Below are 55,642 nucleotides of genomic sequence, written 5' to 3'. Positions count from 1 at the left end.
AATGTATAGACAGCCTTCAGGTGCGGGATCAGCACGTCGTTCAGGGACGTCAGCAGGCCCCACATGAAGAACAGGATGGTGACGATGACCAGCGGACCGGTGTTGCCGCCGGCCTGCGATTGGCTGCCCGCAACCGGGGCAGCTTGCGAATAATGTTCCATGCTTTTACTTTCTCCTGATTTTTATTTAAAGTCGCCGCACGCCAGCGCATCCTTGTCCCTGGCGGCGCCGCCAACGATCTGGATGTTGGCGAACGTCGCCGCGAACGGCGCATCGGCGGCCACGCTGAACGGCGTGCTCAAAGCCGCCGGCACCAGTCCCTTGGCGGTGAAGCACGACAGCGGAATCTTGACCGTCTGCTTGCCCTTGCCGGCCAAACGCTGGAACACGGCACCGGCATCCAACTCGGTGGTTTCGATACCGATATTGACCTTGCCCGCCGGCGCAGCCGACACGATAGCATCAAATTGCAGTGCACCGTCAGTACTTGCGAAGGCAGGCACCTTCAAGGCCTTGGAAGATTGTGCCTCCAGCTTCGCCGGACCGGTCCAGGTCAGGCGCTTGGCGTCCTGCTGGGTGTTGATCTGCGCGGTTTCGACTTTGACGGTCGGCAGGTTGAACACGGCGTTCAGGTCCGCGCCCAGCGGCACGCGCTTGTCGCCGCTGGTGACGTACAACGCGTAGGTCGAACGGTCCGTCGGGCTGTACACCGACATGGACGTGGTCTTGCCGCAGCCGCCTGCGGGGAAGCTCGCGTCCAGCACCGGCACGGTCGCTTTGCTGGCGTAGTTCAAGCCGTAGCCGAATTTGAACAGCGGATCATACGAAGCATCGCCGACATTGAGCGGCGACTGGCAGGCCGACTTCGGCCACGAGAACGACAGCTTGCCGTGGAAGTCCGCGTTGACCTTGCCGTCCGCCTTGCGGAACAGGACGTCGGAAACACCCTTGCCCTCGGTGCCGGGCAGCCAGGCCGCGACGAAGCTGTCCGACAGGTTCAGCAGGTCATTGGTGTACAGCGGGCGGCCGGACAGCAGCACCGTCACCACCGGCTTGCCCTTGCCCGACACGGCCTGCAGCACCGCGAGGTCTTCGGGATGGCGGCCGGATTCGCGCAGCGTGCCGGCCGGGCCGATGTCGCCGTCGCCTTCCGCGTACGGCGTCTCGCCGATGACCGCGATCACGGCGTCGAACTTGGAGACGTCCACGCCGGCGGCGTTTTCGCTGAAGGTGACGTTGTCCTTGCCGGCGGCGTCCTGGATGCCGGCCAGGATGGTGTCGCTGAACGGGTAGTCGCTGTTCTTGTTGTCGGTACCCTGCCACGTCAGCGACCAGCCACCGGACTGGTTGGCCATGTTGTCCGCGCTCTTGCCGACCACCAGTATCTTCCTGCCGCGCGCCAGCGGCAGCACGCCGCCGTTATTCTTCAGCAGCACCAGCGATTCGCGCACCGCCTGGCGCGCCAGGTCGCGCGCCTGCAGCGTTTCCTGCTTGCCGGCGTAGGCGTTCTGCGAAGGCTTCTTGCCATCGAACAGGCCGGCGCGCAGCTTCACGCGCAGGATGCGGGTCACCGCGTCGTCGATGCGCGACATCGGGATCTCGCCCTTTTCCACTTGCGCAATCGTGTTGGCGATGAAGGTCTTCCATTTTTCCGGCACCATCACCAGGTCGACGCCGGCGTTGATCGAGGCGGCGCAGCTGTCTTCTCCGCAGCCGGGCACTTCGGCGATGGCGTTCCAGTCGCTGACGACCAGGCCATCGAAGCCCATTTTGGTTTTCAGCGCGTCGGTCAGCAGCTCTTTACTGCCGTGCATCTTGCCGTGGTCGACGCCGCCCTTGACGTCGTTCCAGCTGTTGAAGGACGCCATCACCGTCTGCACGCCGGCCTGCAGCGCCGGGTAGTAGCCCTGCGCGTGGATGTTGATCATCTCCGACATCGTCGAGTGGTTCTCACCGCGGTCCTTGCCCTCGGCGGTGCCGCCGTCGCCGATGAAGTGCTTGGCGGTGGCGACCACGGTGCCGTCGCCTTTCAGGTCACCCTGCAGACCCTTGACGTAGACGCCCGCGTAGTCCTTGACGATGGCCGGATCTTCGGAGAAGCTTTCGTAGGTGCGCCCCCAGCGGTCGTCGCGCACCACGGCCAGCGTCGGCGCGAACACCCAGTCGATGCCGGTGGCGCGCACCGCCTTGGCGACCGACTTGGCCATCTCGCCGATCAGCTTCGCGTCGCGCGCGGCGCCGAGGCCGATGTTATGCGGGAACAGCGTGGCGCCGTACATATTGCTGTTGCCGTGCATGGCATCGATGCCCCAGATGACGGGGATCTGCACTTTCATGTCGGTGCTCATCGAGGCGTCGTAGTAGGCGTCGGCCAGCTTGACCCAGTCCGCCGCGCTGGCGTGCTTGTTCCCGTCCGGCCAGCTGCCGCCGCCGTTCAGCACGGAGCCGATGTAGTACTTGCGGATGTCTTCCGGCGTGCTGAATTTGATTTCAGGCTGCGTCATCTGGCCGATCTTCTGCGCCAGCGTCATGCCGGCGACGATCTCCTTGATGCGCGCCTCCATGGCCTTGTCCTGCTTGACGGCGCTGGTGATGTGCGGCCAGTCTTTCAACGGCGCCGACGGCGCGGCGGCGATGCTGGAGGCGCCCAGCGCCAGCGTGGCGGCCAATACGGCGCGGCGCAGGATGTGGTTATGATTGTTCATTAGGTGCTTGTCTCCGTTATTTGAATTGTCAGCTCGTCGTTCCCGCGCAAGCGGGAACCCATGCTGAGTATGGTTTCCCGCTTGCGCGGGAATGACGGTTACTCGCCTTGCAGGAAGGCGCTGTACCACTGGCCGCTTTGCTTGAGAATGCGGCGTTGTGTCGGGTAGTCGATATAGGTCAGGCCGAAGCGGCGCAGGTAGCCCTCCGCCCATTCGAAGTTATCCAGCAGGCTCCAGGCGAAATAGCCTTTGATCCTGCCGCCGGCGCCGATGGCGTCGCGCATCGCCGCCAGGTGGCGGATCAGGTAGTCGCGGCGCGCGGTGTCGTCGACGCTGCCGTCGGCCGACAGGTGATCGTCGTAGGACGAACCGTTCTCGGTCACGTACAGGTCTCCGGTCGGGTAGTCGCGCGCGATGCGCTCCAGCAGATCGACCAGCCCCTCAGGCGACACCTCCCAACCGAAGTCGGTACGCTGGCGGTCCTGCGGATACACGATGGAGGTGCGTAGCGGATACTGGTCCGGCGCGTCGGTCACCACTTCCGGGAAGTAGTAGTTCACGCCGAGGAAATCCATCTTGACGGCGATGGCGTCCATGTCGCCCGGCAGCACCTGCGGCGCGTCCTTGCCGACCAATTGCAACGCCTGTTCAGGATAGCCGCGGCCGTACAACGAATCGAGGAACCAGCGGTTGCGCAGCGCGTCATGACGCTGCACGGCTTCCTGGTCGGCGGCGCTGCTGGAGGCGGCCCTCACCGGATGCAGGCTCAGTGCGATGCCGACCTGCGCGCCCGGCACGTTGGCGCGGATCCGCGGCACCGCCAGGCCATGCGACACCAGCACGTTGTGGCATACCTGCAGCGCGATCGGCAAACTCTTCTTGCCCGGCGCATGCATGCCGTCCCAGTTGCCGTGCATGGCAGTGCACCACGGCTCGTTGTGCGTGATCCAATGCTTGATGCGACCGCCCAGGTGTCTGGTCATGACGTCGACATATTGCAGGTAGGCGTCGATGGTGGCGCGGTTTTCCCATCCACCCTGGTCCTGCAGGTACTGCGGCAGGTCCCAGTGGTACAGCGTGCACCACGGCTGCAGGCCGCGCGCCAGCATGCCGTCCACCAGCTTCGAATAAAACTCCAGTCCCTTGGGGTTAGGCTCGGCGTCCACGCCATTGAAGATGCGCGTCCAAGCGATCGAGAAGCGGTAGGAGTTGCAGCCCATCGACTTTGCCAGGTCCAGGTCTTCTTCCCAGCGATGATAGTGATCGCAGGCGACCGCGCCGGTCGAGCCGTCGCGCACCTTGCCCGGGGTTTCGCTGAAGGTGTCCCAGATCGACGGCACGCGGCCGTCGGTGGCTGCCGCGCCTTCGATCTGGTAGGCCGAGGTCGACACGCCCCACAGGAAGTCGCTGGCAAAATCGGAACGCTGGATCGCCGTAGGCAGGTCGGTAAGAATCATGGTCATAGTTGGTTATTATTGTGCGAAGGGGGTAGGCGGGACTTTGGCGTTCATCCACTTGATGGCGGTTTGCTGCGGCTCGTACGGCACGCTGCCGAACAGGCGGAACAGGTTTTCGATCTCGGCCAGCGAGGCCTTGTTGAAATCGAGCTTGGGAATCTTTGCGCCCGGCGCGTTGGTCACCAGGCCCCAGGTGCCCTTGCCCTGGCCGCCCTTGTTGGACACCAGCTTGTAGGCCCAGGCGGTCGACGCCCAGCCGTTGGCGACGTAGGTGTCGTAGGTGACGCGCGTGACCTGGCCGCCCAGTTCAGGGCCCATGAAGGCCCACGGCTGGAACTCGCCGATGAAGTAGGCGGTGTTCAGGCCTTCCTGCTTGGCCTTCCATTCGCAGACGCCGGTCTTCCCTGTCGGGCCGCACCGCAGCCAGTCGCGGTGCACGGCCAGGCCGGGTTTGCCCCAGCCGAAATGGCCGGGATACGGATGCATCTCGAACGCCACGTTGACCTGGCCATGCTCGGACGGTTTGCCGTAGGCGTCTATGCCTTTGCTGTGGCCCGGCAGGATGATGACGTGGTTCTGGTCGACCTTGCGGATTTCCTGGTACAGCGTGCCCATGACGACGGCCAGGTTTTCCGGCGTGGTGCCCCATGGTTCGTTGAGGATGCTGTAGCCGGCGACGGCGCCGCGGTCCTTGTAGCGCGCGGCGATCTGCTGCCACAGCCAGATGGTGCGCTCTTGATACTCCGGCGTGTCCCAGTATTTGTTCTTGCCGGCGCAGCCGCTGTGGTGCTCCCAGCCCTGGCTGCCGACGGCGCCGTGCAGGTCGAGGATCACGTACACGCCGCGCTTCTCGGCCTCGTCGATGGCGTTGTCCAGGTAGCGCCAGGCGTCTGCGCGCAGGTGGCGCGGGTTCTTTTCGTCTTCGATGACGCTGTAGATGAACGGCAGGCGCACCAGGTTCAGGTTCAGCTTGGGCAGCATGTCCCAGTCGCGCGTGGTGATCCAGTTGTCGCGATACAGCCGGTACAGGCGCTCGCGTTCCGCGTAGCCGAAGCGCTTGTCCAGCACCGCCTCCAGCTTGCACTGGTCGTCGACGCCGGCGCTGCCCTGCCCCATCATCCAGAACTCCTGGATCAGGTAATTGCCGAGATTGACGCCGCGCAGCGCCGGCTGGCTGCCATCCGCCGCCAGCCACTTGCTGCCTTCGGTGTGCAGCATCGGCAGACTTGGCTGCGCCTGCGCAGGCGTCCCGCCCGTCTGGCCATGGGCGAGCGCCGCCAGCAGCGTCGTCGCCAGCCATGCGGACCTCAGCAATCTTGTTGTATGCACCCAGCGCCCCCGGTTGTGGAATCGTTTCCAATATACTGCAAAAAAAGAGCATGCGGCCAGCGCATACCCTGATTTTTACTCTTCTTTACCTGTGCCCGGCGCCCTTGCCAGCGAGGCCCGTTCCGTTACGTGCAAGCGGTAATCGCGCTCGACCGGACGGTCCATTTCGTAGCACTGGTTCAGCAGATAGTTCAAGCCGTTCAAGGTCATTTCACTCCACGGGATATGCACGCTGGTCAAGCCCGGCGCGGTGAATTCCGCGCTGTGCGTGTCGTCGTATCCCAGTACCGACACCTGCTCCGGCACCGCCACCCTGGCCCGGTGCAGGCAGGACAAGGCGCCCACCGCCATCTCGTCGTTGGCGCAAAACAGCGCCGTAAATTCGTAGCCCGATGCCAGCAGGTGCTCTGCGCACTCCCTGCCGCCCTCCGGCGAAAACTGGCCGTCCTCCATCCACACCCCGGCCGTATCGATGCCCGCCGCCGCCAGCTCCTCCATGAACGCGGCGATACGCGTCTGGTTGTCCGGCGCGGCCGCGCGGCCCGCGATCACGGCGATCTTCCGGTGGCCCAGCTCCAGCAGCGTGCGCGCCGCCAGCCGCCCGCCCGCGTCGTGATCGACCGTGAAGCACTGCTCCGGGATGCTGGCGAAATCGTGATTGATCACCACCACCTTGGACTGGTACGGTCCCAGCGCCACAAAATCCTCGTCCTCCAGCGAATTGCTCATCACGATCAAGCCGTCGCTGCCGCGCTCGATCAGGAAGTTCACGCCGTCCACCGCCTGTTGCCGCGCGTTGCCGTCGCCGACGCCGAAGGCCACCACCATGTTCAGGCCGGCCTCGCGCAGCGCCGTGTAAATCGACTGCAGGATCGGCGTGTAAAACGTCCCGCTCAGATACGGGATGTACACCCCGATCATCTGCGAGCTGCCCGACAACAGCGAGCGCGCCGCGTGCGACGGCCGGAAATCCAGCTCCTCGATCGCCTTGCGCACTTTTTCCAGCGTGTCCTGCGACACCGAGCCTTTGCCGCTGATGACGCGCGACGCGGTGCCGAGGCCTACTCCCGCCAGGCGGGCTACGTCTTTGATAGTTGCCACGTTTACCTTATCCGTTCAGTCTATGCGGCGGCAAGGATACCGCATCACGACCTGCCACGGCTAGTCCAGCAGCGCCGAGGCTATGCTTTTCTGCGCTTTCTCAACCGGCATGCGGGTATTCCAGAACGCCGTCAGCACGTCCTGCAGCGCGCCGTTCTGGTCCGGTGTCAGGAACACTTCGATCATGCCCACCTGGCGCGACTTGTCCTTCATGATGGCCATGCCGGCCTGCGCGCAGGCGTCCATCGACGACACGTCGATATCGCTGCGCACCGGCAGCGAGCCTTTGAGCTTGCTGAACTCCAGCTGCGCGGCCGGCGCCAGCATGGTCGTGGCCAGCAGCTTTTGCGCCTTGACCGCATCGGCGTTGGCGGTTTTCGGGAACACGAAGGCGTCGCCCTGGATCAGGTAGGGCACGGCCGGGCCGAGGCCGGCGATGCAGCCGTAGTCCTTGCCCGCGCTCTGTTTGGCGGCGGCGAATTCGCCCTTGGCCCAGTCGCCCATGATCTGCACGCCGGCCTTGCCGCTGATCAGCATGGCGGTGGCGTCGTTCCAGTTGCGGTTGGGCGAGCCGGCGTCGACATAGGTTTGCAGCCGCTTGAAGGCCAGCAGCACCTTCTTGAACGCCTCGGAATTGAGCGCCTTCGGATCGCGGTCGCGCAAGATCCGCAGGTACAGCTCCTTGCCGCCGACATTGGCCAGCATGGCCTGGAACAGGATGTTCTCCTGCCACGGCTGGCCGCCATGCGCCAGGCCGATCACGCCGGCCGCCTTCAGCTTGTCCAGCGCGGCGAACAGCTCGTCCGGGGTGGCCGGTTCCCTGGCGATGCCGGCCTTCTTGAACGCGGCCTTCGAATACCAGATCCAGGTCGACATGTGGATGTCGACCGGCAGCGCATAGTAGTGCCCCTTGACGCGGATCACGTCCAGCATCGGCCCCGGCATCAGCTGGTCCCACTTGTCGCGCGCGGCGATATCGTCGACGTTGTTGAGCGAACCCTGGTCGATCAGGTCGCGGAATTGCTTGGTGGTGTTGAACTGCGCGGCTGTCGGCGGATTGCCGCCGACGATGCGGTTGATGGCCACGGCCTTGGCCTGGTCCGCGCCGGCCACGGCCGTGTCGACCCAGACGCCGCCCGCCGCGCGGTAGGCCTCGGCGAACTTGCGCACCGCGGCCGATTCGCTGCTGGACGTCCACCAATGCATCACCTCCGCCTTCGGCCCGGCCGCCGCGGCCTGGCTGGCGCCGGCCGCGGTCAGCGACAACATGGTCAACAGGGAAGCGGCGGCGCGCGCGCCGGCGGTGCATTGCTTGGTCATCCAGTCTCCTTGGTCGCCGGTGTGTCCCGGCGCTTTTTATCTTGTGCTCGATCATACCGAAAAAAACCGGCGCCGCCCAAGGCGCCGGCAACTTCGCTGAACGAAGAGACAACGGTCGGCGACAGCCAAATTGGAAACGTTACCAATTCATGCAGGCGAATATATCACCCAATGATTTTGAGTGTCAACGAGAATTCGCAAGGCGTAAAAAAGGCGGCTCGCGGCCGCCTTTCACATTACTCCGGCACAAACACGCGCAGCCGGTGTCCGTCGCGGTCCAGCGCCACGAAGGTATAGCCGAAGTCCATCGCCACCGGGCGCTGGGCGATGGCCACGCCTCGCTCGGACCAGTCGGCGTGCATGTCGTTGACCACGCTGCGGTCGGCCACGGCGATGCCCAGCTCGGAGCCGCCGGCCGAGGCGATCACCTTCGGTTCGGCCGTGTGACGCGACCACAGGCCCAGCTTCAAGCCGGACTCGAGCACGAACATCGCGAACGTCGGCGACGCTTCCACCGGCTGCTGGCCCAGCAGGTCGGCGTAGAAGGCGGCGCTGGTGGCCGGATTGTCGACGTACAGCAAAACAAAGCTAGGGCTGATCATGGTGTTCTCCTCTGGTTGGTAAGCATGGCCTTATGTTAATGGCAAGCTGTGACAGTTTCTGTCAGGAGCGTGCGCCGCCCTTCTTGTCCCCGATCAAATTCAAATGTTTCCGCCTGGATAAACTCAACGATATTGTTTTCCGGAGGGCAGCATGGAGCACACGGGCCGCTTGTTACGGCGCCAGCGCGGCGCCTTCGCGCTGATGTTCGGACTGGCGCTGATCGGCCTGCTGGGCATGATCGGCTTCGCGCTCGACCTGGCCCAGCTCTACAACCGCAAGGCCGAGCTGCAGTCGCTGGCGGACGCCACCGCGCTGGCCGCCGCGCGCCAGCTGACCGGCACGCCGGCCGGCGTGAGCAATGCGCTGGCCAGGGCCGCCGACGCGGCCGCCGACTTCAACTACCAGTACAACAAGCTGCGGGTCAGCTGGTCCGACGCGGCGCTCAGTTTCAGCGCCGCGCCGGACGGACCGTCGGCCGTCTGGGTGGACGCCGCCACCGCCCTCGCCGCGCCCGCCGGCCTGTTGTACGCCCGCATCGACACGGCCAGGCTGGGCTCGGCCTACAGCCAGCTGGACACCATCTTCATGCGCGTGCTGTCGAGCGACCTGGCCACCGTCAGCGCCGCCGCGCGCGCCACGGCCGGCCGCCTGACCATCGCCGCCACGCCGCTGGCGATCTGCGCGATGTCGACCACCCACGCCGGAGAGCGCATCAACCCTGGCGCGCCGGGCAACGAACTGGTGGAGTACGGCTTCCGGCGCGGTGTCGGCTACGACCTGATGCAACTCAATCCGAACGGGCTGACGCCGGAGAATTTCGTCATCGATCCGCTGTCGCCGCCCGGCACGGCGGGCTCGGCGGCCAACACCGCCGACGCCATCGTCGGCCCGTTCGTGTGCGCCGGCAGCCTGCAGATGTCGCGCCTGCAGGGCGGCGCCATCACGGTGCGGCGCGGCTTTCCGCTCGCCACGCTGTTCAACCAGTTGAACTCGCGCTTCGACCAGTACGGCGGCGGTGTCTGCAGCCCAAACGGCGCGCCGCCCGACGCCAACGTCAAGTCCTACGACTACAACGGCACGATACCGTGGATGAACAGCGCGCGTAACTTCCAGACCGCCAAGCAGCGCACCACCGAGGGCACCAAGCTGTGGACCGCCGCCGACCCGCTGAACGGCGCCACCAGCTACGCCGCCGGCGACTACGGCCTGTTGTGGTCGTACGCCAGGTCGGTCAAGTTCACCGCCTACACGGCGGGCGTGCCCGAACCGGCGGCCGGCTACGCCACCTTCGCGCCGGCCAACTGGGCTACGCTGTACGCGCCGGGCGTGCCAACCGCACTCTCCTATCCGGCGACGACGCCTTACCAGCCACTGTCCGGCGTCAATTTCCAGGCACCGTCCAGCGCCAACCTGCCCGGCCTGGCCAGACGCCGCGTGCTCAACGTGGCCCTGCTGTCCTGCCCTGTTCCCGCCGGCGGCACCGTCAGCGCCTCCGTGCTGGCGATCGGCAGGTTCTTCATGACGGTGAAAGCCACCGGCACCGCCCTCAGCGCCGAGTTTGCCGGCGCCGTCGACGACCAGGAACTGGGCGGCACGGTGGAGCTGCTGCCATGACGCGCGGCCATCGGAGCCGCCGCCAGCGCGGCATCGCCGCCGTCGAGCTGGCGCTGGTGCTGCCGGCATTTGTGCTGCTGCTGGCGGCGACCGTGTTTCTCGGCCGCACCTTGTACCACTACCAGGTGATGCAAAAGGCGGCGCACGACGCGACGCGCTACCTGGCGTCGGCGCCGGCGCTCGAGGTCAGCTCCTCCGCGCGCATGGCCGGCACTGTGGCGGTCGCCAGGGCCATCGCCGATGCCGAGATCGCCGATCTGCACACCGGCGGCGCCCCGCCCGTGGTCAGCGTCATGTGCAACGGCGGCGGCGCCTGCGCCGGCTTCAGCGTCCCGGTCACCGTGGCGGTCCGCATCGAAAGCCTGCTGGGCGACGACCTTGTGCCGGTCAACCCCTACGGCTTGAACGGCGTCGACCTGACCGCGCAGGCAACCATGCGCTACGTGGGGAACTGAGATGCGGACCAAGACCAACCGTCAGCGCGGGGTCGTGACAGCCGAGTTCGCGCTGGTCTCGCTGATCTTTTTCACCTTCATGTTTGCCGTGATGGAAATGGCGCGCGCGATCTACCTGCTCAACACCCTGCAGGAAGTCAGCCGCCGCGCGGCCATGATGGCCGCCGTCAGCGACTTCAGCGATCCCGCGGCGATGGCCGCGGTGCGGCAGCAGGCGGTGTTTCGCGACTCGCCTGGCACCTTGCTGCTGGGCGACCCGATCACCGACGCCTACGTCCACATCGATTACCTGTCGCTGGCGTACAACGGCGGCGGCATCCTGACGCTGACGCCGATTCCCACAGCCAGCCTGCCGGCCTGCGTGGCCCGCCAGCGCCTCAACTGCGTCGCCGATCCCAACGGCGCCAGCTGCATACGCTTCGTGCGGGTACGCCTGTGCGCTCCGGGCTCCGCCGACGGCGCCTGCGCCCCGGTCCAGTACCAGACTCTGATGCCGCTGATCAGCTTTCCCGCCACGCTGCCGACCTCGACCACCATCGTGCGGGCGGAATCGCTGGGCATGCAGCCCGGCAGCCCGATGTGCCCGTAAATTATGGTGCAGTCCGCTTATTTAAATGCTATCCTAAAAAAATTATTAAATGGCATCAGATATTTCATCAGGGGAAACATATGAACGGCTCGACTTTCATCAAATCGCTGCTGCTCGCGGCCATGGCATGCGCCGGCGCGGTTCAGGCGACCCCGGTGACTTGGACGCTGCAAGGGGTCACGTTCAGCGACGGCGCAACCGCCAACGGCTGGTTCACCTATGATGCCGACGCGCACGCGTCCACCGCCTTCAACCTGAGCACGTCGAACGGTCCCGACCTCGGCGCCTACACCTACGACGCCGCCACCAGCCACTTCTTCGACAATCCCTTCCTGCCGTCGAGCGTGTCGTGGTTCAGCAATACCGGCACGCCCTACCTGTCGCTGCTGGCGATGGCGCCGCTCACCAACGCCGGCGGCACGCTGGCCTTGTCGGGCAACAGCTACGAATGCGACAACTGCATGAACTTCCGCACGGTCAGCAGCGGCGTGATCAGCAGCGTGCCAGAGCCTACAAGCTACAGCCTGCTGCTGGCCGGTGCAGGCCTGATGGGCCTGCTCGCGCGCCGCCGCCGCGCCTGATTCAACGGCGCGCCGACCATATCCCAAGGCGCATACCATGGGTTCCTTATCAGGAGGAATCAATGTCTGTACGCCCTGCAGCAACCTACATTCCGCTCGCAACTGAGCGAACCAAAAACGTCATCAAGCATATCCAGCATGGTGCCTCTCAGAAGATTGATGCCATCAGCATCGGCGGCAAGTCGGAGCGCATCGAAACCGATATCTGGGTGGTCGAGCACCATGACGGCATCCACACCTACTACCAGGATGGACCGGCCGGCGGCGCAGTGGATCTGGGATTTATCGACCAGGTTCGCATTGCAATTGAAGAGGCCGCGACTGAAGAGTAAGCCGGTAGGCTTGCGGTTCGTCTACGCGGTCCGGCTGACGGTTCTGCGGCAGTAGTTCCCAGCCAAGTTGCCTGCGCACTTCGGCCGGCGTTGGTGGCGGCTCCGTGGAGCGCGTGCGCGAGTCGAGATAGTCGCGCACCAGTTGCTTACTCGGATGCGTGGTATCGGTCATGATGCGCCGCCGGAGTTTGGTCCGGCGCCTCCTGGAAAGTCACGTAGCCGTTTATGCTCGAATGGGCGCTGCGGGTTTCGTCACTCCGCCCCAAGAAAATCTATGGCCCCGCTCTCTTTTTCAAGCTGATTTTGTATGATGCAAGTAGGCTTGCTTGAGACTGCGATGCGAGGAGGCTATGTGGCCGTCTGGTTTACTACCGAAATTTTGAATGTGAAGGGAAGTAACTGGCATTAAAGTGCGCCAGACGGCAAATGACTTGAGCCTAAGTCTTAAGAGTGCCGAGAGTGCATGTAATCGCGTTAACGTACCTTGACCTCATTATCAACCTCAACTGCAGATACCTCGAGCATATCCGCATGGAAATTATGGTAGCATTGAGGGAACGTTAATCTGAATGGATGAGTTATGAAAAAAGGACATGCAATAGCGCTAAACCTCGAGGATGTTTTCGATGTTTTCGGTGGGAGAAAACCGTCAAACGAGGATGATCCGGATGTTTTAGATCAGGCCTTTTATTATATGGAGGATGGCACTTCATCGCTGCACATCTCAATCCTAAAAACATTATGTACCGAGCAAGGTGAATTCGTCGTCTATGAGGGCGGCGTGGCATTTCATGGCTCTCCCTTGCACGCAAAAAAACTGACTTACCAGGCCGCGCCTAGTACTGTAGAAAATAAGGAAATTCTGCAGAGATTACTTCCTCAATATGAGGAACGGATTGCCGCAAAGCGTGAGAATATTCGACGATTAGCAATTGAATACTATAAAGCGCACGGCAAATATAACGAAACCAAAAATAAACTCGAAAAATCTTACGAATTGTTTGACCCAAACGTCTAGTTTATTCCCGGCGCGAACGCGTTCGGGATTCCGCGCGTGAATTATGGGATCGTAGCAATCAATCCAGCTCACTGACCATGTCGAGCGCCTTCTCGCGCTCGAATCTAAAATCAATCTAATTGCAGCCACGAAGGAAAAAGCCCACAACCTTTCGGTGCGGGCTTTTCTTTGGGCGAAAAGAGTCCGCCTGTATATGCGTCATATCAGAACAAAACTGCGGTGCAAATATTTTTTCGCAACTTCACCGCTAGTTCCTCGCGCGCCTCGGCCGCCACGTCCATAAGCGACGCATCGGCACGCTGCAGCGTGGTTTGTTGGATCAGCACAAAGTGCGGATCGACCGCCGCTCTCACAGCCTCGGCGCTCGGCGCTCGGCGCCAGTTTGAACTCGGCCAGGCCGGCGCGGAAGGCGTGCGCGGCGATCTTCGCGGTCTCTACAGGATCGTGTGAATACTCCGGCGCTGACGCGATGGCCGTGGCCAAAATCTGGTGAAGCGCTTTATCGATTGCGGACATGTGAACCTCTTCTGTGATTAGCCCGATGGCCGGGCGGTTAAATGGGCGGGAACTTCCCTACGTGTTAAATTGGCAATCTCACTCGACAATTTGAAAGGAAGTTCCCGTGAAACTTGATCGCGAACTGCAGCGTCAACTACTTCAAAAATTTGCAGATATTTATCCCGCACGAGGTCCGGCGGGAAAATGGGAGCAAAGTTCCGAGATCGTCAACGCGAACTTGTCATACCTAATCGAGCACAACCTTATCCATGCAGCTGCAGTGAGCCATCCGCTATCAGGACCAGTAATGATCGCGAATATCGCCATTACTGCGGCGGGACTCGACTTCCTCGCGGATGACGGCGGCCTCACTGCGATATTGGGAACAGTCACAGTCAAGCTCCATGACGACACGATCCGAAATCTGATTGAGACCCGCATCCAAGATTCGGATCTGCCTCCCGAAGAAAAGACTGGATTGCTGCATCAGCTGAAAGAGCTGCGCGGCGAGTCGATAAAACACCTGACCATGAAACTACTGGATGCGGGGCTGGAGAACCTGCCGGCAGCACTTCCGCTAATCCAAAAAGCCCTTGGCGGCCTCCTGTGACGACCTTTTCTCCGCGTAGCTCGAAGCGGGTGTAGCCGATCGACTCGTCGTTGTCGTTGCGACCCAGCGCCAGCCAGAACTCCGTCAGCGACGTATCCATCGTCAGGAACATTTCGGTGGCGCCGGCGAACGCGCGGACGGCCAACAGCACCATGCTCGAAGGCTGGAGATCGCCGGCGGCGCCGGACGGTTTCACGACAGCACCGACAATATAGCCAGCGCGGCACCTGCGCTCTCGGCGCGCAGGCCGCGCAGCTCCGCCAGCACCAGCAACTGGGCGGTCAGTTCCGGCGGCTGCCGCAGCTGGCGCGCCAGGAAGGTCACCTCTTCCGCCAGCGCGACCAGCGGCGCCGGCGGCGATGCGATTTTTCTCGCATCGACACTGCGCTTCGGGGTCTGCGCTTCGGCGGCGCCTGCTGACCTCGTCCCGCTGCCCCCGTCCCGCGCGATTTCAACCCGAGAGGAGCAGCACAATGAGTACTTCCAGCACCAGCAGCAACGCGGGCAGACTGAGCGTGCATGCGCAGGAACTGGCCTTCTAGTTGGGCGTAGAGATCGTCAACTGCGACAAGGGCTTCAACGCTTTCGCGGACGGAGAAATCATCTCCGGAGACTGCTCGGCGGCCGAGATAGAGAAATGGCTCGATGGGTACGGGCGCGGGCGGGTCGATGGAACTGCATCGTGAACGTCCATCAACCGCACAAGCAGCGCTTGGCAGGCGCATGACAGAACACCAAGTCTAGGTTCGAGTTTGGCTAAGCAATTGAAATGTCGCAGGATTTTGTCCTTGATGTTCCAACGGCGGGCCAAGTTTAGAAGGTTATCTTGAAACGCTTTGATTTTGGGTCTGCATTCAACGACATCCGGTGAGGTCGCGATCGTAGCATAAGCACCAGCAGCACCGAGCAAGCGCCAACCACTAGGAGAAATGACGATGAGTGCACACGAATCACATCACCGGCTGACCGCCTCGCATCAACCAGAATCCGCTATCGCTAAACAGATCCCGATCGGCACATCGACCATTGACGGTGCGACAGTGCAGACGACCAACGCACGCGACCTGTACGCCTTTCTGAAAATCGGAAAGGATTTTTCTAACTGGATCAAAATGCAGATTGTACAAGCGCGCTTGGTCGAGGCACGGGATTTCGTAAGCTCCCCCTCAATGGCGACCTCTAGCCAGCCAACAATCGATTACCACTTGACACTGGACGCTGGAAAACACCTGGCAATGCTGTCGAAAGCCGAAAAGGGTTTCGAAGTTCGCGAGTACTTCCTTGAATGCGAGCGCCGCGCGCTGGGGCCGGCCCGCGCACCAACGCCTGCCGAAATGTTCCTGCAAAACGCTCAGATGATGGTCGATATCGAGCAGCGCCAACTCGCACAGGGGGAACAAATCGACCGCGTCGAGCAGCGCGTCTGTGACCTGGCCACCAGCATGTTGATGCTGGCGCGCCCGGCCGGCGCCGAGTCGATCGTGCACATCAGGGAGCGCATCAACAAGCTGTATGGTCTACCGTCCCGAATCATTGACGAAGTACTCCGCCAATCGCCGATCGCGCCCAAGCCAGCCGGCATGGTGAAGCACTCGCGCGAAGAGGCGCTGGGCGGTAGCTATGCCGTGTACTGGATCAAGGACGTCAGCGCCACGTTCGCGCGCTTCGTCGGTGAGTGCGAGCGTGTTACCGCCACCCAAGCTGAACACCCGTACGTTGAAGGCCGCTTCAAGCTCGCGCCAACGGCAGACCGTCCAGCAGGCTCTGCCGAACCATCTGGCCCACAAGCAGGTCTGGACTTCTAGTAACCCACCAGCAGAAGTGAAAAGCCCACTCGGTATTTGTGCACCGAGCGGCCCCGTATGCCCTAATTTTTTTTGGAGAAAATATCATGGCGAAATCTAATGACACTCTGGCGCTATCGCCGCATGGCAGGCGACCTGCATTGCTGCATCCGGCGAAGCGTCGAAATCAATTACGGGATAAATATCGCGGGGCGGTTAAGGCGCCACCAGGAGACCTTTCCCGGCTTGCTGCCCATCGCCTCGCAGGCGCGCTGATTAGCCCGCTCAAATAGTCCAGGATGGGCAGCCGGCTCACCGGCCTCGATCTCATTGCAACGCGACGTCCATTGGTCTACCTGTTCTTCGGTGAAGCGGCGCTCGCCATGTAATTCAATATCTCGCTCCAGAAGCGCCCATTCTGAGCTACGCTTTGCACTATCTCGGGCCTTAGTACCAAAGCCGAATACCAAGGAGGCGGCGCTGCTGGTAGTAATCGCAATCGCGCACCACCCAACAATGGCAGGATCGGCCATTTTGGCAAATGCATAGGAACCCGCCAAGATGGAAACGACTTTGATGAATCCCTCACGAAATTCGAATATCCGCTGGCGCTCTTGCTGGTAAATGCGATTCGCCAAAGCACGCTGACGTACATCGCAGCGGCGTCCGTGCAGATAATCGAATTCTGACATGGCTACTTCCTTTCCGGAGGCGGTGGAGGCGCTGGACGGTGTTCAGCAGGCCGAGGAACATGTGCCCGCTCCTCACGCGCGGGGCTCGGACTCGGGGTGGGTCTTGGGTTATTTGTCACCATATCGTACACCTTTTCAGTCAATCCATTGCCGGGGTTGGCAAAATCAGGGGCCTTGAAAGACTCAGTCCCCGTGGATGACATTATATGCAGAATAACAACTTAAATTATCGACAATAGTCCGAAATGATTCGAAAAATAACGATAAAGGCCGATCTTTTTTAGGGACCATTAACGCACCAAAGCCAAAAAATGAAAAAGGCCAACCCAAAGGCTGGCCTAATTCATTGATTCTATTGGTCGGGGCGAGAAGATTCGAACTTCCGACCCCTTGCACCCCATGCAAGTACGCTACCAGGCTGCGCTACGCCCCGACGAACTGAGATTATAACAGCCGGTTTAAGTATTTGTCATGTTTGCTTCGTGCCCTCGCCACAACATTCTCACCGCAGGGCTATAGTAAGATTTACCCATGCAGCAAGTCCCCATCTCCGCCCTCCTCGAACAAGCCGCCGACCTGGTCCGCCAGGCCGATGCGCTGATCGTTTGCGCCGGCGCCGGCATGGGCGTCGATTCCGGGCTGCCCGACTTTCGCGGCAACGACGGTTTCTGGAAGGTCTACCCCGCCCTCGGCCGCGCCGGCATGGAATTCTCCAGCGTCGCCACGCCCTACACTTTCCGCTCCGATCCCACGCTGGCCTGGGGCTTCTACGGCCATCGCCTGCTGCTGTACCGCGACACGGCCCCGCATGCCGGCTTTGCCCTGCTCAGGAAATGGGGCGAGCGCATGTCGGCCGGCAGCGGCGTCTTCACCAGCAACGTCGACGGCCACTTCCAGCGCGCCGGCTTCGATCCGCAGCGCATCTACGAATGCCACGGCTCCATCCACTATCTGCAATGCATGGAGCCCTGCGGTCCCGATATCTGGAGCGCCGACAGCTATGTGCCGCAAGTCGATACCGCCGCCTGCCGGCTGCTCAACGCGCCGCCTCTGTGCCCGCATTGCGGCGGCATGGCGCGGCCGAATATCCTGATGTTCGGTGACTGGGGATGGAACGAGCGGCGCTCGATGGTGCAGGAAGCGCATCTGCATGGCCTGCTGCAGCAGGCCGAACGCCCGCTGGTGGTCGAACTGGGCGCCGGTGTGGCGATACCGTCGGTGCGCAACTTCGGCCACCGCGTGATCCAGCAGCACAACGGCCGCATGATACGGATTAATCCGCGCGAACCGGACGTCGCCAGCCCGCGCGATGTCGGCCTGGCGATGGGCGCCCTCGCCGCGCTGGCGGCGATCGACGCTTTGCTATAAACGATTTACACCAATTTTACGGCGATGCCGGACAAGCCCTCGACCTTGCCCACCAGGGTCTGGCCGCGCACCACCGCGCCCACGCCTTCCGGCGTGCCGCTGAAAATCAGGTCGCCCGGCGCCAGCGCGAACAGTGTCGACAAGTTGGCGATGGTCTCGCTGACCGACCAGATCAGATGATCGATGGTGGCCGACTGTTTGGTCACGCCGTCCACATCCAGCTGGATCGCCGCGCGGTTGATGTCGCCCGCTTCCGCAGTGCGGTGGATCACCCCCACCGGCGCCGAGTAATCGAAGGCCTTGCCGATTTCCCACGGACGGCCGGCGTCGCGCATCTTGAACTGCAGGTCGCGGCGCGTCATGTCCAGCCCCACGGCGTAGCCGAAGATGTGCTGCGCCGCGTCCTCCACGGCGATATTGCTGCCCCCCTTGCCGATGGCGACCACCAGCTCACACTCGTAGTGCAGATTGCTGGTCACTTGCGGATACGGCAGATCGACCACCTGGCCCGGCGCGACGGCGATCACCGCTTGCGCGTCGTTCGGCTTGCAGAAGAAGAAAGGCGGCTCGCGGTCCGGGTCGAAACCCATCTCGCGCGCGTGGGCGGCGTAGTTGCGGCCGACGCAGTAGACGCGGCGCACAGGGAACAGATCAGAAGTGCCGGCAACCGGCAGGCCGACGATGTCGTGGGCGGGAATAACGTAGGAAGTCATGATGCTCCGATGGACGGGTATGGGAGATCAGACATGGTACAACAGCCGCCGCGGGCCTGCAGCGGGCGGAAACAATACGAGACAAATCAGGTCATCAACAGCGCCCGCATCGCGATGCGGAAGGCGTCCACCAGGCTGTCGCGGTTCATGCCGGTGCGGTGCAGCGCGCGGATCTGCAAACCCTGGAAGTACGAGATGATGGTGTCGATGCGCCCATCCAGCAGCAGGTCGTCCACCGGCAAGTTGCGGCGCTCGCGTCCGCGCTTGACCAGCTCGCGCAGCTTGGCCCGGGATATATCGTCGTTCTCGCGCAGCTTGGCGGCGATCACCGGATTGCGCGACGCTTCCGCATACATCTCCAGCGGCACATGCCAAGGCTGCGGATCGAGCGTCTCGCCCACATGAAAGGCGGCGTCGTCCAGCATGGCTTGCAATGGATCTTCACGCGTCGCCAGGTCGCCCAACAGGCCGGCCACATGCTCCGCTTCGCGCTCGACAAAGGCCAGGATGATGGCGTCCTTGCCGTCGAAGTAGTTGTAGATATGGCCGGCGCTCATGCCGGCCTGCTTGGAAATCTCCGACATGCTGGCGCCGTGAAAGCCGCTGCGCGCGAAGCAGACGGCGGCCGCGTCCAGCACTTGAGTGCGCCGGTTCTGTGCCCGTTCCGGGTCTGTACGTCGTTTGCCGCTGCTGGTCATGGGGATATCGTCCTTGGGTATCTGTCACTGCCTGAGGCGGTACTGTGGCGAAGCGCGCCCGCTTTGTCAATTTAACAGCTTCGGAAAGCGGCGGGCGCGCAACACCTTAGCCCTCCGGTTGCCAGCCGCCGCCCAGCACCTTGTACAAGGTGACCGCGTTGCTGGACTTGCCCAGCCGCGCCGTGATCAGCCCCTGCTGCGCCGAATACAGCGCCCGCTGCGACACCAGCGCGCTCAGGTACGAGTCCGCGCCCTTGCGGTAGCGCGCCTCGTGGATGCGGAAGCTTTTATCGGCCGCGTCGACCAGCGCCTGCTGCGAGGCGATGCGTTCGTCAAGCGTGCCGCGCTGGGCCAGCGCATCGGCCACTTCTCGGAACGCCACCTGGATCGCCTTTTCGTACTGCGCCACCGAGATGTCGCGTTCCGCCTTGGCGATATTCAGGTTGGCGCGGTTGACGCCGCCGTCGAAGATCGGCAGGCTCACTTGCGGAATGAAGCTCCACGTCGACGAACCTGCCTTGAACAAACCGGACAAGGTGGAGCTGGCGCTGCCGCCAGACGCCGTCAGCGAAATGCTGGGGAAGAAGGCGGCGCGCGCCACGCCGATGTTGGCGTTGGCTGCGCGCAGCGCGCGTTCCGCCTGCTGCACGTCCGGACGGTCCTGCAGCAGGTCCGACGGCAGTCCGGCCGGAATCGCGGCCAGTTGCGTGATCGCGCCCATGTCGCCGCCCGGCAGCAGGTCGTCCGGCACCGTGCCGCCGACCAGCAGGGTCAGCGCATTCTGGTCCAGCGCCACCTGCGCGGTGTAGACCGCCATGTCGCCGCGCGCCGCCTCCACGCTGGTCTGCGCTTCATACATATCGAGGCCGGAGGTGACGCCGGAATCGAAGCGCTTCCGGCTCAGGTCATAGGACGTCTGCTGGCTTTGCAGCGTTTCCGCCGCCAGCTTCAGGCGCTGCTGGTCGGCGATCAGGGTCAGATACGCGTTGGCCACTTCGGCCACCAGCGTGATCTGCTGCGCGCGGCGCGCTTCCTCGGTGCCGAGGTAGGTCTGCAGGCCGGCCTCCGACAGGTTGCGCACCTTGCCGAAGAAATCCAGCTCATACGACGCCATCGCCAGGCCGCCGCTGTACTGGCGGCTCACGGCGGCGTTGCCGGTGCCGGTCATCGTGGCCGGTGTGCGCGACGCGTTCTGGCTCACGTTGGCCGACAGCTTGGGCAGCAGCGCGGCGGTATCGATGTTGTACTGCGCCTTGGCCTTCTCGATATTCAGCACCGATACGCGCAAGTCGCGGTTGTTGGCCAGCGCCAGCGCGATCACCTGGCGCAGACGCTCGTCGGCGAAGTATTCGCGCCACTGGATTTCCGACACCGGTTTGGCGTCGGCCGCCGCCGCCGGCACGCCTTTGTAGGCATCGCCGGCCGGCCAGGCTTGCGCCACCGGCTGCGCCGGACGTTCGTACACCGGCGCCAGGCTGCACCCCGCCAATGCGGCCAACGCGGCCATCGCGATCAAGGATTTTTTCATGATTGAACTCCCACACTCGCCGGAGCCACGGCCTTCTTCGAGAAGAAGCCGCGCACCAGCACAAAGAACACCGGCACAAAGAAGATGCCCAGGAAGGTCGCCGACAGCATGCCGCCCAGCACGCCGACGCCGATCGCGTTCTGGCTGCCAGAACCGGCGCCGCTGCTGATGGCCAGCGGCAGCACGCCGAGACCGAAGGCGATTGACGTCATCAAGATCGGACGCAGGCGCAAACGCACGGCCTGCAAGGTCGCCTGTTTCAGCTCGACGCCCTGCTCCTGCAGCTCCTTGGCGAATTCCACGATCAGGATCGCGTTTTTCGCCGCCAGGCCGACCACGGTCAGCAGGCCGACCTGGAAGTAGACGTCGTTCGACAGATGGAACACGGACGTCGCCAGCACGGTGCCGATCACGCCCAGCGGCACCACCAGCAGCACCGAGAACGGAATCGACCAGCTTTCATACAGCGCGGCCAGGCACAGGAACACGATCAGGATCGAGATCGCATACAGCTCCGTGGTCTGCGAACCGGAATCGCGTTCCTCGGTCGACAGGCCGGTCCATTCGAAGCCGATACCCGGCGGCAGCTGGGCCGCCATCTTTTCGATTTCCGCCATCGCGGCGCCCGAGCTGCGGCCCGGCGCCGGCATGCCGAGGATCTCGGTCGACGGCAGTCCGTTGTAGCGCTCCAGGCGCGGCGACGCGTAGATCCAGCGTCCGGTCGAGAAGGCCGAGAAAGGCACCATCTCGCCGTCGGCGTTGCGCACAAACCATTTGCCCAGGTCTTCAGGCGACATGCGCGAATCGGGCTGGCCCTGCATGTACACTTTCTTGACGCGGCCGCGGTCGACGAAGTCGTTGACGTAGGCGCTGCCCCAGGCGGTGCTCAGCACCTTGTTCACATCGGCGATGGACAGGCCCAGCGCGGTGGCTTTCTGCTGGTCGACGGTGATCTTGTACTGCGGCGTGTCTTCCTGCCCGTTCGGACGTACGGCCATCAGCACGGGATTCTTGGCCGCCATGCCCAGCATCTGGTTGCGCGCGGCCATCAGCGCATCATGGCCGACGCCGGCCTGGTCCTGCAGCTGCAGATCGAAGCCGCTGGCATTACCCAGCTCCAGCACCGCCGGCGGCGCGAAGGCAAACACCATCGCATCCTTGATCTGCGAGAAGTTGCCCATGGCGCGGCCGACGATCGCGTTCACGCGCTGGCCGGCGCCCTTGCGCTCGGCCCAGTCCTTCATGCGGACGAAGGCGATGCCCGTGTTCTGGCCATTGCCGCTGAAGCTGAAGCCAGCCACCGCGAACACCGACGCCACAGAGTCCTTCTCGTCGTTCATGAAGTGCTGCTCGACTTTCTCGATCACCTTCAGCGTGCGCTGCTGGGTCGCGCCGGTCGGCAGCTGGATCTGCGAGAACAGAACGCCCTGGTCCTCTTCCGGCAGGAAGGAGGTCGGCAGGCGCATGAAGACGAAGGCCAGCACCGCCAGCAGGATGGCGTACATCGCCAGCGAACGTCCGCCGCGGTTCAACAGCACGCCGACCCAGCCCTGGTATCTCGCGCTGCCGCGCTCGAAGCTGCGGTTGAACCAGCCGAAGAAACCGGTGTCGATCGCGTGATGGCCCTTGGCCACAGGCTTCAGCAACGTGGCGCACAGCGCCGGCGTGAACACCATCGCCACCAGCACCGACAGCACCATCGCCGAAACGATGGTGATCGAGAACTGGCGGTAGATCACGCCGGTGGAGCCGCTGAAGAAGGCCATCGGCACGAACACCGCCGACAGCACCAGCGCGATGCCGACCAGCGCGCCGCTGATCTGGCTCATCGACTTGCGCGTCGCTTCCAGCGGCGACAAGCCCTCTTCCGTCATCACCCGCTCGACGTTTTCCACCACCACGATGGCATCGTCGACCAGCAGGCCGATCGCCAGCACCACCGCGAACATGGTCAGCGTGTTGATCGAATAGCCGAGCGCGGACAGGATCGCGAAAGTCCCCAGCAACACCACCGGCACGGCCATCGTCGGAATCAGCGTGGCGCGGAAGTTTTGCAGGAACAGATACATCACCAGGAACACCAGCACCACCGCTTCCACCAGCGTCTTGACCACTTCCTCGATCGACAGCTTGACGAACGGCGTGGTGTCGAAGGCGACGACCGCCTTCATCCCATGCGGGAACTGCTTGCCCATCAATTCGATCTTCGCCTTGACGGCGTTGGCGGTTTCCAGCGCGTTGGCGCCGGTGGCCAGCTTGATCGCCACGCCGGTCGCCGGCTTGCCGTTGTAGCGCGCCAGGACGTTGTAGTTCTCGCTGCCCAGCTCCATGCGGGCGACGTCGCGCAGATGCACGGTGGCGCCGCTGGCGGCGGTCTTCAGCAGGATGGCGCCGAACTGCTCGGCGGTCTGCAGGCGGCTCTGCGCCGACACGGTGGCGTTCAGCTGCTGGCCCGGCACGGCGGGCGCGCCGCCCAGTTCACCGGCTGAGACTTCGGTGTTCTGCGCGGTGATCGCGGCGGTCACGTCGGCCGGCGTCAGCTGGTAGCTTTGCAGCTTGGCCGGGTCGAGCCAGATGCGCATCGCATACTGCGCACCGAACAGCGTGACGTCGCCCACGCCCTGCACGCGGCTCAGCGGATCGATGACGTTGGCGGCCACGTAGTCGCCCAGGTCGGCCTGCTTCATGCTACCGTCTTCGGACACGAAGCCCAACACCATCAGGAAGTTCTTGGTGGCCTTGGCCACCACCAGCCCTTGCTGGGTAACGATGGCCGGCAGCAGCGGCGTGGCCAGCTGCAGCTTGTTCTGCACCTGCACCTGCGCGATGTCCGGATTGGTGCCGCTGTTGAAGGTCAGCGTGATGCTGATGCCGCCGGTGGCGTCGCTCGACGAGGACATGTAGCGCAGGCCGTCGATGCCCTTCATCTTTTGTTCGATGACCTGGGTGACGGCGTCTTCCACCGTCTTGGCGGAGGCGCCGGGATAGGAACCGCTGATCGAAATCGATGGCGGCGCGATGCTTGGATACTGCGATATCGGCAGGCCGAGGATCGCGATCACGCCCGCGAGCATGATGACGATGGCGACGACCCACGCGAAAATTGGGCGGTCAATAAAGAAACGTGACATGGCGGCTTCCTTTACTGAGCGCTCTTGGCGTTGGCCGGCACGGCGCCGCCGGCCGCGGTGGCGACGGCACCGGCGGCCGGCTTGGCGGCGTTGGCCGACGCACCCGGTTTCACCTTCTGCACGCCTTCGACGATCAGCAGGTCGCCCGCGTTCAGGCCGGACTTGACCAGCCACTTGTCGCCCAGCGTGCCGCCCGTGACCAGCGTGCGCTGCTCGACCTTGCCTTCCTTGTTCAGCACCAGCGCGGTCGCCTCGCCTTTCGGATTGCGCGTCACGCCCTGCTGCGGCACGGCGATGGCTTGCTCATTGACGCCCGACTCCACCACCGCGCGGACGAACATGCCCGGCAGCAGATCATGCTTGGGATTCGGGAACAGCGCGCGCAGCGTGACGTTGCCGGTGCCTGGATCGACCGTCACGTCGGAGAACTGCAGCTTGCCCGCCTCGGCGTACTTGCTGCCGTCCGACAGCAGCAGCGTGACCCTTGCCTGGCCGCCGGATTTTTTCAGGCCGCCGCTTTCCATTTCGCGCTTCAGGCGCAGCAGGTCCTCGCTCGACTGCGTGACGTCGACATAGATCGGGTCCAGCTGCTGCACGGTGGTCAGCGCGGCGGACTGGTTGGCGGTGACCAGCGCGCCCGGCGTGACGGCCGAGCGGCTGATGCGGCCGCCGATCGGCGCGTCGACGTGCGTGTATTTCAGGTTGATGGCCGCCTGCTCCAGCGCGGCGGCGGCCGATTCCACGTCCGCCTTGGCCTGCTCGTTGGCGGCGACGGCATCGTCGTAATCCTGGCGACTCACGCCTTCGATGGCGACCAGCTCCTTGTAGCGCGCCACTTTCGGGCCGCTGGTCATCAGGTTGGCCCTGGCCTTGGCCAGCGCCGCCTTGGCCGAGTTGACGGCGGCCTGGTAGCTGGCCGCGTCGATCTGGTACAGCGCGACGCCGGCCTTGACGTCGGCGCCTTCGACAAACAGGCGTTTTTGTATCAGTCCGCTGACCTGCGGGCGCACTTCGGCCACCTGGAAGGCGGCGGTGCGGCCCGGCAGTTCGGTGGTGATCTGCAACGCCTCAGGCGCCACTTTAAAAACGCCCACTTCCGCCACCTGCGCATGAGGTGCTTCGGTCGTGGATTGGGAGCAACCAGCGGCCAGCGCGGTTGCGATGATCAGAGCGGCGGACCCGGCCGGCCGCAGGGATGGTTTGCAGAAAATGGCTTCCATGATGGGACTTTCTGTATAAAAAATAGGCACAGGCAATAGAATGAACGATCATTCTAATTAAGTCAAGCTGGTTTTATTGTTCAGGACAAAGCGATACGTGGCTGGGGTCGATGATTTCTCATCATCCTTGGGGCGGGCGCCGCGCCCGGTGCTACAATGAATTTAATTTCTTTCGGACATCATTTCGCCCGTCGTTTATGATCACGCCGCCAACTAAAAGCACGGCCAGGCCGCGCCTCACCACGCTGGTGACAGTGGGCGTCGCCGCGACGGTGCTGCTGTCCGTGCTGTGCCTGCTGGTGCTGGTCAGTCACTTCGCGACCGACTATGCGGAGCGCGAGGCCGGCCAGCGCCTGCAGCAACTGTCCTGGCAGATGCGCGACGCGCTCGACCGCGTGGTGCAGAAAGCCACCGGCGACGTCCAGCTGCTGACCGAGCTGCCGCAGGTCCGCGACGCCAGCTCGCCCGCCGAAATCCGCCAGGTGCTCGAGAGCCTGCAAAAGACCTTCCCCGACTACGCCTGGATCGGCCTGGCCAATCCGGACGGCACCGTCTACGCCGCGACCCAGGGCCTGCTCGAAGGCCAGGACGTCAGCGAGCGCGCCTGGTTCAAGGGTGGCCGCGACAAGCTCTACGCCGGCGACTTCCACCCCGCCACCCTGCTCGGCAAAAAGCTGCCCTACAGCGCCGACCCGTGGCGCTTCGTCGACGCAGCCGGCCCGGTGCGCCGTTCGGACGGCAGCTACCGTGGCGTGCTGTGCGTGCACATGAGCTGGGGCTGGGCGCGGCGCCTGGTGGGCACCATCCTGGCGCCGGCCGACCGGCAGTACTCTGCCGATATCTTCGTGGTGCGCGGCGACGGCACCGTCATGCTGGGACCGAAGGGCATGGAGGAACAAAAGATCAGCAGCGACAGCCTGGCGCGGTCGCAATCGGGCACGCCGGGATCGGTGAAGGAAACCTGGGCCGACGGCCGCAGCTACCTGACCGGCTTTTCCCGCACCGGCAAGCACGACGACCCGGCCACGCTGGCCTGGTCGGTGCTGGTGCGCCAGCCGGAGGACGTCGCGCTGGCCGGCGCCCACGCGCTGGAACGCCAGATCCTGCTGCTGGGCGCCATCCTCGGGCTGGCCATGGCGCTGGCGGCATCGGCGGTGGCGCGGCGGCTGGCCGGCCCGCTCAACGCGCTGAGCAGGAATATCGAGCAGCGCTCGGCCGCGACGGCCCACGAGGCCGACCTGCCGGAGATCGTGCAGATCGACAGCTTCCACGAGGCGCAGGTGCTGTCGCGCGCGCTCGCCGAGCTGGTGGACAACGAACGGGGCCACCTCGCCACGCTGCGCGGCATGAACGAAAAGCTCGAATCGACGGTGGCCGAGCGCACCCGCGAGATCGCGCGCAAGGCGCTGCAGCTGGAGCGCGCGCTGGCGCAGGAGCAAAGCACCCAGCTGCTGCTGCAGGAGCGCGCGGCCGAGCTGCGGGCCATCCTGGACAACGCGCACGACGCCTTCATCGCCCTCGATCCGGGCGGCGTGGTGCTGGACTGGAACCGCCAGGCCGAGAAGCTGATGGGCTGGACCCGCGCCGAGGTGATCGGCCAGCCGCTGGCCGCGATGGTGCTGCCGCCGCTGCTGCGCCGCGCCTATGAGCGCGACATGCGCCAGCTGGCCGATGCCGGCGCTGGCTCGACGACGGTGCTGAACCGCCGCATCGAACTGACGCTGCACAACCGCGAGTGCCAGGAGCTGGACGTGGAAGTGTCGCTGGCCTACGTGCCGCGCAGCAGCGGCCATCTGTTCATCGCCTTCCTGCACGACATCAGCGAGCGCAAGTCGCTGTTCGCGTCGATGGAGGCGATGGCGCTGCGCGACACCCTCACCGGCCTGCCCAACCGCCGCGCGCTGATGCAGGCGCTGACCGAGGCGATCCAGCGCGCCAACCGGCTGCGCCAAAGCTGCGCCGTGTTCTTCCTCGACCTCGACCGCTTCAAGCAGATCAACGACCGCTACGGCCACGAGGAAGGCGACGAACTGCTGCGCCAGTTCGCCGAGCGCGTGCTGCACACGGTGCGCAAGACCGACACCGTCGGCCGCCTGGCCGGCGACGAATTCATCGTCATCCTGGAAAACCTGCACAGCGACAGCGCGGCCCAGGAAACCGCCGACAAGCTGGCGCCGGCGCTGCGGCAGCCGTTCATGCTGAAGACCGCCACGGTCAGCCTGAGCGCCAGCATCGGCATCGCCATCCACCACCCGGACGACCCGCAGGATATCGAGACGCTGCTGAGCCGCGCCGACCGCGCCATGTACCTCAACAAACAGCAAACCAGGCAGCTGCACGCGCAGCGCTGAGACGCTTCCTATCGAAAATCCCTGTTTCCGCGTTTCAGGTAGTATCAGCCAAAAAACCTGTGGATCATGGACATGGAAGCACAAAACAGCCTCTCCAATCTCTTTATTTCATCCGGCGTGCCCGGCCTCGACGAGGTCCTGGCCGGCGGCCTGACCACCGACCGGCTCTACCTGGTCGAGGGCGAGCCCGGCACCGGCAAGACCACGCTGGCGCTGCAGTTCCTCAACGAGGGCCAGCGCCGCGGCGAATCGGTGCTGTACATTACGCTGGCCGAAACGGCGGTCGAGCTGCGCAGCGTGGCCGCTTCGCACGGCTGGGACATGCAAGGCATCCAGATCGAGGAAATCCTGCCCAACGAGGACGTGCTCAGCCCGGACCAGCAGTACACCATCTTCCATCCGTCCGAGATCGAGCTGGGCACCACCACCCAACGCATCCTGACGGCGATCGACAGGTACAAGCCGCGCCGCGTGGTGCTTGATTCGCTGTCCGAGCTGCAGCTGCTGGCCGAGAGTCCGCTGCGCTACCGGCGCCAGGTGCTGGCCCTCAAGCAGTACCTCACCAGCCGCAGCTGCACCACCATCTTCCTCGACGACCGCACGGCCCTCAGCACCGACCTGCAAGTGCGCAGCGTGGCCCACGCGGTGCTGACGCTGGAGCTGGTCGACCAGGCCTACGGCGCCGAGCGGCGCCGCGTGCGCGTGGTCAAATACCGCGGCATCGCCTTCCACGGCGGCGCCCACGACTACAAGATCACCCGTGGCGGACTGCAGGTCTATCCGCGCCTGGTGGCGGCCGCCACGCGCGTGCGCAGCGATCGGCGCCAGCTCTCGAGCGGCATCCCGGTGCTGGACCAGCTGATCGGCGGCGGCCTCGAAGAAGGCATGAGCACCCTGATCTCCGGCCCGCCGGGCACCGGTAAGTCGACGCTGGCGGCGCAGTTCGTCCACGCCGCCGCCGCGCGCGGCGAGCCGTGCGCGATGTTCCTGTTCGAGGAGGCCCGCAACAACATGCTGAACCGCTCGGCCAATCTCGGCATGGACCTGGCCGGCGCCATCGACGGCGGCCTGCTGTCGATCCAGCAGATCGACCCGGCCGAACTGGCGCCGGGCCAGTTCTCGCATGCGGTGATGCAGGCGGTCGAGCGCGGCGTGCGGGTGGTCGTCATCGACAGCCTGAACGGCTACCTGAACGCGGTGCCGGACGAGCGCTTCCTGACCGTCTACCTGCACGAGCTGCTGACCTACCTGGGACAGCGCGGCGTGGTCAGCATCATCGTCGGCGTCCAGCAAGGCATGATAGGCACCGGCATGACCACCTCGGTCGACGCCAGCTACATCGCCGACAACGTCATCATGCTGCGCTACTTCGAGGCCGAGGGCGAGGTGCGGCAGGCGATCTCCGTGTTCAAGAAGCGCGGCAGCGCGCACGAGCGCACCATCCGCCGCTTCGCCATCGGCGGCAAGGGCATACAGGTCGGCCCGGTGCTCAAGGGCTTCCACGGCATCCTGACCGGCGTGCCCACCTACGACGAGGACCCGGACCGGGCCGCGGCCGGCTGACTCGCATGGAAAACCGCATCCTGATCTACGCCCCCACCGGCCAGGACGCGCCGCTGGCCGCCAAGGTGATGGCGATGGCGGCCATCGACAGCCACGTCTGCCGCACTCTGGCCGAGCTGGCGGAGCAACTGGAACTGGGCGCGGGCGCGGTGCTGACGGTCGAGGAGGCCCTGGGGCCGGGCGGCTACAAGCTATTGCAGGACTGCGTGGCGCGCCAGCCCGACTGGTCCGACCTGCCCATCATCCTGCTGACCCACAGCGGCGCCGATTCGTCGGCGGTGCGGCAGGCGGTGGCCGGCTTGGGCAACCTGAGCCTGATGGAGCGGCCGGTGCGCACGCTGGCGCTGATCACCGCCCTGCACTCGACGCTGCGCGCGCGCAACAAGCAGTACCAGGTGCGCGAGGCGGCGCGGCGCAAGGATGAATTCCTGGCCAGCCTGGGCCACGAACTGCGCAATCCGCTGGCGCCGATCCGCACCTCGGTCTCGCTGCTGACCCACCTGTATCCGGACGCGCCGCCGGTGGCGCGCATCCGCGACATGGTGGAGCGCCAGGTGCGGCTGCTGACGCGGCTGGTGGACGACCTGCTGGACGTGGCGCGCATCACCAGCGGCAAGATCAAGCTGCAGCGCCAGCTGGTGAGCCTGGGCGCGGTGATGAACCACGTGAACGAATTGTGCGCGCAGGCGGCCAGCGCCAAGCGCATCCACATCGCCTGGCAGCTGCCGGCCGAGGAAATCACGCTCGACGCCGACTACGCGCGCGTGGTGCAGATCTACGCCAACATCCTGTCGAACGCCGTCAAGTTCACGCCGCAGGGGGGCAACGTGGTGGTGCGCGCCGAGCGCCAGGACGGCGAGCTGCTGGTGACAATACGCGACAGCGGCATCGGCCTCGACGCGGAATCGATCGCGCGCATCTTCCGCATGTTCGAGCAAAGCAGCACCGTCAGCGGCCAGTTCTCCAGCGGCCTGGGTATCGGCCTGAGCCTGGCGCGCCAGTTCGCGGAAATGCATGGCGGTATCGTGGAGGCGTACAGCGCCGGTCCCGGCATGGGCAGCGAGTTCGCGATCCGGCTGCCGGTGGTCAGCAGCGCCGTGCGCGACGCGGCGCCGGCAACGGCGGCCAAGGGCGCCGACGGCCGCAAGATGCAGGTGCTGGTGGTGGACGACAACCAGGACGCCGCCGATTCGCTGGCCGCGCTGCTGGAAATCGACGGCTTCGACGCCCATGCGGTGTACGACGGCGCCAGCGCCATCCGGGCGGCGGCCGAGCAGGCGCCGGACATGATCATCATGGACCTGGGCATGCCCGGCATGGACGGCTACGAAACCGCGCGGGCGATCCGCCAGCGTGCCGGCGCAGAGCGCATCCTGATGGTGGCCCTGACCGGCTGGGGCCAGAACGACGCCCGCCGGCGCACCGGCGAGGCGGGCTTCGACTATCACCTGGTCAAGCCGGTGGAGCTGGAACAGCTGGTCCGCCTGGCCGGCGCGCGGCAGAACCGCGAACAGGTGCAGGCGGCGCGCTGAAGCGGGCCGCCGCTACTTCCAGTCGCCGCGCAGCGCCAGCACCTGCTCCTGCAAGCCTTCCGGCGTGACGTCGTGCGGCGCCACCGGCAGGCCGACCGCCAGCGCCAGCCGCGAACGCAGGCCGGTGCGGAAGGCGCGCTCGAACACATTGTCGTCGCTGCGGCTGAGCAAATGCCCCCACAGCCCGCGCAGCGCCATCGGGATCACCGGCACCTTGGTGCGCTCGACGATCTTGGCGATGCCGCCCTTGAACTCGCTGATCTCGCCGGTGGTGGTCAGCCGTCCCTCCGGAAAGATGCACACCAGGTCGCCCTCGTGCAGCGCCTGCGCGATGTCGACGTAGGCCTTCTCCATCAGCCACGGGTCTTCCTTGGCCGAAGCGATCGGGATCGCGCGCGCGGTGCGGAAGATCCAGCCCAGCAGCGGCAGCTTGAAGATGCGGTGGTCCATGACGAAGCGGATCGGCCGCGGGCTGGCCGCGCCGATGACGATGGCGTCCACGTAGCTGACGTGGTTACACACCAGCACCGCCGCGCCGTGCGCCGGAATGCGGTCGGCGTCGATGGTGCGCACACGGTGCACGGTGTGGATCAGCAGCCAGGCCAGGAAGCGCATCAGGAACTCCGGCACCAGCGAAAAGATGTAGATCGCCACCACCGCGTTCAACAGCGCCGTCACCAGGAACAGCTGCGGTATCGTGAAGCCCTGGCCCAGCAGCAGGATCGCCACGCCGGCCGCCGCCACCATGAACAGCGCGTTGAGGATGTTCATGCCGGCGATGGTGCGCGAGATATGGGCCGGGTCGCAGCGGATCTGGATCAGCGCGAACAGCGGCACGATGAAGAAGCCGCCGAACATGCCGATCATCAGCACGTCGAACAGGATGCGCCAGATCGCGTGGTGCGAAGCCATCATCGCGAACGCGTCCAGGTGCGGGCCCGAGGCCAGCGCGCCGGCAATAGCGGCGAAGTGCTGGCTGGAGAAATACAAGTCGGCGCCGAACAGCGACAGGCCGATGGAGCCGAACGGCACCAGGCCGATTTCCACCTTGCGTCCCGACAGGCGCTCGCACAGCAGCGAGCCGGCGCCCACGCCCAGCGAGAACACCGTCAGCAGCAGCACGAACACGCTGTGGTCGCCGTGCAGGAAATCCTTGGCGTAGACCGGGAACTGCGCCAGCACCAGCGCGCCGTAAAACCAGAACCAGGAATTGCCCAGCATCGACAGGAACACCACGCGGTTCTTGCGCGAGAAATTGATGTTGCGGATCGATTCGCCGACGAAGTTCCAGCTGACCTTCAGTTCCGGCACCGGCGCCGGCGCGTTCGGGATGCGGTAGCTGGCGATCAGACCGAGCAAGGCCACGGCGATGGTGGCGATGGCTTCGAGCGCGATGCCGTTCGGCCTTTGCACCACCAGCACCGCGCCCAGGATCTCGCCCAGCAGGATGCCGACGAAAGTGCCCATCTCGGTCACGCCGTTGCCGCCGATCAGTTCCTCGGGCTTGAGCTGCTGCGGCAGGTAGGCGTACTTCACCGGTCCGAACAGCGTCGAGTGGATGCCCATGCCGACCACGGCGGCCACCAGCAGCCACAGCGTGTGGGTGAACCACCCGAGTCCGGCGACGCACATGATGGCCACTTCCAGCCATTTGACGAAGCGCGTCAGGCCGGACTTCTCGAACTTGTCGGCCAACTGGCCGGCGGTGGCGGAGAACAGCACGTACGGCAGGATGAACAGGCCGGGGATCAGGTTCGTGATCAGCGATGGCGACAGCGTGGTCCAGCTGAGCGCGTCGAAGGTGAGGATGACGACCAGCGCGGTCTTGAACAGATTGTCATTGAAGGCGCCGAGAAACTGGGTCCAGAAAAACGGCGCGAAGCGGCGTTGCGACAGCAGGGAGAACTGATTGGGCTGGCTCATGTCGTACCGTTCAATGTGAGACTTGCGGAAAGATTGAGCGGATTATAACCGCATGCCGCAGCGGCGCGGCATGCCTACGAGCAATAAGCTGGCGTCAGATCAATTGTGATGGCGCAGTCCGGTCGGGACTCACGCCGGCGCGGCCTCGCCGCGCACCGCCGCCTCGATCCTGGCGACATCGATCTTGCCCATCGTCATCATCACCTTGAACGCGCGCTGGGCCACCTCGCCGCCCTGGGCCATGGCATCGGTCAGAACGCGTGGCGTGATCTGCCACGACAAACCCCATTTGTCCTTGCACCAGCCGCAGGCGCTCTCGCTGCCGCCGTTGCCCACGATCGCGTTCCACAAGCGGTCGGTCTCCGCCTGGTCGTCGGTGGCGATCTGGAAGGAGAACGCCTCGCTGTGCTTGAAGGCGGTGCCGCCATTGAGGCCGATGCATGGAATGCCGCACACGGTGAATTCGACGGTCAGGACGTTGCCCTCCTTCCCGCCTGGAAAATCGGACGGCGCACGGTGAACCGCCCCGACCGTGCTATCGGGAAAGGTACGGGCGTAAAAATGCGCGGCCTCTTCCGCGTCATGGTCATACCACAGGCAGATCGTATTCTTCTTCATCGTCGCTCTCCACTATTGTCGTTGACGGGATCAAAACGTTATCCGGCATCTGCACCGGGAAGTCGGCCTTCAGGATATCCGAATCTCCAAACAGCGGCAAACCAACAGCGATACCGCCCGTCAACTCATCAGCGATCAGCTTGCGACGTTGCAGGCCGTGCAGGAATGTCGATGTCGACAGGATCAATACATTGTCCGGTATGCGCACCAGGAAGTTGGCCTTTCGAACATCCGAGTCTTCGAATAACAATAAGCCGGCGTCGATGCCGCCCGCCAGTTCGTTCGCCAGCACCTCGGCCGCCGCCATTTCCCCACGATTGCGCGTGCGCAGGGTCGGGTTCAGCGCCAGCAACTCGATGAACTCCGTGTACTCTTCGGTCTCGCCGATTTCCACGACATCCGCGTTTCGCTCCAGCCAGGCGACGAATTCCTGCGCACCAGGTTTGTCCGCGTGTCGCGTCACCTCGAAGCGCACCATGTCGGGAATGACTACGCGCACGCCGAGCAGCAACAAGCTGTCCAGCGCATCGGCTAGCGCCAGCGTGATGAGCGGCCCGGCATCCGTAACGATCAGCGCGATATTCATCCGAACACCTGCTCATAAAGAAGCCGCTGAGCCTCATTGAAATGCACGCGCGTATCGACGCGCGGCAACGGCAGGCCGCGCCGCGCCAGCTCGGCCAGTATCTCGCCGAACCACAGTCCGCTAGCCTGCTCAAGCTCCCGCCGGCCGGTTTTCCCTTCGGAATATGCACGCAGCAACTGGTCCAATTCCTGCCCAACAACGATATCGGTTTCCATGCTGAACCTCTCAGAGGAAGTCACCGTTTCACTATACACCTGCGCCGATGGGTATGAATATGGCGATGCGGGTGCCGGCCCCGATAGCGGTGTCGACGTCGATGCGGCCGTCGAAGGCGGCCACGCGCTCGCGCATGCCGACGATGCCGATGCCGGCCGACGCCAGCGCCGGATCGAAGCCGGCGCCGTTGTCGGCGATGCGCATGCGCAGGCCCGCAGCGTCGAGCGACAGCGCCACCGTCACCTGCGTCGCGCGCGCGTGCTTGACGACGTTGGACAGCGCCTCCTGCACGATGCGGTAAGCCGATATGCCGATCTCGCCCGGCAGCCGCGCGTAGTCGCCTTCTGCATGGAACACGAAACGGCAGCCGGCATGGGCGCCGTCGTAGTGGCGCACCATCTCCTCTATCGCGCCATCGAGACCGAGCATGTCCAGCACTTCGGGACGCAGGCGTCGCACCAGCGTGCGGCCGCTGTTGTACAGACCCAGCGCCAGCTTGATGATGGACTGCGCACGCTCGCGCACCTCACCCGCCTCGCTGACATCGACGATGCGCTGCGCCTCCAGCCGCGCCGCGATCAGCGTGGCGTTGAGCTCATCGTGTATCTCCAGCGCGATGCTCTTGCGTTCATCCTCCACCGCCGTATTGACCTTGCGGATCAGGCGGCGCTTCTCGGCGTCCGCCTCGCGCAGCGCCCGCATCGACGACTGCAGCGAGGCGTTCAATCCCTTCGACAGCTGCCAGGCCAGCAGCGCGCAGGCCAGCAGGCCGAAGCTGGCCACCAGCAGCTCCACGTAAAAGCGCCTGGTCTGCTTGACCAGCAGCGCCGAAGGCGACATCGTCACCCGCACATAGCCCATCGTCTCGACAGCCACGCTGCTGGCACTTGCCGCCTTGTCCTTCAGGTACGGCTTGCCGTCGGCCGCCAGCATGGTCACGAACATCAGCCGCTTGAGCACCGGCGCCTCGTAGTAGCGGGCATCCGGCTCGCCGGGCGCGCGCGCCGCAGCATGCAGCAGTTCGCGGCGCTGCGCGTCGAGCACGTCGATGCGGTAGATGCTGGCGTCGGCGCGCAGCAGGCCGTTGATGGTCGGCTTCAGGTCATCGTAGCGATGCGTCAGCAGGCTGAATTCGCTGCTGTCGGCCAGCACCTTGGCCACCAGCGGTCCGCGCTCCGCCATCTCCTCGCGCACTTCCGACAAGCGCGATTGATAGGCATACCAGACGAAGGTGCAGAACATGTACGCCAGCGGTGTCACCGTAATTGCCAGCAGCCGCGCGCGCACGCTCCAGTGACGCCAGAAGTCGAGGCGCATCGGCTCAGGGCTCGATCAGGCCGTGCTTGACCGCCAGCCGCGTGATGTAGGCCGGCCGGTGCACGCCCAGCTTTTCCTTCACCGCCTGGCTGATATTGCTGATGGTCTTGGTGGAGACGTCGAGCTTCTCGGCGATCTCCGCGTTGGTCAGCCCCTCGGCCATCAGCGTGAAGATCTCCAATGCCCGCTCGTCCAGCTGCGACTGCGGCGACGCGTCGCCGCGCACCGACAGATTCGCCAGCCGCTCGGCGATGTGCGGCAGGAAGTACAGCTCGCCCTCATGCGCGCGCCGCACGGCAGCCGCCAGGTCGGCCGGATCGCAATCCTTGGTCATGAAGGCGCGGCCGCCGAGGCGGTAGGTTTCCTTGATCAGGCTGTCCTGGTCGAACTGGCTGAGGAAGACGATGGCGGCCGACGGCGCCTGCGCCAGGATCTGCTTGGCCACATCCAGTCCGGTCAACTGGTCGCCGAAGCGGATGTCGAGCACGATCACGTCCGGCGCCAGCCGCTTGTGCTGTTCCAGCGCCTCCTCCGGCGTGCGCGCCTGCGCCACCACGTCCAGCCCCTGCCCCGTCAGCGACATCGCAAAACCCGTCATCACGATCGGATGATCGTCCGCCAGCATGACCCGTATTTTTTTCATTGCTACCTCGAAGAATGGTTTTCTACCTGATGGTGGAAGCATACCACACCATGAAGCAGCAAAATATTCCTCAAATTTCCTTTTATTTTGCTATTACATAGAATAGTATACTTCCAACATGTAGCAATAACACCCACCACCAAGGAGCACTTATGCAACCGAAAAAGAACCTGACCGGCCTTACCGTCGTCGCTGCGCTCCACGTGGCGCTGCTGGCCGCCTTCCTGCACGGCTCCAAGCTGACGGTGTTCCATCCGAAGGAAGCGGTGATCGACCTGACGCCGACCGACATCAAGCCGCCGCCACCGCAGGTACTGCCGCCGGACGTGCCGCTGCCGCCGCCATCCACGCCGGACATCTTCGTGCCGCCGGTGGAAACGCCGGTGGTCGCGACCAATCCGCCGCCGGTCACGGCACGGCCAATGACGGAGCAAACGCCGGTGCAGCAAGCACCGACCGGCGTTGCCGACAACGGCGCCAAGACCCAGGTGAAAGCGGCGCCGGTGCAGGTGGCGGCGGTGGTGGATTCGAATGCCTGCGCGAAGCCGGACTATCCGAAGAACGCGCTGCGCAACGGCGACACGGGCACCGTCACACTGGCGCTGCTGATCGGCACCGACGGCCGGGTGGCCGATTCAAAAGTGGAGAAATCGAGCGGCTTCCGCGAACTGGATCGCGCCGCGCAGGTCGGACTGGGCCTGTGCAAATTCAGGCCGGGCACGGTGGATGGCGTGCCGCAGCAGTCCTGGACCAGGATGCAGTACGTTTGGAGCTTGAACGACTAGAGGGGAGGTGGAGGAATTCACGTACAATGCCTCCGTGCCAGTCCTTCGATCCCACCTGCTCGCTGTATCGCTGTCGCTGCTGCTGAACGCCGCAGCGGCGGCCGAACCTGCGCCCGTACGATTCCTGCTGACCTTCGACGACGGCCCCGCCGCTGCCGAAAGCGGCAATCCGACCGTACATATCCTCGAAACGCTGGCGCACAATCCGCTGCAGGACAATATCAAGGCCGTGTTCTTCACCCAGACCCGCGCCTGGCACGGCGGCGGAACCGATGTCGGACGCGCCCTGATCAAACGCGAATACGACGAAGGCCACGTCGTCGCGCTGCATTCGGCCACCACTTTTCATTCGAACCACCGCCTCATGAGCCGCCAGGCGCTGGACGAATCGATGCAAAACGGCGTCGATGACCTGGTCAGCGTCACCGGCGCCGCCCCCAAGCTGGTACGTCCGCCGTTCTGGGCCTACGACGCCGGCACGCTGGAGTCGTATCACCAGCACGGCATGCAGATGCTGCTGACCGACCTGAGCGCCAACGACGGCAAAATCTACGGCGTCAACTTCAGCTGGCACAAGCGCTCGAACATGCTGACCCACCTGGCGGAAACGCGCAAACGCTGGGCCGCCGGCGCCATGCCCGTATCGGACGGCGTCACACCGGTCGTCGTCACCTTCCACGACGTCAATACCTACACGTCGCGCCACATCCAGGAGTACATGGAGATCCTGCTCGACGTGGCGCATGAACTGGACGTGCCGCTGGCCGCCAAGCCTTTCTACGACGACCATGACGAACTCGAACGCGCCGCACTGGCCGCCTCCGTCAGCGACCCGAACACCAAGCCGCGTTTGCCCGGCCTGTGGAACTGGCTGTGGAATTGATTAAGGCAGCGTGACGATTTCCACCGTCGGCTGATCCAGCGGCAGCTCGCTGCACAACACCACCGACAGCTCCGCATGCGGCAGCGCGACGCAATGCCCGCCTGCCGCCAATCCCAATTTGAAGCGCGCTTCCTTCTCGCTCCACAGGCGGTAAAAGCCTTCGACGCGCTGCGCATCGGGCAGCGTCCGCAGTCGCTGCCACTGCGCCATCTCGGCACTGTCGAACGCCTGTTCCGCCAGCGCGGCCAGGTCGCGGCCGGCGTCCATCATCTCGATATCCAGCCCCAGCGCCGTCTGCGCGCTGGCCGCGCAAGCAACCCAGCGGCCGCTGTGCGCGATGCTGAAACCCGGCAGGCCGCCCTTGACCGCAGGCGCGATCAGGCGCGGCGCCTTGGCGATCTGCTCTTCAAGCCGGATATCCTGCGGCGCCGCACCGAGCAGGCGGCTCAACACCAGACGCAGCAGCACCCGTCCGACGACGAACTGCCGCTGCCGCTGGGCGCGCACGAAGCGCTGGTAGCGCGCCGTTTCGCCGGGCCCCAGCCAGCCGCGGAACCGCAGCAGATCGTCGTCCGCAACCGCGGCCGCATCCACCAGCCAAAGCAAAGCCGGGGCGGGCATTCAGCTACTCCACCGTTTGAAAATCAGCGAGGTATTGATGCCGCCGAATGCGAAGTTATTCGACATCACGTACTCGCACTGCAACGCCCGGCCCTCGCCGACGATGTAGTCCAGCGGAGCGCACTCCGCATCGATCTGTTCCAGGTTGATGGTCGGCGCAAACCAGCCCTCGCGCATCATTTCGATGCTGACCCAGGCTTCCAGCGCGCCGCAAGCGCCTAGCGTATGGCCGGTATAGCTTTTCAGTGAGCTGATCGGCGTGGCGCCGCCGAAGACGGCCATCGTCGCCTGCGACTCGGCGATGTCTCCCTGCTGCGTGCCGGTGCCGTGCGCGTTGATGTAGCCGATGTCCGAGGGCTGCAGGCCCGCGTCCAGCAGGGCCAGCTGCATCGCCTTCTGCATCGTCGCCGCATTCGGCTGCGTCACGTGGCAGCCGTCGCTGTTGGTGCCGAAGCCCACCAGCTCCGCATGGATCACGGCCCCGCGTGCCTGCGCATGCTCCAGGTCTTCCAGGATCAGGCAGCCGGCGCCCTCGCCGATCACCAGGCCGTCGCGGCCGGCGTCGAACGGACGCGGCGTCGTATGGCCGGCGTCGTTGCGGGTGCTGGTGGCGAACAGCGTGTCGAACACCGCCGCCTCGGTGGCGCACAATTCCTCTGCGCCGCCGGCCACCATCGCCAGTTGCTTGCCGCCGCGGATGGCTTCATAGGCATAGCCGATACCCTGGCTGCCCGAGGTGCAGGCGCTGGACGTGGTGATCACCCGGCCGGTCAGACCGAAGAACACGCCGATATTGACCGGCGCCGTATGTGCCATCATCTTGATATAGGTGGTCGCGTTGATGCCCTTGGTGGTGCGCTCCTCCATCATGCGGCCAAAGTCGCCGATGGCGCTCGGCGTGCCCGCCGACGAGCCGAACGACACGCCCATGTCGCCGCTCTTGAGCAGCGGATGCTCCAGCAGGCCGGCGTCGGCCAGCGCCAGTTCGCTGGCGCGGGTGGCCATCAGCGCCACGCGGCCCATGCTGCGGATCGCCTTGCGGTTGTAGCGTTCGGTCAGTTCGAACGGCGCCGCCGGTGCGCCCAGGCGGGTATTGAGTCCGTCGTAATCATCCCATTCCGACATCCGCACGATGGCGTTGCGGTACTGGCCCAGTCGTTCGCGGATCGTGGCCCAGTCGTTGCCGATCGGGCTGATGCCGGCCATGCCGGTGACGGCGACGCGCCGGCTCATGCCAGACCTCCGTTGACGGAGATGACCTGGCGCGTGATATAGCCAGCTTCCTCGCCGATCAGGAAGCTGACGGCGGCCGCCACCTCCTCCGGTTTACCGACTCGCCGCGCCGGTATCATCTTCAGCGCTTCCTCCATCGGCACGTCGCTGGTCATGTCGGTCTCGATCAGTCCCGGCGCCACGCAATTGACGGTGATGGCGCGCTTGGCCAGCTCCAGCGCCAACGCCTTGGTGGCGCCGATGATGCCGGCCTTGGCTGCGCTGTAGTTGACCTGGCCGCGGTTGCCGATCAATCCCGACACCGACGCCAGCGTGACGATGCGGCCCGGCTTGCGGCGCTGGACCAGCGGCATCACCAACGGATTGAGCACATTGTAGAAACCATCGAGGTTCGTTTGCAGCACGATGTCCCAGTCCTCACCGGACATCGCCGGGAAGGCGTTGTCGCGCGCGACGCCGGCATTGCACACCACGCCGTAGTAGCAGCCGTGCTGCCCGATGTCCGCCTCCAGCGCGGCGGCGGTGGCGGCGCGGTCGCTGATATCGAACTGCAGCACGCGCACCGCGCGGCCCATTTCCACGATCTCTTGCGCGACCGCGTCGGCCTCGCCGCGCTGGCTGCGGCAATGCAGCACCACGTCGTAACCGTCGCGCGCCAGGCGCAGCGCGATCGCCTTGCCGATGCCTCGGGAAGACCCCGTCACCAGCACGCTCATGGATTTATTCTGATTCATGCCACGTTTCCATCTTCGATAAATTGATTGACATTGTTGGGCTGGAAAACCGTCACGGTGGCTGTCGCCGCACTTGCCACGCCGCCCGCGCCATCATCGGCGTCGATGCGGCACTCGAACGCGCCCAGTCCGTTATCGGCCGACAGCACCCGGTGCACATGCACCGTCAGCAGGCTGCCGGGGGCAAAGTACGTCACCTTCGCTTCGTACTTGCGCGAGCCGAGCAGCAAGCCGACCTTGACTTCTTCACCGCGCCGCTGCGCCAGCCAGCCCGCGTGCGCGGCAATCGCCTGCGCCATGTATTCGATGCCCACCCACGCGCCCACGCCGTGTTCACTGGCCAGCATGCTGTCGGCGCGGATGCGCACTTCGGCGCACAGGTTGTCGATGTCGGCGCTCAGCACGCGGTCCAGCAGCACCATCTGGCCGGAATGCGGCACCAGCGCACGGATATCCGGCATGCTCATGAAGTCCTCCCCAGCAGCAGCGCGGCATTGGAGCCGCCGAAAGCAAAGGAACTGCTCAACGCAAGCCGCAGCGGACGTCCCAGCGCGGCGCCGCGCGGCACCAGGTTCAGCGCCGGCAGCGCCGGATCGGCAACGCCGTCCCACAAGTGCGGCGGCAGGCGGCCTTGCGGGTTATCGTCCTGCATGGCCAGCCAGCACAGCGCCGCCTCAATGGCGGCCGCCGCGCCCAGCGTATGGCCGGTGAACGGCTTGGTAGAGCTGACCGGCACGTCCAGGCCGAACAGCGACTCGATGACGCGCGACTCCATTGCGTCGTTCTGCTGCGTCGCGGTGCCGTGCATATTGATGTATTCGACCTGCGCCGCGCCGACACCGGCGCGCTCCAGCGCCTGCGCCATCGCCAGCCGCGCACCGGTGCCGGACGGATCCGGCGCGGACATGTGATGGCCATCCGACGATTCGCCCCAGCCCAGCAAGGCTACCGGCGCCGCGCCGTCGGCTTCGGCGCTCATCAGGAACAGGGCGGCGCCCTCGCCGATATTGATGCCGTTGCGGTTGGCGCTCATCGGATTGCATTGCGCCGCGCTGACCGACTCCAACGCCGCGAAGCCGGCCACCGTGAACGCGCAAAGCGAATCGACGCCGCCGGTCAGCACAGCGTCGCATAGCCCCATCTTGATCAGGCGCGCCGCGCTGGCCATGGCCTTGGCGCTCGACGAGCACGCGCTCGAATGCACGTAGGCCGGACCGGCGAGGCCCAGCTCCAGCGCCAGCATAGCGGCGGGCGAACCCATCTCCTGCGAGCCGTAATGAAAGTCCGGCGGCAAGGCGCCGGACAGAGCGTGATGGCGCAGCGCCTGTTCCGTCTCGCCGATGCCGGAGGTGCTGGTGCCGATCAGCACGCCGACGCGGTCCGCGCCGTAGCGGGCGATCGCCGCATCGACCGCGGGGCGTATCTGCGCCAGCGCCGCCAGCGCCAGCGCGTTATTGCGGCTGCGATGCTGGACCGGCAGATGCCGAACCGACGGCAGTTCATCCGGCGCACGGCCCAGCGGCAGCTCGCGTCCCGGCGACCACTGCTCCGTCATCGCCACGCCGGTCTCCCCGGCGTAAAGACGCGCCTTGACCTGCGCGGCGCCGTCGCCGAGCGCGCAGATGATGCCGCAAGCGTTCAGGTGAAAATTCTGCATAAACTCAGTCTCAATCGGTATTCGGCGCAGCCTGTATCGTCAGCTTATAGTGATATCGGATATTTTCCAACACCACGGTGCCGCTCCAGCGCGGCATGCCGCTGTAGCTTATCCGCATCACAGGCTCCTCGTCCAGGTACAACGTGCGCCCCAGGCCTTGTTCCGCGATGCGCCAGCCCTGCGGCAGCGCCGCGGCAACCGCCGCGGCCGGCCACAGCGTCAGCTGCATGTCTTCCAGCACGTCCTCGGCACGCACTTGCGAAGGCAGCATGACATGGCGCCACGATGTCACTTCCTTGCCGTCGTAATGCAGCGTCAGCACGCGCTGGCCGAACGCCAGGCCCACCACGTCGATCGCCTCCGGTTCCACCTGCAGCGCCACATCGAGATCGTCGGTGCGGCCGTTGCGCTCCACTGTCAGATGCTGCTGCACGCTGATCGAGGTGCCCAGCGCCGCCGGCGCCAGCTTCAGTCCCAGCCGCGCGGGCGCCGGCGCCCGCGGCGCGATGGCGCAGCCGCCCAGCAGCAGCCCGAGTGTGACCGGCAGCGTCGCCGATACCCTGCGCCACATCACTCCGGCGTACATACCGCCTCCAGCGCCGCCAGCCTGCGCGAGGTCTCCTTGACGAAGGGATTGCTCAGGTCCCACGCATAACCAGCCAGGATCGCCGAGATCATGCGCTTCACCTCCGGCTGCTGGTTCTCGTGGAAGATGATCTTCTGGAAGCCGCCGGCGTACCAGGATTCGACAAACGCGCGGAAGGTGTCGACACCCTTGCGCAGCGGCGCGCCGTAATCGGCTTGCCAATCGACAGTCTCGCCGGCGAACAGGCGTTGCAGCGCGGCCGCCGCCATGCTGGCCGATTTGAAGGCGATGGTCACGCCCGACGAAAACACCGGGTCGAGGAATTCGCCCGCGTTGCCCAGCAGCGCGTAGCCCTGCCCCCACAGTTTCTCGACGTTGGCCGAGTAGCCGACGATCTGGCGCGCCGGCGTATCCCACTTGGCGTCGGCCAGCAAGGCTTGCAGCGACGGTTCTTCCGCCACGATGGCTTGCAGGCGCTCGGTGGCGCTGCCCTGGTAGCGGTCCAGGAAACCGGTCTCCGCCACCACGCCCAGCGAGCAACGGCCGCCCGCGAACGGAATGGTCCAGAACCAGACGTCGCAGTGCTCGGGATGGACCGTCACACGTATCTTGTTGCGGTCAAAACCGCCGCCGCGTATGCCGTCCTCGATATGCGTGAAGATCGCGCCGCGCACCGGGAAGTTCGATGGCGTCTCCAGTTTCAGGAGGCGCGGCAGGATGCGGCCAAAGCCGCTGGCGTCCAAGATGAAGCCGGCGTCCACCTGGTACTGCTGTCCGTCCGCGTCCTTCACGGTGACGCGGGCACCGCCGTTGGCGCCCAGCCCCAGTTCGATGTTCACTACCTCGTGGCGATAGCGCACTTCGGCGCCGAAGCGTTCGGCCTCCTTGGCCAGCACGTGATCGAAATCGGCGCGCTGCACCTGGTAGGTCGTGCCCCATCCGGCGGTGTGCTTGTCACGGAAATCGAAATCGGTATAGCGGCCATTGCGCATGAAGGCGGCGCCGTTCTTGAACTGGAAGCCCGCTTCGACCACCGCCTGCAGCATGCCGGCCTGCTCCAGATAGGCCATACTTTGCGGCAGCAGGCTCTCGCCGATGGAAAAGCGCGGGAACTGTTCGCGCTCGATCACCAGCACCTGCCGTCCCTGTTGACGCAGCAAGGCGGCGGCGACCGAACCGGCAGGTCCGGCGCCGACGATCAGGATTTCGGCGGTTTCAATATGCGTTGCGTCAGTCATGCGAGCTTTCGTTGATGGAGCCAAAACAAGGAACAATGATCCACACTAGCGCGGTCCCCAGCAGCATCGTCAGGCCGAAGGCCTGCAACGCCGGGGTCTTGCTCAAGCCGAGCAAACCAAAGGACAAAATCGTATTCGCGGCCGACATGCCGACCGCCAGCCAGGGCGTGTGGTCGCGGCGGTCCGGATGCTCTTGCATGAAGATGCCGTAATCGACGCCTACACCCAGCAGCAGCATCAACGCCAGCACATGGAACAACTGCAGGTTCTGCGCGCCATATCCCAGCAGTGCCAGCGTGGCGATACTGGCCAGGGCGGTAGGCGCCAGCACGCGCCAGGTCTTGCGGCGGTAGCGCGGGAACAGCAGCGCGAACACCACCGCGTAGGCGCCCAGCGCCACCCAGCTCATATACTGGCGATAGCGGCCCAGCACCGACGAAATCTCGGCCACCTTGTCGACCCATTGCACGCCTTGCAGGCCGTTCGCGGCCAGCAGCACCTCCGCCACCGACTTGCTTTCCAGCCCGCGCAAGGCGACGATGCTGGCATAGCCGCCGTCGATCCCGCCCAGCCACAGGTGGCGCCACGGATCGCTGGCCGGCGTCTTCAGGAAGTCGTCCAGCGTCAGCGGCGCGGCGGCGGCCAGCAGGCCGTTGCGGGTGGCAGCGATCCATTGCGCATCCTCGTCGGTTTGCCTGGCCAATCCTTGCAGCGGACCGCCGTCGTTCAGCAACTTCTCTTCGATCAGGGCGCGCCGCGCCGCCTGGGTCCGCGCCGACGGCACCCAGTTCGACATGGCCTGGTAGCCGGAAATGCGATGCGCGGCAATCAGCTTGTCCAGCCGCGCCTTCAGCGCTTCCTCGCGCTGCAAGACCGTCTCCGATGAGGCGCCACGCACCAGGAAGTACTGCACCGGTGTCGGCGCGTCCAGCAGCTTGCTCAATTTGATCTGGTCCGCGATCAGGTGCTTGGGAGGGGTTTGTAACAGGCGGATATCGTCGTTGGCGCCGAGGCGGCTGACGCCATAGCCGGCTGCCAGCACAAACACGACCGCGGCCACCAGCGTGGCACGGTTCATGCGCAACTGCGGCCAGCGCTGCAGGGCGGTACCGTAGGCCCGCACCAGTGCGCCGCTCTTCAAAGTACGGCCGCCGATCAAGGCCGGGAACCAGAACACCACCGTCATCCACGCGAAGACCAGGCCCAGCGCCGAGAACACCGCCATCTGGCGCAGGCCGGGGAACGGCGTCAACGCCAGTCCCATGTAGCCGATCACCGCCGCCAGCAAGGTCAGGCTCAGGCCGGGCAGCAGGCGCTTGAGCAACGCCGGCGAATCGATTTTTTCATCTGCGGCCAGGCGGTTGCACAGGAAGTAGATGCCGTAATCCTGCGCGACGCCTATCAGGCTGGCGCCAAATACCAGCGTCAGCAAGTGCACGCGGCCGAACAGCAGCCAGCATACCGACAGCGCACCGAGGCAGCCTATGCCGATCGACAGCAGGATCAGCGAAATCGGCTTGAAGGAATGGAAGGCAAACCACATCAGCAGGATGATGCCGAGCAGTGAACCGATGCCGATGGTCGAGACCTCGCCGCTGGCCTGCGCACTGGCGGCGGCGGCATGCAGTATCACTCCCGCTTCGATCAGTTCCATTTGCGGCACGGCCTTGCGGGCGGCATCGCCGGCCTGCTTCAGCAACGGCAGCACGCTCTCCTGCGCCGTCATCGACAGCGCGGGTACTTTCAGCGTCAACGGCAGCAGCACATACTGAAGCTGGGCGTCGGCCACGAACAGGTGGCCGTCGCGCGGACGCACCGGCGTTTCCTGCGCGCGTTCCTGCACCCAGCCGGAGAACAGGCCGAACGGGTCCTCCTGCCACGAACCGAGTTTGGGTCCGCCAAACGGCGCGTACAGCTTGGCCAGCGCCGCGTCCAGCCAGAACTGCGACGGCTGCTCGCGCAGCTGCGCTTCCTGTTGTGCCGTCAGCAGCGTCAATCGATGCTGCTGGAACAGCGACAGCCAGTCGGCCTGCGTTTGATCGTTGATCGGCGTCGCTTTGAACAAGTCCTTGCGCGCGTCCAGCGTTGCGCTGTAGGCGTCGGCGGCGCATTTGGCGTCCTGCCAGTCCGCCGCGCCGACCAGCACCACCACCCGTTGTTGCGCCGCGTCGACCATGTGCAAGAACGATTGCTGCAGCACCGGGTCGCGCTCCTGCACCGGCAGCAGCGCCATGATGTCTGTGTCGGGCACAATGCGCTTGACCAGCCACAGATAGGCGTTATGCCCCAGCAGCAGGCAGACCACCAGCGCCCACAGCAGCGCGAATTGTCGGCTGCGCGTCAAAACAGCGCCGCCTCTTCCCTGGTCATCGCCGCTTCGCCGGATTGAATCGCCGAGAACACGATGCTGGTGCGGTCGCCGCTGGCTTCGCTCATGACGATGCTCCTGACGTAGGTGCCGCCCTCAAGCTTGATGGCGCCAATAGCCTTGGCCAGCCCCGGCGAGCGCGCCTTCAGCGAAACGCTCCAGCTGCCGGCATCGACCGTACCGTCGACTTCAAACAGCGATTCCAGTTGCGCCAGGTCGCCGGCCAGCAGCGAGAACAGCACGTTGTTGATCATGCGGACGGTGGGCTCGGTCTTGGCGTCAAGCCGCATGGCGACGCGGTCACCCTGATAATTGACGATTTCATCGCGCGTCAGCCGCAGCGTGCTCGGAAAAGGCTTCAAGGTGCGCCACAGCACCCCCTTGCCGGCGACGACGCAGAATCGCCCCTCCGCCGCCAGCGGCTTCTTCATGCCCGCCAGTTGCTTGTTCTGGTCGAAGCGGCCGCACATGACGGGCGGCTTGGCCAGCATGGCCTGGATCTTCGCGACCGGCACGGCAGCCTGCGCCGGGTTCAATGCGGCCAGCGAGATCGCCAGCACGACGGATTTGATCAGTTTCATACGGGCTCGATTCCTAGTTTTTCAAACAGCACAGGCGGCGACACGAAGCACATCTCCTTGGTGGCGATATCGACGGCGACCATCGTGGTGCTGGCGCGGTTCAGGCGCTTGCCGGTGTCGGCGTCGGTGATCAGATAGTCGATCTTCAGGCGGTTTTCCCATTCGACGATATCGGCGCGCACCTTGAGCTTCTGGCCGAAAGTGGCCGAGCCGACGTAGCGCAGCTGCATGTCGATCACCGGCCATGCGTAGCCCGATTCCTTCATCTGCGGGTAGTTGTAGCCTATCTTGTCGAGCAAGGCGCAACGCACCACTTCCAGGTACTTGACGTAGCGGCCGTGCCAGACGATCTCCATCGGGTCCAGGTCGAAGAACTGCACCTGCATCTCGATTTCCGCGAACCAGCGGCTTTCCTTGTTAGTTCGGCGCATACAGATCCCATGCCTTGGCGCGTATGCGCTCCAGCAGCAGGCGCAGGTCCGGCTCCAGGCGGCGGTCTTCCTCGACCGGCCGGATGTCGGCGCCGAGCGCTTCCTGCATCGCGGCCAGCGCGGCATGCGGCTGCAGTTCCGGGCTGGCCTGGCAACGCAGCCAGACGCCCTGGCGCACCGTGATCAGCAGCGCGGCGACAACCTGCTCGGTCAGTTCCAGCACGCGCAGGCAGTCGCGCGCGGCGATGGTGCCCATGCTGACCTTGTCCTGGTTGTGGCACTCGGTCGAACGCGAAAACACCGAGGCCGGCATGGTCAGCTTGAGCGCTTCCGCCGTCCATGCCGATGCGCTGATCTGCAGCGCCTTCAGGCCGTGGTTGATGGCCGCGCGCGGGCCGGTGGCGCCGGACAGGTTGGCCGGCAGGCCATGGTTGTAGCGGCTGTCGACCAGCAGCGCCATCTGGCGGTCCAGCAGGTCGGCCAGGTTGGCGACGGCGTTCTTCATGCCGTCCATGGCGAAGGCGATGTGGCCGCCGTAGAAATGACCGCCGTGCAGCACGCGCTCGTTGTCGCCGTCGATCAGCGGATTGTCGTTGGCGCTATTGAGTTCGTTTTCAATCGATGAGCGGAAGAACGGCATCGCGTCGGCCAGCACGCCGATGACGTGCGGCGCGCAGCGGATCGAGTAGCGGTCCTGCAGTCGCTTGCCGTTGCGCTCCCATTGATCGGTCGGCAGGTCGCTGCGCAGCCACGCCGCCACCTGCTGCATGCCGCCGTGCGGCTTGACCGAGAACAGCACTTCGTCGAAGTGGTGGGCGTTGCCGTCCATCGCGAACGAGGCCATGGCCGTGATGCGGGTGCTCAGCTTGAGCAGGTATTCGGCGCGGTCGTAGGCCATGCAGGCCAGCGCTGTCATCACGGCGGTGCCGTTCATGATGGCCAGGCCCTCCTTCGGGCGCAAGCGCAGCGGCGTGATGCCGGCTTCCCGCAAGGCCTGCGCGGCCGGCACCTGCACGCCGTCGCGCCATACCTCGCGCTCGCCGCACAGCACCGCCGCCAGATAGGACAGCGGAGTGAGGTCGCCGCTGGCGCCGACCGAGCCTTCGGACGGGATCAGCGGCAGCAGGCCGGCGTCCAGCAGGCGCGTGATCTGCAGCAGCAGTTCGACGCTGACGCCCGAATAACCCTTGCTCAGCGAGGCCAGGCGCGACGCCAGGATGGCGCGGGTTTGCGCCGGCGTGAAGTATTCGCCCAGGCCGACACCGTGATAGGTGTACAGGTGGTGCGGCAGCTCCGCAATCAGTTCCGGCGGTACCGTCACGGTGCAGGAATCGCCATAGCCGGTGGTCACGCCGTAGACGGTGCCGTCCTCGCGCAGCAGGCGATCCAGGAAATCGGCGCCGCGCGTGATGGCGGCGCGGAAGGCCGGATCGTCCGACAGCTCGGCGACGGCACGGCCCTGCGCGATATCGACGATGTCTTCGATCGTCAGGCGTTCGCGGTCGAAGCGCACGGTGCGCGGAGCGGTATTGAGTTGGGCAATGTCAGCGAGGTGCATCGGAGCGTTCCAGTTGGAGTAAGTGCCAGAAATCGTAAAAATTAAACCATTGCAGCGGCGCCCGCAGACAATAGTACTCCAGCCGTTTGGCGTAGTCGGCGGCCAGCGCCGCCAGCGCGGCGTCGCGCCCCTGGCGCGGCACGCGCACCGAGTCGCGGAAGGGTTCAAAATATATCGCCGAGCGCGCGCCCTGCCGGACGGAGAACAGCAGATACACAGGGCATTGCAGCACGCTGGCCAGTACATACGGACCGACCGGGAACGCCGCCGGCGCGCCAAGGAAGTCCGCCACCGCCACGCGCGGATTATGCGACACCGGAACCCGGTCGCCGGCGATGACGACGAACTCGCCCCGCGCGACCTTTTCCGACAGCTGCATCGCGGTGGCCGGGGTCATTTCCGTCACCTGCATCAGATTGAGCTGGCTGTCCGGGTTGAGGCGGCCCAGCATCTGGTTGAACGCCTGCGCGTGCTTGGTATGCACCAGCACCGTCATCTTGATCTCGCTGCGCCGGCGCGACAGCACGCGGCATAGTTCCATGTTGCCCAGGTGGGCGCAGATCAGCAGGCCGCCGCGCCCTTGCTTCGCCGCGTCGGTAATCAGATCGCCGCCGTGCAGGTCGACATCGTTGAGACTGAACAGGCCGCCCCACAACAGCATCTTGTCGAGGATGCTCTCGCCGAAGGCGGCGAAATGGCGCAACACGCCGGGCATGGCGCGGCCGCTGTAGTCCGCCATGCGGCGCAGGTATTCCTGCGAGGCGCGGCGCGGCTGCGGCTTGGTCAGCACATACCAGCCCAGCACCGGGTAAAGGAACAGGCGAAACGGCCAGCGGCCGAATACGCGGCAGATCCAGAACAGCAGCCGCATGCCGGCCACGAAACTGAATTCGTTGATCGAAGCCCAGTGCCGGCCGCGCTCCCCGCTCATCGCGCCTGCCATTTTCGCGCCAGCAGTCGCGGGATACGCGGCAGCATGCCGAAGAACAGCACCGTGTGCATCCGCGTGATCAGCACATTGTCGCGCCACATGCGGAAGTGCGACACGCCATCCGACGGATACGATACCCGCGTCGCCAGGTTGACCACTTGCAGGCCGTCCCAGAACAGGCGCACCAGGATGTCGGTGTCGAAGTTCATGCGCACGCCGATGGTTTGGCGCGCCGCCAGCGCATTGACCGGTGCCACAGGATAGACGCGGAAGCCGCACATCGAGTCCTTGATGTCGAACGACAGCGTATTGATCCAGACCCAGATGTGGGTGGCGTAGCGGCCATACAAACGCGCCTTCGGCACCGACTCGTCATAGATCGGGTGGCCGGCGATGACGGCTTGCGGATGCGTCCGCGCCGTCTCCAGGAACTTGGGTACGTCGGCGGTCCGGTGCTGGCCATCGGCGTCGATCTGCAGCACATGGCTGTAGCCCAGTTCCGCCGCGCGGCGGAAGCCGGCCAGCACCGCCGCACCCTTGCCCTGGTTGTACGGCAGGCGCACCAGACAGACGCGGTCCGAATGCTCGCGCGTCAACGTATCGAGAACCGCCGCGCACGCCGCGCTGCAGCCGTCGTCCACCAGCATGACGGGCACGCCGTGAACCAGCAGACCCGCCAGCACGGCGCCGATGGCGTGTTCATGGTTATAGACCGGAACCACGATGCAGGGTTTAAACTCAGACATGGACTTCTCCAGCGTGCAGGACGACGCGCCCGCTCGCATGATGTCCCGCTTCGGACGTGTAACGGAATTGCAGGCCGCCCTTGGCCGCGTCGTGCAGCAGCTCCAACAGCACCGCCTGATTCGGCTGGATCACTTGCTGGAACTTCAGCGCGTTGATGCCCTTGAATTGTGGCGGCAGCGAAAAGTATTGGCGCCCGTAGTGCATCGCCCACTCGACCAGCACCACGCCCGGCAGGATGGGCGCCGCGTCGAAATGGCCATCGAAATACAGAAGGTTCGACGGCGCGGTCAGCTCCAACAGCACTCGCCGGGGTTCGCGTTCCAGCTCGCGCATTTGCGCAAAGCGCGGACGGTGGCCGGCCATGCCGTCTTCACTGTCCAGCAGCGCCAGCAAGGCGGCCAGCGTGGTCTTGCCCTGCGCGTTGACCGGCATCTGGTCGAGATAGCGCCAGCGGCGCGGCAAGGCCACGGCTTCCACGGTGGCGGCCAGCGCGCTGCGCAGGCGGCCGTTCAATGCGGCCTTGCCGCCGGCGGCGAACACTGCGCTGCCTTCCGGCGTCGGGACGATGAAAGCAGCCAGCTTCTGACGCTCGCCGGCCACCGGTTCGCACAGCATGACACGCGCTTCGGCTGCCAGCCCGGAGGCGATCAGCGTCGCTTCCATGCCGCTGAGCGAGATGCGCTTTTCTTCGATCTTGACGATGCGGTCGTTACGGCCCAGCAGCAGGAAACGCTGCTCGCCGCTGCGCGCGGCGCGGTCGGCCAGCGCCAGCCAGTTGTCGTCGGCAAGGTGCGGCGAGCGCACCTCCAGCGCGCCGTCCTCGTCGCCGAGACGCCATGCCACCGTCGGAAAAGGCAGCCAGGAGTCATCGGCGCCGGCGCTGCGCTGGCGCCATGCCACGCCGCCCGTTTCCGAGCTGCCGTAGACTTCCACCGGTACTTTGCCCAGCAGCCGCCCGCTTGTGTATGCCGTTTCCGGCGACAGCGGACCGCCGGATGAAAACACAGCCTGCAGCGTTCGCGCGGCGCCGCTCCAGTCCAGGTGATCGGGCAGGCGGTTCAAGTGGGCCGGACTGGCGACCAGCATACAGGGACCGGCCGCCATCGCAGGCGCCAGCTCCTCCGGATAGCTGATGCTGGCCGCATGAATGGAGCGGCCGGAACTGAGCGGCCACAGGACCTTGAACAGCAGGCCGTAGATGTGCTGATGCGAAACCGTCGCCAAGACCGCAGCGTCGTCGCCAACGCCGGCGGCGGCGCCAAACAGCGCGTCCAGCGTCGCCACTTCGCTGGCCAGCTGCGAGAGTTTTTTAGGGATGGCTTGCGCCGCGCCCGTGCTGCCGGAGGTGAACACCACCAGCGCCGGCAGGTCCGCGGCAAGCGCGCCGCTCAGGTCCGCAGCCGGAGCTGCGCCGCCACTTGGCCGCAAAGGCTGCAGGGACTCCGGGAACTGGCCAAGGAAGCCGTCGACGGAAGCGCGCAGGGAGGCGCAGCTGGCCTCCAGCGTATCGGCGCTCAGCCAGATGGTTTTCCCGGCGTGCCAGGCGCCCAGCAGCGCCGCGCCGAGCTCGATGCTGTCGTCCAGGTACAAGGCGAAAGCGCTGCCGGGCTGCGCGCGCAGCAGCGCATGCCAGGCCTGCACGCGCGCCAGGAATTGCTCGTTGCGCACACCCTCGCCCGCGCGCCGGCCGATCAGTCCTGCCGCCGGGCGCGCCGCGATCGCGGCATACAGATTTTCAATCCGGTCAGACATGATGCAACCGCTTGAAACGCAGGCGCACCAGATACTCCGCGCCGAACAGGAGCCCCATCAGCGCGTACGAGATCACGCCGGTGTACAACGACCATGCCGCCTCCGACGCCCACAGCGCCGTGGCGAAAGCGATCGCGCCATTCATCACGAAGAAGCAGCACCAGACCTGCGTCACGGTACGCATATAGGCTTGCGCCGCCGGCGGGAAGTCCTCGCCGCGCAAACGCGCCATGCGCTCGACCGCCGACACCGGCGTGGTCAGGCTGTAGCCGAAGCCGGCCAGCAGCGCCGCGTTCACCAGCACCGGGTAGAGCTTCAGCGGCAGCAGCAGATTGCTCCAGACGGCGCAACCGACCAGCACCAGCGCGCCGGCCACCGACCAGCGGGCGGCAACGCTCAGCTTCAGCGCCGGCAGGCGCGTGGCCGCCGCCAGCAGCAACAGGCCGGCCAGCCAGCGCGGCTCCACCTGCCCGTGTCCGAACCAGATCGCCAACGGATACAGCAGCGTTATCGCCACCGTCAGTACAGTCATCGGCATCGTACCTACGCCGCCTGCTCCGTCATGCCGGCCAGCGCGTTGACGACGTCGCCGATGGTGCGGATGGTCTTGAACACTTCCGGCTGCAGGCGCTTGCCGGTCAGTTGTTTCAGCTTCACGGCCAGGTCCACGGCGTCGATGCTGTCGATGTCCAGATCGGCGTACAGATTCGATTCGGCGGTCAGTTCGCTCTTGTCGAGTTCAAACATCTCCGCCAGCAGATCGACCACGCACGCCTGCAGCTGGTCCTTGCTCATGTGATTCAACTCAATCATGTCCCGCTCCCTTATTTCTTTCTATGGCTGTCGATCATCGCCGCCAGCGCCTGTACCGACGCGAAGTGGCGGCGGGTATCTTCCGAATCGGCCGACAGCGAAATGCCGTACTTCTTCTGCAGCGCCACGCCCAGCTCCAGCGCGTCGATCGAGTCGAGGCCGAGTCCCTCCACGAACAGCGGCGCCGCGCTGTCGATGTCGGCCGGTGTGATGTCCTCGAGCTGCAGCACATCAATGATCAGTTCTTTGACTTCCAGTTCAAGCATGGCTTTGGCACTTCCCGGTAAAATAATTCTGCAAAAATTCAGTCAATCGGCGCGCCGCCATCACTTCGCTGGCGCCGCCCCCTGTAAATGCTTCGATCGCCAGGTCATCCTGGACGTCGATCCGTATCAGCACACGGCGCGACGGCACGCGCCACCACTTCTCGCCCTTGCCCAGAGTGGGGGGCTCGCAGCGGATCAGCACCGGCGTCATATTGCGATCGCCTCGCACCGCGATATTCGCCGCGCCGCGCTTCATGCTGATCACACCGTCACCCGGTGTCCGCGTCCCCTCCGGAAACACGATCAGGTTATTGCCGCGCCGGAGGGACGCGATGCAGTCCTGCACCAGCGCCGGACCGCCCTCGTTGCTGATGTAGCCCGCCGCCCGCAACGGCCCGCGCGTAAAGGGGTTGTGCCACAAGGCGCCCTTGACGATGCAATCGGCGTTTTTCACGAAGGCCATCAGGAACACCGTGTCGATCAGCGTCGGGTGGTTGGCCAGTATCAGCAGGCCGCCGCGTTTCAGCTTATCGAGGCCGCGTATCTCATAACGCAGCACTCCCAGCGCCCGCATCAAACCCACATAAATGCGAAAGGCCCGGTGTATCAGCCCGCGCACCGCCGCAACGCGGCGCTGCGGCTGGCGCACCACGAGGTTCAACAAGGGAAACACCAGCGCACCCAGAACCAGGCCGCCGGCTCCGAATACCGTAAAACTCAGGCCGGTGGCAAACACCCGCCAATACAGCGACAGCCTGGCCTTTTGCGTTTCAAGCATCGCGACTCCAGCGCCAACGCAAACGCCCATCGCACCGCTCAAGGCGGCGCGCGCCGCGCAGGTGGAAGGCGGCCACTTCCAACCCGCCCGGCATGCCGCCGGTCGGCGCGTCGCCGCCGGCGCTCCAGCTCAGCGCGACAGCGTCATCGGCGGCAGGCGTCATCAGCCACGCCCACGCATGCGGCTGTTCTTCGCAATCCTCGAAAGGCGTGAACAATTCCGGCAGCGGACAATCGCAGGCAAGCAGCAGCACCATCGGCGCGCCGTCGGCCAGCAGGCCGCAGGCTTCGATCACCGCATGCTCGATGGTCGCGGCGCCGCCGGCCAGCGCGATATGGTTGGCGCGGTCGTTGCGGGCAATGGTCAACAGGCCGGCGATGGCGTTATGCACCGACATGCCGAAAGCCGTGGGCGACAGCGCCTCGCCGCGCGCCAGGTCGGCCAGCAGCGCCAGCGCGCGGGCCGCGTCGCCGTGCCGCGAACAGAAAACCGTCGGGATATCGCTGCGGCCGTCGAGGCACTCGTATGCGACCTCCAGTGCCATCTTCCCCAGGAAACCTGCGCGACGGCGCAGCATCGCGGGCATGGCCTTGACGCCCGGCTCCTCGGCGGATTGGATGGGATACGGCGCCTGCGCCCACTGCGCCCACGCTTCGGACGTAGTCAGGCCGGGCGCCCATTCGGCGTGTCTAGCGATTGAAAAACGGACGCCATCTGTACGCATGTTGAATATCCAGAGTTTTGAGGTAAAAGAAGGCGCGAAATCGCACTCTCATGCCGCAAAAATGCCAGCCGGCGTACCGTGCAAATTATAAACGACTGGCAATGGTGCACACCAAACCAAATAGACTCTGGGCAACTATTTTACGCTTAAGGCTTTAAAACTGTGCGATTTCACGCACGAATCCTCTCCAAAACCCCCAACTTTTGGCAGAAAGCAATAAAAAAAAGCGGCCCCGCACGATTGCGGCGCCGCTCCCTGGACCACGCAGACCTGCTGCGGGGTCAGAACACCCAGAGCTTATCGGCCGGCATCTGCAGCCAGTAGCTGCCCGCTTCCAGCTTGTACTTGGAATACGCGCGCAGGCTCATCTCCGGACCGCTCTCGCTCTTGAACAGGCATTCGAAGCGGTCGCCCAGGTACATGCAGGTCAGCAGCGGCAGCTGGATCGCGTTGTCCACCGGCGTCGCGCTGACCTTCACTTCCTCCACGCGGATGATGGTCGACGGGTCGCCGGACGCGGCGCCGCGCCCCGTGCCCTGCAGACGGGTGCCGCCTACGTCGAGCAGCACATCGGCGCCGTCGCGCTGCACGACGGTGGCGGGCAGGCGGTTGTTACTGCCCATGAACTCGGCCGTGAACAGCGTATCCGGCGTTTCGTACATGCTTTGCGGCGTGCCCTGCTGTTCGATCTTGCCGTTATTGAGCAGCAGGATACGGTCGGAAATCGCCATCGCCTCGGCCTGGTCGTGAGTGACCATCAGCGCCGACAGGCCCATACGCACGATCAGCTCGCGCAGGAAGGCGCGCGCCTCCTCGCGCAGCTTGGCGTCCAGGTTGGACAGCGGTTCGTCCAGCAGGATC

At 64.8% G+C, this 55,642-nt stretch carries 55 protein-coding genes and 1 tRNA gene (1 of these 56 cut by a window edge); 14 read left to right on the top strand and 42 right to left on the bottom strand.

Annotation, left to right across the window (positions count from 1 at the left end):
* The 7 genes from ABWW33_RS15645 to ABWW33_RS15615 form a co-directional block, all read right to left on the bottom strand.
* Nucleotides 1-161, bottom strand: partial view of a sugar MFS transporter gene (locus ABWW33_RS15645; RefSeq protein ID WP_176652007.1) — the beginning only. The gene continues 1,129 nt to the left of window position 1, outside the view; 161 of the gene's 1,290 nt are visible here — the first part of the coding sequence; it begins with the start codon at nucleotides 159-161; its stop codon lies off the left edge, out of view.
* A 21-nt stretch (nucleotides 162-182) separates the two neighbouring features.
* Complete coding sequence (locus tag ABWW33_RS15640; protein ID WP_353402740.1) at nucleotides 183-2,705, bottom strand: glycoside hydrolase family 3 protein; 2,523 nt, start codon at nucleotides 2,703-2,705, stop codon at nucleotides 183-185.
* A 98-nt stretch (nucleotides 2,706-2,803) separates the two neighbouring features.
* On the bottom strand, nucleotides 2,804-4,168 hold the full coding sequence (locus ABWW33_RS15635; RefSeq protein ID WP_353402738.1) for a GH1 family beta-glucosidase: 1,365 nt from the start codon (nucleotides 4,166-4,168) through the stop codon (nucleotides 2,804-2,806).
* 9 nt (nucleotides 4,169-4,177) lie between these two features.
* Nucleotides 4,178-5,476, bottom strand: a complete 1,299-nt coding sequence (locus ABWW33_RS15630) for a glycoside hydrolase family 5 protein (RefSeq protein WP_353402736.1) — start codon at nucleotides 5,474-5,476, stop codon at nucleotides 4,178-4,180.
* A 90-nt stretch (nucleotides 5,477-5,566) separates the two neighbouring features.
* On the bottom strand, nucleotides 5,567-6,592 hold the full coding sequence (locus ABWW33_RS15625) for a LacI family DNA-binding transcriptional regulator (protein WP_176652011.1): 1,026 nt from the start codon (nucleotides 6,590-6,592) through the stop codon (nucleotides 5,567-5,569).
* A gap of 60 nt (nucleotides 6,593-6,652) precedes the next feature.
* Entirely contained in the window at nucleotides 6,653-7,861 is a 1,209-nt protein-coding gene (locus ABWW33_RS15620) for an ABC transporter substrate-binding protein (RefSeq protein ID WP_353402972.1), read from the bottom strand.
* Nucleotides 7,862-8,148: 287 nt separating this feature from the next.
* On the bottom strand, nucleotides 8,149-8,514 hold the full coding sequence (locus ABWW33_RS15615; RefSeq protein ID WP_176652013.1) for a VOC family protein: 366 nt from the start codon (nucleotides 8,512-8,514) through the stop codon (nucleotides 8,149-8,151).
* A gap of 151 nt (nucleotides 8,515-8,665) precedes the next feature.
* Between ABWW33_RS15615 and ABWW33_RS15610 the strand changes: the two genes are divergently transcribed.
* The 6 genes from ABWW33_RS15610 (at nucleotide 8,666) to ABWW33_RS15585 (ending at nucleotide 13,104) form a co-directional block, all read left to right on the top strand.
* A complete protein-coding gene (locus ABWW33_RS15610) occupies nucleotides 8,666-10,129 on the top strand; it encodes a pilus assembly protein TadG-related protein (RefSeq protein WP_353402734.1) in 1,464 nt (487 codons plus the stop codon).
* Entirely contained in the window at nucleotides 10,126-10,584 is a 459-nt protein-coding gene (locus ABWW33_RS15605) for a TadE/TadG family type IV pilus assembly protein (protein ID WP_353402731.1), read from the top strand. The genes ABWW33_RS15610 and ABWW33_RS15605 overlap by 4 nt, the downstream gene beginning before the upstream one ends.
* 1 nt (nucleotide 10,585) lies before the next feature.
* Nucleotides 10,586-11,173, top strand: a complete 588-nt coding sequence (locus ABWW33_RS15600) for a TadE/TadG family type IV pilus assembly protein (RefSeq protein WP_353402729.1) — start codon at nucleotides 10,586-10,588, stop codon at nucleotides 11,171-11,173.
* 80 nt (nucleotides 11,174-11,253) lie between these two features.
* Nucleotides 11,254-11,754 carry a PEP-CTERM sorting domain-containing protein gene (locus ABWW33_RS15595; RefSeq protein ID WP_353402727.1) on the top strand — a complete coding sequence of 167 codons (501 nt, stop codon included), beginning with the start codon at nucleotides 11,254-11,256 and terminating at the stop codon, nucleotides 11,752-11,754.
* Between the two features lie 62 nt (nucleotides 11,755-11,816).
* Nucleotides 11,817-12,086, top strand: coding sequence for a hypothetical protein (locus tag ABWW33_RS15590; protein WP_176652018.1), 270 nt, complete (start codon nucleotides 11,817-11,819; stop codon nucleotides 12,084-12,086).
* Between the two features lie 580 nt (nucleotides 12,087-12,666).
* Nucleotides 12,667-13,104, top strand: coding sequence for a hypothetical protein (locus ABWW33_RS15585; protein ID WP_353402725.1), 438 nt, complete (start codon nucleotides 12,667-12,669; stop codon nucleotides 13,102-13,104).
* A 198-nt stretch (nucleotides 13,105-13,302) separates the two neighbouring features.
* On the opposite strand, the gene ABWW33_RS15580 is transcribed toward ABWW33_RS15585, so the two are convergent.
* Entirely contained in the window at nucleotides 13,303-13,620 is a 318-nt protein-coding gene (locus ABWW33_RS15580; protein WP_353402723.1) for a hypothetical protein, read from the bottom strand.
* A 106-nt stretch (nucleotides 13,621-13,726) separates the two neighbouring features.
* Between ABWW33_RS15580 and ABWW33_RS15575 the strand changes: the two genes are divergently transcribed.
* Nucleotides 13,727-14,212 carry a hypothetical protein gene (locus ABWW33_RS15575; protein ID WP_353402721.1) on the top strand — a complete coding sequence of 162 codons (486 nt, stop codon included), beginning with the start codon at nucleotides 13,727-13,729 and terminating at the stop codon, nucleotides 14,210-14,212.
* A gap of 192 nt (nucleotides 14,213-14,404) precedes the next feature.
* On the opposite strand, the gene ABWW33_RS15570 is transcribed toward ABWW33_RS15575, so the two are convergent.
* A complete protein-coding gene (locus tag ABWW33_RS15570; protein WP_353402719.1) occupies nucleotides 14,405-14,686 on the bottom strand; it encodes a hypothetical protein in 282 nt (93 codons plus the stop codon).
* A gap of 461 nt (nucleotides 14,687-15,147) precedes the next feature.
* Between ABWW33_RS15570 and ABWW33_RS15565 the strand changes: the two genes are divergently transcribed.
* Complete coding sequence (locus ABWW33_RS15565) at nucleotides 15,148-16,017, top strand: antA/AntB antirepressor family protein (RefSeq protein WP_353402718.1); 870 nt, start codon at nucleotides 15,148-15,150, stop codon at nucleotides 16,015-16,017.
* A gap of 170 nt (nucleotides 16,018-16,187) precedes the next feature.
* Here the strand turns inward: ABWW33_RS15565 and ABWW33_RS15560 are convergent, their stop codons facing one another.
* Together ABWW33_RS15560 and ABWW33_RS15555 are read right to left on the bottom strand one after the other, a co-directional pair.
* Complete coding sequence (locus tag ABWW33_RS15560; protein ID WP_353402716.1) at nucleotides 16,188-16,688, bottom strand: hypothetical protein; 501 nt, start codon at nucleotides 16,686-16,688, stop codon at nucleotides 16,188-16,190.
* Nucleotides 16,689-17,044: 356 nt separating this feature from the next.
* Nucleotides 17,045-17,121: transfer RNA gene (locus ABWW33_RS15555), tRNA-Pro, on the bottom strand.
* 98 nt (nucleotides 17,122-17,219) lie between these two features.
* Between ABWW33_RS15555 and ABWW33_RS15550 the strand changes: the two genes are divergently transcribed.
* Complete coding sequence (locus tag ABWW33_RS15550) at nucleotides 17,220-18,056, top strand: SIR2 family NAD-dependent protein deacylase (protein ID WP_353402714.1); 837 nt, start codon at nucleotides 17,220-17,222, stop codon at nucleotides 18,054-18,056.
* 5 nt (nucleotides 18,057-18,061) lie between these two features.
* Here the strand turns inward: ABWW33_RS15550 and ABWW33_RS15545 are convergent, their stop codons facing one another.
* The 5 genes from ABWW33_RS15545 to ABWW33_RS15525 all read right to left on the bottom strand — a co-directional run bounded on the left by ABWW33_RS15545 (nucleotide 18,062) and on the right by ABWW33_RS15525 (nucleotide 25,346).
* On the bottom strand, nucleotides 18,062-18,769 hold the full coding sequence (locus ABWW33_RS15545) for a fumarylacetoacetate hydrolase family protein (RefSeq protein ID WP_353402712.1): 708 nt from the start codon (nucleotides 18,767-18,769) through the stop codon (nucleotides 18,062-18,064).
* 86 nt (nucleotides 18,770-18,855) lie between these two features.
* Nucleotides 18,856-19,467, bottom strand: a complete 612-nt coding sequence (locus ABWW33_RS15540) for a TetR/AcrR family transcriptional regulator (protein ID WP_353402710.1) — start codon at nucleotides 19,465-19,467, stop codon at nucleotides 18,856-18,858.
* 106 nt (nucleotides 19,468-19,573) lie between these two features.
* Nucleotides 19,574-20,995, bottom strand: a complete 1,422-nt coding sequence (locus ABWW33_RS15535; protein ID WP_353402708.1) for an efflux transporter outer membrane subunit — start codon at nucleotides 20,993-20,995, stop codon at nucleotides 19,574-19,576.
* Nucleotides 20,992-24,126, bottom strand: a complete 3,135-nt coding sequence (locus tag ABWW33_RS15530) for an efflux RND transporter permease subunit (RefSeq protein ID WP_353402706.1) — start codon at nucleotides 24,124-24,126, stop codon at nucleotides 20,992-20,994. The genes ABWW33_RS15535 and ABWW33_RS15530 overlap by 4 nt, the downstream gene beginning before the upstream one ends.
* An 11-nt stretch (nucleotides 24,127-24,137) precedes the next feature.
* Entirely contained in the window at nucleotides 24,138-25,346 is a 1,209-nt protein-coding gene (locus ABWW33_RS15525) for an efflux RND transporter periplasmic adaptor subunit (protein WP_353402704.1), read from the bottom strand.
* Nucleotides 25,347-25,543: 197 nt separating this feature from the next.
* Here ABWW33_RS15525 and ABWW33_RS15520 point away from each other — a divergent pair, with 197 nt between their 5' ends.
* The 3 genes from ABWW33_RS15520 (at nucleotide 25,544) to ABWW33_RS15510 (ending at nucleotide 30,792) form a co-directional block, all read left to right on the top strand.
* Nucleotides 25,544-27,697 carry a diguanylate cyclase domain-containing protein gene (locus tag ABWW33_RS15520; protein WP_353402702.1) on the top strand — a complete coding sequence of 718 codons (2,154 nt, stop codon included), beginning with the start codon at nucleotides 25,544-25,546 and terminating at the stop codon, nucleotides 27,695-27,697.
* A 72-nt stretch (nucleotides 27,698-27,769) separates the two neighbouring features.
* A complete protein-coding gene (locus tag ABWW33_RS15515) occupies nucleotides 27,770-29,260 on the top strand; it encodes an ATPase domain-containing protein (RefSeq protein ID WP_353402700.1) in 1,491 nt (496 codons plus the stop codon).
* 5 nt (nucleotides 29,261-29,265) lie between these two features.
* A complete protein-coding gene (locus ABWW33_RS15510) occupies nucleotides 29,266-30,792 on the top strand; it encodes a hybrid sensor histidine kinase/response regulator (RefSeq protein WP_353402698.1) in 1,527 nt (508 codons plus the stop codon).
* Nucleotides 30,793-30,804: 12 nt separating this feature from the next.
* Here the strand turns inward: ABWW33_RS15510 and ABWW33_RS15505 are convergent, their stop codons facing one another.
* From ABWW33_RS15505 to ABWW33_RS15480, 6 genes are all read right to left on the bottom strand, one after another.
* A complete protein-coding gene (locus ABWW33_RS15505) occupies nucleotides 30,805-32,715 on the bottom strand; it encodes an MFS transporter (RefSeq protein ID WP_353402696.1) in 1,911 nt (636 codons plus the stop codon).
* A gap of 129 nt (nucleotides 32,716-32,844) precedes the next feature.
* The gene (locus ABWW33_RS15500; protein WP_353402695.1) at nucleotides 32,845-33,333 is read right to left on the bottom strand and encodes a VOC family protein; all 489 of its coding nucleotides are present in this window, start codon (nucleotides 33,331-33,333) and stop codon (nucleotides 32,845-32,847) included.
* On the bottom strand, nucleotides 33,302-33,919 hold the full coding sequence (locus ABWW33_RS15495; RefSeq protein WP_353402693.1) for a PIN domain-containing protein: 618 nt from the start codon (nucleotides 33,917-33,919) through the stop codon (nucleotides 33,302-33,304). Before ABWW33_RS15495 ends, ABWW33_RS15500 begins: the two co-directional genes overlap by 32 nt.
* Nucleotides 33,916-34,134, bottom strand: coding sequence for a hypothetical protein (locus ABWW33_RS15490; protein ID WP_353402691.1), 219 nt, complete (start codon nucleotides 34,132-34,134; stop codon nucleotides 33,916-33,918). The genes ABWW33_RS15495 and ABWW33_RS15490 overlap by 4 nt, the downstream gene beginning before the upstream one ends.
* 31 nt (nucleotides 34,135-34,165) lie before the next feature.
* Nucleotides 34,166-35,452: an ATP-binding protein gene (locus ABWW33_RS15485; RefSeq protein WP_353402689.1), complete on the bottom strand. Its 1,287-nt coding sequence runs from the start codon at nucleotides 35,450-35,452 to the stop codon at nucleotides 34,166-34,168.
* Between the two features lie 4 nt (nucleotides 35,453-35,456).
* Nucleotides 35,457-36,095, bottom strand: coding sequence for a response regulator transcription factor (locus ABWW33_RS15480; protein ID WP_353402687.1), 639 nt, complete (start codon nucleotides 36,093-36,095; stop codon nucleotides 35,457-35,459).
* Nucleotides 36,096-36,247: 152 nt separating this feature from the next.
* Here ABWW33_RS15480 and ABWW33_RS15475 point away from each other — a divergent pair, with 152 nt between their 5' ends.
* A complete protein-coding gene (locus ABWW33_RS15475; protein ID WP_176652042.1) occupies nucleotides 36,248-36,880 on the top strand; it encodes an energy transducer TonB in 633 nt (210 codons plus the stop codon).
* Nucleotides 36,881-36,914: 34 nt separating this feature from the next.
* Nucleotides 36,915-37,763: a polysaccharide deacetylase family protein gene (locus tag ABWW33_RS15470; protein WP_353402686.1), complete on the top strand. Its 849-nt coding sequence runs from the start codon at nucleotides 36,915-36,917 to the stop codon at nucleotides 37,761-37,763.
* Here ABWW33_RS15470 and ABWW33_RS15465 read toward each other — a convergent pair whose 3' ends face one another.
* The 20 genes from ABWW33_RS15465 to ABWW33_RS15370 all read right to left on the bottom strand — a co-directional run.
* Nucleotides 37,764-38,384, bottom strand: coding sequence for a 4'-phosphopantetheinyl transferase family protein (locus ABWW33_RS15465; RefSeq protein ID WP_353402684.1), 621 nt, complete (start codon nucleotides 38,382-38,384; stop codon nucleotides 37,764-37,766).
* The gene (locus tag ABWW33_RS15460; RefSeq protein WP_353402682.1) at nucleotides 38,385-39,617 is read right to left on the bottom strand and encodes a beta-ketoacyl-ACP synthase; all 1,233 of its coding nucleotides are present in this window, start codon (nucleotides 39,615-39,617) and stop codon (nucleotides 38,385-38,387) included.
* Nucleotides 39,614-40,351: a 3-oxoacyl-ACP reductase FabG gene (gene fabG, locus ABWW33_RS15455; protein WP_353402680.1), complete on the bottom strand. Its 738-nt coding sequence runs from the start codon at nucleotides 40,349-40,351 to the stop codon at nucleotides 39,614-39,616. Before fabG ends, ABWW33_RS15460 begins: the two co-directional genes overlap by 4 nt.
* The gene (locus tag ABWW33_RS15450; protein WP_353402678.1) at nucleotides 40,348-40,818 is read right to left on the bottom strand and encodes a hotdog family protein; all 471 of its coding nucleotides are present in this window, start codon (nucleotides 40,816-40,818) and stop codon (nucleotides 40,348-40,350) included. Before ABWW33_RS15450 ends, fabG begins: the two co-directional genes overlap by 4 nt.
* Complete coding sequence (locus ABWW33_RS15445) at nucleotides 40,815-42,008, bottom strand: beta-ketoacyl-ACP synthase (RefSeq protein WP_353402676.1); 1,194 nt, start codon at nucleotides 42,006-42,008, stop codon at nucleotides 40,815-40,817. The genes ABWW33_RS15450 and ABWW33_RS15445 overlap by 4 nt, the downstream gene beginning before the upstream one ends.
* 10 nt (nucleotides 42,009-42,018) lie before the next feature.
* Nucleotides 42,019-42,594 (bottom strand): DUF3261 domain-containing protein, encoded by a 576-nt coding sequence (locus ABWW33_RS15440; RefSeq protein WP_353402674.1) that lies wholly within the window; start codon nucleotides 42,592-42,594, stop codon nucleotides 42,019-42,021.
* A complete protein-coding gene (locus tag ABWW33_RS15435) occupies nucleotides 42,579-43,832 on the bottom strand; it encodes an NAD(P)/FAD-dependent oxidoreductase (RefSeq protein ID WP_353402672.1) in 1,254 nt (417 codons plus the stop codon). The genes ABWW33_RS15440 and ABWW33_RS15435 overlap by 16 nt, the downstream gene beginning before the upstream one ends.
* A complete protein-coding gene (locus ABWW33_RS15430) occupies nucleotides 43,825-46,176 on the bottom strand; it encodes an MMPL family transporter (protein ID WP_353402670.1) in 2,352 nt (783 codons plus the stop codon). Before ABWW33_RS15430 ends, ABWW33_RS15435 begins: the two co-directional genes overlap by 8 nt.
* Nucleotides 46,173-46,781 carry an outer membrane lipoprotein carrier protein LolA gene (locus tag ABWW33_RS15425; RefSeq protein WP_353402668.1) on the bottom strand — a complete coding sequence of 203 codons (609 nt, stop codon included), beginning with the start codon at nucleotides 46,779-46,781 and terminating at the stop codon, nucleotides 46,173-46,175. Before ABWW33_RS15425 ends, ABWW33_RS15430 begins: the two co-directional genes overlap by 4 nt.
* The gene (locus ABWW33_RS15420) at nucleotides 46,778-47,212 is read right to left on the bottom strand and encodes an acyl-CoA thioesterase (protein WP_353402666.1); all 435 of its coding nucleotides are present in this window, start codon (nucleotides 47,210-47,212) and stop codon (nucleotides 46,778-46,780) included. Before ABWW33_RS15420 ends, ABWW33_RS15425 begins: the two co-directional genes overlap by 4 nt.
* Nucleotides 47,199-48,770, bottom strand: a complete 1,572-nt coding sequence (locus tag ABWW33_RS15415; RefSeq protein WP_353402664.1) for an HAL/PAL/TAL family ammonia-lyase — start codon at nucleotides 48,768-48,770, stop codon at nucleotides 47,199-47,201. The genes ABWW33_RS15420 and ABWW33_RS15415 overlap by 14 nt, the downstream gene beginning before the upstream one ends.
* Nucleotides 48,757-49,713 (bottom strand): lysophospholipid acyltransferase family protein, encoded by a 957-nt coding sequence (locus ABWW33_RS15410; RefSeq protein WP_353402662.1) that lies wholly within the window; start codon nucleotides 49,711-49,713, stop codon nucleotides 48,757-48,759. The genes ABWW33_RS15415 and ABWW33_RS15410 overlap by 14 nt, the downstream gene beginning before the upstream one ends.
* Complete coding sequence (locus tag ABWW33_RS15405; RefSeq protein WP_353402660.1) at nucleotides 49,698-50,447, bottom strand: glycosyltransferase family 2 protein; 750 nt, start codon at nucleotides 50,445-50,447, stop codon at nucleotides 49,698-49,700. The genes ABWW33_RS15410 and ABWW33_RS15405 overlap by 16 nt, the downstream gene beginning before the upstream one ends.
* Nucleotides 50,440-52,200 (bottom strand): ApeI family dehydratase, encoded by a 1,761-nt coding sequence (locus ABWW33_RS15400; protein WP_353402658.1) that lies wholly within the window; start codon nucleotides 52,198-52,200, stop codon nucleotides 50,440-50,442. Before ABWW33_RS15400 ends, ABWW33_RS15405 begins: the two co-directional genes overlap by 8 nt.
* Nucleotides 52,193-52,738: a COG4648 family protein gene (locus ABWW33_RS15395; RefSeq protein ID WP_353402656.1), complete on the bottom strand. Its 546-nt coding sequence runs from the start codon at nucleotides 52,736-52,738 to the stop codon at nucleotides 52,193-52,195. The genes ABWW33_RS15400 and ABWW33_RS15395 overlap by 8 nt, the downstream gene beginning before the upstream one ends.
* Nucleotides 52,739-52,743: 5 nt before the next feature.
* Complete coding sequence (locus ABWW33_RS15390) at nucleotides 52,744-53,013, bottom strand: acyl carrier protein (protein WP_436144146.1); 270 nt, start codon at nucleotides 53,011-53,013, stop codon at nucleotides 52,744-52,746.
* Between the two features lie 11 nt (nucleotides 53,014-53,024).
* On the bottom strand, nucleotides 53,025-53,279 hold the full coding sequence (locus tag ABWW33_RS15385) for a phosphopantetheine-binding protein (protein ID WP_043481206.1): 255 nt from the start codon (nucleotides 53,277-53,279) through the stop codon (nucleotides 53,025-53,027).
* Nucleotides 53,272-54,057: a lysophospholipid acyltransferase family protein gene (locus ABWW33_RS15380; RefSeq protein WP_353402654.1), complete on the bottom strand. Its 786-nt coding sequence runs from the start codon at nucleotides 54,055-54,057 to the stop codon at nucleotides 53,272-53,274. Before ABWW33_RS15380 ends, ABWW33_RS15385 begins: the two co-directional genes overlap by 8 nt.
* Nucleotides 54,050-54,781: a beta-ketoacyl synthase chain length factor gene (locus ABWW33_RS15375; protein WP_353402652.1), complete on the bottom strand. Its 732-nt coding sequence runs from the start codon at nucleotides 54,779-54,781 to the stop codon at nucleotides 54,050-54,052. The genes ABWW33_RS15380 and ABWW33_RS15375 overlap by 8 nt, the downstream gene beginning before the upstream one ends.
* Before the next feature lie 281 nt (nucleotides 54,782-55,062).
* Nucleotides 55,063-55,642 (bottom strand): ABC transporter ATP-binding protein (locus tag ABWW33_RS15370; RefSeq protein ID WP_444550997.1); only part of this gene is annotated, 580 nt, incomplete at its 5' end.

The sequence above is a fragment of the Duganella hordei genome, from assembly GCF_040369125.1.
In the GTDB taxonomy this organism is placed as follows: domain Bacteria; phylum Pseudomonadota; class Gammaproteobacteria; order Burkholderiales; family Burkholderiaceae_D; genus Rugamonas; species Rugamonas hordei.
This window is presented reverse-complemented; position numbering and strand designations above follow the sequence as displayed.

Excerpts from the sequence above, each read along its gene's own strand:
- ABWW33_RS15640 (WP_353402740.1), bottom strand. The coding sequence starts at position 2,705 with ATGAACAATCATAACCACATCCTGCGCCGCGCCGTATTGGCCGCCACG.
- ABWW33_RS15635 (WP_353402738.1), bottom strand. The coding sequence starts at position 4,168 with ATGACCATGATTCTTACCGACCTGCCTACGGCGATCCAGCGTTCCGAT.
- ABWW33_RS15620 (WP_353402972.1), bottom strand. The coding sequence starts at position 7,861 with ATGTTGTCGCTGACCGCGGCCGGCGCCAGCCAGGCCGCGGCGGCCGGG.
- ABWW33_RS15615 (WP_176652013.1), bottom strand. The coding sequence starts at position 8,514 with ATGATCAGCCCTAGCTTTGTTTTGCTGTACGTCGACAATCCGGCCACC.
- ABWW33_RS15610 (WP_353402734.1), top strand. The coding sequence starts at position 8,666 with ATGGAGCACACGGGCCGCTTGTTACGGCGCCAGCGCGGCGCCTTCGCG.
- ABWW33_RS15605 (WP_353402731.1), top strand. The coding sequence starts at position 10,126 with ATGACGCGCGGCCATCGGAGCCGCCGCCAGCGCGGCATCGCCGCCGTC.
- ABWW33_RS15600 (WP_353402729.1), top strand. The coding sequence starts at position 10,586 with ATGCGGACCAAGACCAACCGTCAGCGCGGGGTCGTGACAGCCGAGTTC.
- ABWW33_RS15595 (WP_353402727.1), top strand. The coding sequence starts at position 11,254 with ATGAACGGCTCGACTTTCATCAAATCGCTGCTGCTCGCGGCCATGGCA.
- ABWW33_RS15590 (WP_176652018.1), top strand. The coding sequence starts at position 11,817 with ATGTCTGTACGCCCTGCAGCAACCTACATTCCGCTCGCAACTGAGCGA.
- ABWW33_RS15585 (WP_353402725.1), top strand. The coding sequence starts at position 12,667 with ATGAAAAAAGGACATGCAATAGCGCTAAACCTCGAGGATGTTTTCGAT.
- ABWW33_RS15580 (WP_353402723.1), bottom strand. The coding sequence starts at position 13,620 with ATGTCCGCAATCGATAAAGCGCTTCACCAGATTTTGGCCACGGCCATC.
- ABWW33_RS15565 (WP_353402718.1), top strand. The coding sequence starts at position 15,148 with ATGAGTGCACACGAATCACATCACCGGCTGACCGCCTCGCATCAACCA.
- ABWW33_RS15560 (WP_353402716.1), bottom strand. The coding sequence starts at position 16,688 with ATGTCAGAATTCGATTATCTGCACGGACGCCGCTGCGATGTACGTCAG.
- ABWW33_RS15550 (WP_353402714.1), top strand. The coding sequence starts at position 17,220 with ATGCAGCAAGTCCCCATCTCCGCCCTCCTCGAACAAGCCGCCGACCTG.
- ABWW33_RS15545 (WP_353402712.1), bottom strand. The coding sequence starts at position 18,769 with ATGACTTCCTACGTTATTCCCGCCCACGACATCGTCGGCCTGCCGGTT.
- ABWW33_RS15540 (WP_353402710.1), bottom strand. The coding sequence starts at position 19,467 with ATGACCAGCAGCGGCAAACGACGTACAGACCCGGAACGGGCACAGAAC.
- ABWW33_RS15535 (WP_353402708.1), bottom strand. The coding sequence starts at position 20,995 with ATGAAAAAATCCTTGATCGCGATGGCCGCGTTGGCCGCATTGGCGGGG.
- ABWW33_RS15530 (WP_353402706.1), bottom strand. The coding sequence starts at position 24,126 with ATGTCACGTTTCTTTATTGACCGCCCAATTTTCGCGTGGGTCGTCGCC.
- ABWW33_RS15525 (WP_353402704.1), bottom strand. The coding sequence starts at position 25,346 with ATGGAAGCCATTTTCTGCAAACCATCCCTGCGGCCGGCCGGGTCCGCC.
- ABWW33_RS15520 (WP_353402702.1), top strand. The coding sequence starts at position 25,544 with ATGATCACGCCGCCAACTAAAAGCACGGCCAGGCCGCGCCTCACCACG.
- ABWW33_RS15515 (WP_353402700.1), top strand. The coding sequence starts at position 27,770 with ATGGAAGCACAAAACAGCCTCTCCAATCTCTTTATTTCATCCGGCGTG.
- ABWW33_RS15510 (WP_353402698.1), top strand. The coding sequence starts at position 29,266 with ATGGAAAACCGCATCCTGATCTACGCCCCCACCGGCCAGGACGCGCCG.
- ABWW33_RS15505 (WP_353402696.1), bottom strand. The coding sequence starts at position 32,715 with ATGAGCCAGCCCAATCAGTTCTCCCTGCTGTCGCAACGCCGCTTCGCG.
- ABWW33_RS15500 (WP_353402695.1), bottom strand. The coding sequence starts at position 33,333 with ATGAAGAAGAATACGATCTGCCTGTGGTATGACCATGACGCGGAAGAG.
- ABWW33_RS15495 (WP_353402693.1), bottom strand. The coding sequence starts at position 33,919 with ATGAATATCGCGCTGATCGTTACGGATGCCGGGCCGCTCATCACGCTG.
- ABWW33_RS15490 (WP_353402691.1), bottom strand. The coding sequence starts at position 34,134 with ATGGAAACCGATATCGTTGTTGGGCAGGAATTGGACCAGTTGCTGCGT.
- ABWW33_RS15485 (WP_353402689.1), bottom strand. The coding sequence starts at position 35,452 with ATGCGCCTCGACTTCTGGCGTCACTGGAGCGTGCGCGCGCGGCTGCTG.
- ABWW33_RS15480 (WP_353402687.1), bottom strand. The coding sequence starts at position 36,095 with ATGAAAAAAATACGGGTCATGCTGGCGGACGATCATCCGATCGTGATG.
- ABWW33_RS15475 (WP_176652042.1), top strand. The coding sequence starts at position 36,248 with ATGCAACCGAAAAAGAACCTGACCGGCCTTACCGTCGTCGCTGCGCTC.
- ABWW33_RS15465 (WP_353402684.1), bottom strand. The coding sequence starts at position 38,384 with ATGCCCGCCCCGGCTTTGCTTTGGCTGGTGGATGCGGCCGCGGTTGCG.
- ABWW33_RS15460 (WP_353402682.1), bottom strand. The coding sequence starts at position 39,617 with ATGAGCCGGCGCGTCGCCGTCACCGGCATGGCCGGCATCAGCCCGATC.
- fabG (WP_353402680.1), bottom strand. The coding sequence starts at position 40,351 with ATGAATCAGAATAAATCCATGAGCGTGCTGGTGACGGGGTCTTCCCGA.
- ABWW33_RS15450 (WP_353402678.1), bottom strand. The coding sequence starts at position 40,818 with ATGAGCATGCCGGATATCCGTGCGCTGGTGCCGCATTCCGGCCAGATG.
- ABWW33_RS15445 (WP_353402676.1), bottom strand. The coding sequence starts at position 42,008 with ATGCAGAATTTTCACCTGAACGCTTGCGGCATCATCTGCGCGCTCGGC.
- ABWW33_RS15440 (WP_353402674.1), bottom strand. The coding sequence starts at position 42,594 with ATGTACGCCGGAGTGATGTGGCGCAGGGTATCGGCGACGCTGCCGGTC.
- ABWW33_RS15435 (WP_353402672.1), bottom strand. The coding sequence starts at position 43,832 with ATGACTGACGCAACGCATATTGAAACCGCCGAAATCCTGATCGTCGGC.
- ABWW33_RS15425 (WP_353402668.1), bottom strand. The coding sequence starts at position 46,781 with ATGAAACTGATCAAATCCGTCGTGCTGGCGATCTCGCTGGCCGCATTG.
- ABWW33_RS15420 (WP_353402666.1), bottom strand. The coding sequence starts at position 47,212 with ATGCGCCGAACTAACAAGGAAAGCCGCTGGTTCGCGGAAATCGAGATG.
- ABWW33_RS15415 (WP_353402664.1), bottom strand. The coding sequence starts at position 48,770 with ATGCACCTCGCTGACATTGCCCAACTCAATACCGCTCCGCGCACCGTG.
- ABWW33_RS15410 (WP_353402662.1), bottom strand. The coding sequence starts at position 49,713 with ATGGCAGGCGCGATGAGCGGGGAGCGCGGCCGGCACTGGGCTTCGATC.
- ABWW33_RS15405 (WP_353402660.1), bottom strand. The coding sequence starts at position 50,447 with ATGTCTGAGTTTAAACCCTGCATCGTGGTTCCGGTCTATAACCATGAA.
- ABWW33_RS15400 (WP_353402658.1), bottom strand. The coding sequence starts at position 52,200 with ATGTCTGACCGGATTGAAAATCTGTATGCCGCGATCGCGGCGCGCCCG.
- ABWW33_RS15395 (WP_353402656.1), bottom strand. The coding sequence starts at position 52,738 with ATGCCGATGACTGTACTGACGGTGGCGATAACGCTGCTGTATCCGTTG.
- ABWW33_RS15390 (WP_436144146.1), bottom strand. The coding sequence starts at position 53,013 with ATGATTGAGTTGAATCACATGAGCAAGGACCAGCTGCAGGCGTGCGTG.
- ABWW33_RS15385 (WP_043481206.1), bottom strand. The coding sequence starts at position 53,279 with ATGCTTGAACTGGAAGTCAAAGAACTGATCATTGATGTGCTGCAGCTC.
- ABWW33_RS15380 (WP_353402654.1), bottom strand. The coding sequence starts at position 54,057 with ATGCTTGAAACGCAAAAGGCCAGGCTGTCGCTGTATTGGCGGGTGTTT.
- ABWW33_RS15375 (WP_353402652.1), bottom strand. The coding sequence starts at position 54,781 with ATGCGTACAGATGGCGTCCGTTTTTCAATCGCTAGACACGCCGAATGG.